The following is a 55,976-nucleotide window of genomic DNA, read 5'->3' as shown; positions in this document are numbered from 1 at the left end:
CTCGAGCGCGAGGGCGGGCTGCCCACCGAGGTCGTCACGACCTCTCCGAGCGGTCGCATCGGACGAGCGGATGGCGATGCCCTGTTCCCGACGTACCGCGCGCAGGTGGAGAAGGACGAGACGGACTGGCGCGCCTGGTACCGGCTGAGCCTCGCGTACTCCGCAGCGGGCGACACCAAGCGCGCCCGCTCGGCCGCGCGCGAGGCGATCCGCCTGGAGCGGAGCCAGACGACGTCCTGAAGCTCGGCCTCCCGAGCCTCAGGCCGGGACGACCGCCGTGATCGCCGCGTCGAGGTCCGGCTGAGTGAAGGCGAAGCCGCTCGCCTCGAGCGCGGCGGGCACCACGTTCGCGTCGATGAGCAGCATGTCGTCGGCGAAGTCGCGGCCGAGCACGGCGCGCACCGCGAACGCCGGCGCGGGCACGGCGAACGGCCGGTGCAGCCGCGCGGCGAGCGCGCGGCCGAAGTCGCTGTAGGTCGTCGCGACGGGGGCGGCGAGGTTCACGGGCCCGGTCATCCGCTGCTCGAGGACATGGCGGATGCCTCGCACCGCGTCGGCGTAGGAGATCCACGCCCAGGTCTGGCGTCCCGAGCCGACGGGGCCGGAGACGCCCGCCTTCGTCAGCGGAATGAGCGGACGCAGCACGGCCTCTGGATGGATCACGGGCGTGGTCCGCAGCAGCGCGACGCGCGGCCCGGCCGCACGCGCGGTCTCCTCCCATTCCGCGCAGAGGCCGGCGAGGAAGCCCGCTCCGGCGGGGTCGGTCTCGGTCCGCGCGCGCCCCTGCACCGAGCCGTAGAACCCGGCCGCGCTGGCGGAGACGAAGAGCGGCGGCTCCGGCAGCTGCGCGAGCGCGCGAGCGAGCACGCGCGTGGGGCTGAAGCGCGACCCCTGCAGCTGCCGCTTGTACGCGGGCGTCCACGGGAAGCGCCCGACGCTGGCGCCGCACAGGTTGACCACGGCCGCCGCGCCGGCGAGCACTGCGGGATCGAGGCTCGGGGCGTCGAGCCATCGGGTCTCGTCCGCCGTGCTCGGGGCACGGCGGACGAGACGGGTCACCTCCACGCCCGATGCGCGCAGATCGTCGACGACGGCGCTGCCGAGGAGCCCGGAGGACCCGGCGACGACCACGCGGGAGAGCGAGGAGGCGGGCATCAGGCCAGGGTCGCCTCGAGCGAGATCTCGATGCCGGCGAGCGCCTGCGAGACGGGGCAGCCCGCCTTGGCCTCCTCGGCGATCTCCTGGAAGCGGTCGGCGTCGAGCCCCGGAACGACCGCGTTGACGTTGAGGTGGCTGCCGGTGATCCCGGTGCCCGGCTTGAACGTCACCGAGGCGGTGGTGTCGACCCGCTCGGGCGGGGTGCCGTTCTCGGCGAGCGCGTTCGACAGCGCCATGCTGAAGCACGACGAGTGCGCGGCCGCGATGAGCTCCTCGGGCGTGGTGGTGCTGTCGGAGCCCTCGCTGCGCGCCTTCCAGTTGACGGGGAAGGTGCCGATGCCGGTCGAGAACGAGACGGTGCCGGAGCCCTCGAAGAGGGAGCCCTCCCACGCGGTGCTGGCTTCGCTGGTGACGGTCATGTCGATCCTCCTGATCGGGGGCGGATGGTCGCGGCCAGCCTATCGACGGGTCCTTCCGGGCGGAACGGCTTGCGCCGAGGGGCTCCGCGGCGTATCCGTCACCGCGTAGCCTGGAGTCATGGCCATCCCCACCCCGTACGAGGATCTCCTCCGTGACGTCCTCGAGCACGGCACGCACAAGGACGACCGCACCGGGACAGGCACCACGAGCGTGTTCGGACGCCAGCTGCGGTACGACCTGAGCGAGGGCTTCCCGCTCATCACGACCAAGCGCGTGCACTTCAAGTCGATCGCGTACGAGCTGCTGTGGTTCCTCCGCGGCGAGTCGAACGTGCGGTGGCTGCAGGAGCACGGCGTCTCCATCTGGGACGAGTGGGCAGACGAGGACGGCGAGCTCGGCCCGGTCTACGGCGTGCAGTGGCGGTCGTGGCCGAGCCCGACGGGGGAGAGCATCGACCAGATCGCGAAGGTCGTCGCGCAGATCGACGACAACCCCGACAGCCGCCGCCACATCGTCACGGCGTGGAACCCCGCCGAGGTCGACAGCATGGCGCTGCCGCCCTGCCACGCGCTCTTCCAGTTCTACGTGGCCGACGGCAGGCTCAGCTGCCAGCTCTACCAGCGCAGCGCGGACCTCTTCCTCGGCGTCCCCTTCAACATCGCCTCGTACGCGCTGCTGACGCTCATGGTCGCGCAGCAGACCGGCCTCGAGCCCGGCGACTTCGTCTGGACCGGCGGCGACTGCCACATCTACGATAACCACCGCGAGCAGGTCGCGGAGCAGCTGACCCGCGAGCCGTACCCGTACCCGCGGCTGAGCTTCGCGCGCACGCCCGCGTCGCTCTTCGACTACGCCTACGAGGACTTCGTCGTCGAGGACTACCGACACCACCCCGCCATCCGCGCGGCCGTGGCCGTCTGAGCCATGCCCATCCGTTCGATCTGGGCCCAGTCCCGCACCCGTGCGATCGGCGCGGACGGCGGCATGCTCTGGCACGTCCCCGAGGACATGGCGTTCTTCAAGCGCGCCACCGTCGGGATGCCCGTCGTGATGGGTCGGAAGACCTGGCTCTCGTTCCCCGAGCAGTTCCGCCCCCTGCCCGATCGGCCCAACATCGTCATCACGCGCGACGAGGGCTTCTCCGCCGACGGCGCGCAGGTCGTGCACTCGCTCGACGAGGGGCTGAGCGCGGCGACCGAGATCGACGACGAGGTGTGGATCGTCGGCGGCGCCCAGATCTACGCGCAGTCCATGGACGTCGTCGACGAGCTGTGGGTGACCGAGATCGACACCGACGCGGATGGCGACGCCTACGCCCCCGAGATCGACTCCCGCTGGGAGATCGCCCGGTCGGATCCGGACGACGGCTCGTGGCTCGTCAGCCGCACCGGCACGCGCTACCGCTTCCTCGTGTATCGGCGCGCGTGAGCGCGCCGCCCCTGCCTCCGGCTCGGATCGGCGATCAGACGCCGAGCTGAATGCTCACCGTCGCGTACGAGTGGGCAGGCAGTTCGATCTGGAGTCCCCGCTCGTGTCGTCGCACCCCGTCGAAGTCGACGGGAGCGACCTGGTCGGGCTCACCCGGCACGTTGTGCGCAGCGGTGCTCTCCGCGGTGAGCAGACGGGCCGACCAGCCCTCGATCGACCTGCCGCGCAGGTCGAGAACGACCATGCGGGCTTCGCTCACGTCGAGGTTGGACAGCGACACCAGCGCGACGTCGTCCTTCGTGGAAGCCGATGCGGAGATGAGCGGCAGGTCGCGACCGTCGACGAAACGCGTGTCACCGTCGACGACGTGTGCGTCGAGCGCCCGCGCGTCATGATGGCCGACGTTCATCGCGAACACGTGGAAAGTGGGTGTGCGCACGAGCGCGCCCGTCTCGGGGTCGGTGAGCAGCATCGCCTGCAGCACATTCACGGTCTGAGCGATGTTCGCCATGACGAGCCGATCAGCGTGGCGATGGAAGGCGTCGAAGTGGACGCTCGCGACGAGGGCGTCCCGCAGGGTGTTCTGCTGATAGAGGAATCCCGGATTGGTTCCGGGCTCCACGTCCCACCACGTGCCCCACTCGTCGAGAACGAGGCCCACGCGCTTGCGCGGATCGTGCCGGTCCATGACGGTGCTGTGCCGTGTGAGCAGCTGTTCGATCCGGAACGCGCGCGAGAGTGCGAGATACCATTCGTCCTCGTCGAAGTCCGTCGCCGACCCCTTGCGCTCCCAAGGGCCCGTCATCGTGTAGTAGTGGAGCGAGACCGCCTGATAGGGCGACGAGCCCTGTCCGTCGCAGCCGAGACACCCGAGCGCCTTCATGAGCGCCTCCGTCCAGTCCAGGTCGTCCACGTTGGCGCCTGCGGCGATGCGATACACCCGGTTCTCGCCGTGGTCGCGCACGTAGGTGGCGTACTGGCGAGCGAGATCGGCGTACGCCTCGGCTCGCATGTTCCCGCCGCAGCCCCAGGCCTCATTGCCGATCCCGAAGAACGGCACGCGCCACGGCTCGTCGCGGCCGTTCTCACGACGCAGGACGGCCATCGGGGAGTCATCGGCCCGCGTGAGGTACTCGATCCACTCGCTCATCTCGCGCACGGTCCCCGAGCCGACGTTGCCGTTCACGTAGGCGTCGGCACCGAGCAGCTCGCAGAGTCGCATGAACTCGTGAGTGCCGAACGAGTTGTCCTCCACGATGTCGCCCCAGTGCGAGTTGACCATCCGCGGACGGCTTTCGCGGGGTCCGACGCCGTCGCGCCAGTGATAGTCGTCGGCGAAGCAGCCGCCCGGCCAGCGGAGGTTCGGAATCGCGAGCTCGCGAAGCGCTTCGACGACGTCCAGACGGATGCCGGCTTCGTTCGCGATCTCGGAGTCCTCACCCACGAAGAACCCGCCGTAGATGGAGCGCCCCAGGTGCTCGGCGAAGTGCCCGTACAGGTGGCGGCTGATCGTTCCGCCGGGCAGGTCGAGGTCGATGACGATGCGCGTGGATGACATGAAGTCCTCTCGTGTCGGGTGTCGGCCTTCGATGCAGCCCGCGCGCGGGCTGCTGACGACATGGCGCGGAAGAGAAGGCGGAGAAGCGGGGTGATTGAACGATAGATCATCCTTCGGCGGGAGGGGAAGCCTCAGTTCGGAATGCGGCCACTCGGTATGGTCGGGGTGCGGGAAGAGCGACCGAGGGAGCCGCGCATGGTCACGATGAGCGACGTCGCGTCAGCCGCGGGGGTGTCGGTCATGACGGTCTCCAACGTCCTCAACGAGCGGGGACGCGTGAGTGCGCAGACGCGGCTGCGAGTGCTCGAGAAGGTGAAGGAGACCGGGTACGAGATCGACCTGACCGCGCGACGCCTGCGCGCGGGCCGCACCGACACCGTCGCACTCGTGGTTCCGCACTTCGACCACGCATACTTCGGCGAGCTCGCCGCCCGCCTCGCCCCTGCCTTCGGGGCGAAGGGCAAGCACCTCGTCGTGGAGCAGAGCGGGGCGAGCAGAGAGGGCGAGCTGGCTGCGCTCTCCGCTGCGAGGCTGCGGATGTACGACGGAGTGCTCCTCAGCGCGGTCGGGCTGAGCTTCGAGGATCTGGATCGGATCTCGGTGCGGACGCCGATCGTCCTGCTCGGGGAGCAGCGGGTGCCCGAGCGGTTCGATCACATCACGATGGCCAACGCGGAGGGCGCTCGGCTGGCGACCGCGCGGCTTCTCGAGAGCGGCGCCCGCCGTATCGCGATCGTCGGCGGAGAGGAGCCGTCCCGCGCTCCTTCCATGGCGAGCCAGCGAACCCGGGGGTGGGAGAGAGCGCACGTCGAACTCGGCGCCGACGCGGATCGCGGACTGGTCGTCCAGCTGCGCCCGCACGACGCCCCGACAGCGCGGGACGCGATCCGGAAGATGCTCGAGCGGGATGAGCGCGTGGATGCCGTGTTCGCGGTCACCGATCAGGTCGGAATCGGCGTCGTCGCGGGCCTGACGGACATGGGCCTCCGTGTTCCGGATGACCTGCAGGTCATCGGATTCGACGACCTCGCCCTGGCCCGTCACGTGGCAGGCGGCCTCTCATCCGTCGACCCCGGGTCGGACTGGATCGCGGCTCAGGCGGTGGATATCCTCGAGGCGCGCATGGCCGGAGCAGCTTTCGCGCCGCGTCACCTCGTGAGCCCGGTTCGTCTCGTGCTCAGGGGCACGACGAAGGCGGCGCCTGCGGCGAGACGATAACCTTGATCCCATGACGCACTCGGGAAACCCCTTCGGACAGGTGCTCGTCGCGCTCGTCACGCCGATGACCGCGGACGGCGAAGTGGACTGGCCCGGCGTCGAGAAGCTCATCGACGCGTGCATCCAGCAGGGTGCGGACGGCATCGTCGTGACCGGGACGACGGGGGAGACCTCGACCCTCACCGACGCCGAGAAGCTGCGTCTGGTCGAGGTCGGCAAGGACGTCGCCGCCGGCCGCGCGAAGATCATCACCGGCGGCGGCTCGAACGAGACCGCCCACGCCATCGACCTCTATCAGAAGAGCGAGAAGGCGGGTGCCGACGGCATCATGATCGTCACCCCGTACTACAACAAGCCGACGCAGGCCGGCGTGCTCACGCACTTCCGCCTCATCGCCGACTCGACCGACCTGCCGGTCATCATGTACGACATCCCGGGCCGCACCGGCATCCCGCTGAAGTACGAGACGATCCTCCGCCTCGCCAAGCACCCGAACATCCTCGCCGTGAAGGATGCCAAGGGCGACCTCAGCGAGGTGAGCCGCGTGCTCAACCAGACCGACCTCATGTACTTCTCGGGCGACGATGCCAACGTCCTGCCCGAGCTCGCCATCGGCGCCACCGGCCTCATCGGCGTCACCGCCAACATCGCGTCCGGCCCGTACCGCACCATCGTCGACGCCGTGAACCGCGGCGACCTCGCCGCGGCCACCGAGCAGCACAAGCGGCTCGAGCCGCTCGTGCGCGCGGTGATGACGCATGTCCCCGGCACCGTTGCGGCGAAGTACATCCTCCACGGCCTCGGCCGCATCTCGAGCCCCCGCGTCCGCCTGCCCCTCGTCGGGCCGGAGGAGTGGGAGGCGGCGGTGATCGAGGAGGAGCTCGCCCTCGTGAAGGACGTCGACGGCGTGGACTTCTCCAACTTCCGCCCCGACCGCAACGCGGCCGCCGGCGGCGCGCTCCCCAAGGTGCCCGGCACCACCCGCTGACTTTCCGCGGCGGCACTGGTCGTCGCGACAACACCGAAAACGACGAACCGGATGCCGATGGGCATCCCGGAAGGCGGACGATGTCCACACCGGTTGCTCCTCCCGCAGACCTCACCCCCGGAACGCTGCGGGTCACTCCGCTCGGCGGTCTCGGCGAGGTGGGTCGCAACATGACCACCTACGAGATCGACGGCGAGATCCTCATCGTCGACTGCGGCGTCCTCTTCCCTGAGGAGCACCAGCCGGGCGTGGACCTGATCCTGCCCGACATGGAGCCGTTGCGCGGCCGCCTCGACGACGTGGTGGGCATCGTGCTCACGCACGGGCACGAGGACCACATCGGCGCCGTGCCGTACCTGCTCAAGAAGCGCCCGGACATCCCCATCATCGGCTCCGCGCTGACGCTGGCGCTGGTCTCGGCGAAGCTCAAGGAGCATCGGATCTCTCCCGCCGCCCACGTCGTCAAGGAGGGCGAGCGCTGGGAGATGGGTCCGTTCGAGCTGGAGTTCATCGCGGTGAACCACTCGATCCCCGACGCCCTGGCCGTCGCCATCCGGACGGAGGCGGGCCTCGTCCTGCACACCGGCGACTTCAAGATGGACCAGCTGCCGCTCGACGGCCGCATCACCGACCTTCGCGCCTTCGCGCGCCTGGGCGAGGAGGGCGTCGACCTCTTCCTGCCCGACTCCACCAATGCCGACGTTCCCGGGTTCACACCCGCCGAGCGCCAGATCGGCCCCGTGCTCGACCAGGTCATCTCGAAGACCAAGGGCCGCGTCATCGTCGCGAGCTTCTCGAGCCACGTGCACCGCGTGCAGCAGGTGCTCGACGCCGCCGCCGCGAACGGCCGCCGCGTCGCGCTCCTCGGCCGCAGCATGGTGCGCAACATGACGATCGCCGCGGACCTCGGGTACCTCAACGTGCCCGACGGCGTGCTCGTCGACTACAAGAAGGCGCGGGACATCCCCGATCACCGGATCGTCTACATGTCGACGGGGTCGCAGGGCGAGCCCATGGCCGTGCTCAGCCGGATGGCCAACCTCGACCACGAGATCGAGCCGGGCGAGGGCGACACCGTCATCCTCGCCTCGAGCCTCATCCCCGGCAACGAGAACGCGGTCTACCGGGTCATCGACGGCCTGACGAAGCTCGGCGCGAACGTCGTGCACAAGGCCAACGCCAAGGTGCATGTGTCTGGTCACGCCGCGGCGGGCGAGCTGCTGTACTGCTACAACATCCTCAAGCCGAAGAACGTGCTCCCCGTCCACGGCGAGTACCGCCACCTCATGGCGAGCGCCAAGCTCGCCCAGGACACCGGCATCGCGCCCGAGCGCACGATCCTCGGCTCCAACGGCACCGTCGTCGACCTGAAGAACGGCGTCGCCCGGGTGACCGGCCAGCTCGACCTCGGGTTCGTGTACGTCGACGGCTCGAGCGTCGGTGCGATCACCGACGCCGACCTCAAAGACCGGCGCACGCTCGGCGAGGAGGGCTTCGTCTCGGTCATCGTCGTCGTCGACGCCCAGACCGGGAAGATCGTCACCGGCCCGGAGATCCACGCCCGCGGCATCGCCGAGGAGGACCGCGTCTTCGACAAGGTGAAGCCGAAGATCGTCGCGGCGCTCGAAGAGGCAGCGCAGAAGGGCGTGCGCGACAACCACGCGCTGTCGCAGATCATCCGCCGCACCATCGGCCGCTGGGTGAACCAGTCGCTGCGCCGGCGCCCGATGATCGTGCCGCTCGTCATCGAGGCCTGATCGCGACGCGGATCGGGGCGGGATCCCGCCCCGATCCGCGTCGCTCCGGGCGGATGTCGGGCGGGGGACGTACCGTGGAGCAATGCCACGTACGTCCGCCGCGTCCAAGACCCCCGGAGCCTCCGCCGGCCGGGGAGCCTCGAAGGCGGCCGCGCGCCCGCGCAAGAAGGCGGAGCCCGCGCCGCAGCGCTACATCGACGAGAGCGACCGGCCGTCGCCCGTGGTGCGCGGCTGGAACGGGCTCGCCCGCGCGGTCGGCGGGCTGTTCCGCGCGTTCGGCCCCGAGGTGCTGGAGAAGGACCAGCGGCGCGACGGCTTCCCGCTGCTGCTCGTGCTCCTCGCCGTCATCGGCGCGGTCGTGGAGTGGTTCCTGATTGGGAACCCCGTGGCCGCCAGCATCAGCAGCTACACCTTCGGCGCCCTCATCGGGCGCGCGGCATTCGTGTTCCCTGTGCTGCTCCTGCTCCTGGCCGGCTGGCTCTTCCGCCATCCCTCGTCGGTCAACGACAACGGACGGGTCGGCATCGGCTTCGGCATGCTCACGGTCACGATCGCGGGCTTCCTCCACGTCGCCGGCGGTCGCCCGAAGCCGGTCGACGGCGTGGTCGTGCTCAGCGAGGCGGGCGGCCTCTTCGGCTGGCTGGTGGCCGAGGCCATGGCCTACCTCATCACCGACGTGGGCGCGTACATCGTGCTGTCGCTCCTGGCCGTGCTGAGCCTCCTCATCATCACCAAGACGCCCCCGAACCGGATCCTCACGCGCCTGGGCGATCTGTACCTGTGGTTGTTCGACGCCGAGCGTACGCCGCGCGAGGAGAAGCCGGAGAAGCCCGCGAAGGGCGCCACGGCCCCGACGAAGGTGCTCGATCAGGACGAGGGCGACGCAGAGTCGAACGTGCCGTGGTGGCGTCGGAACAAGTCCGGCCGCGAGGAGGACCCCGAGGTCGTCTCCGAGCCGCAGGACCTCACCGAGCTGCTCACCGACCAGAGCGATCGCGGGTACCACCAGGCCATCGTCACCTCGGAGAGCGCCGCCGCGCCCGCCGATGCGGTGACCGAGGCGATCTCGGAGTCCGTCGTCGCAGGCCTCCGTGACGACGCCGAGGCCCGCACCGCGCTCGTGGGCGACGGCGACGACCTCGAGGACGACGACCTCCCGGGCTTCACCGGGTTCGGCACGGACGGCCCCGGCGGACGCGGGCCGCAGCCGCCGTCGCAGCCGTACGTGCTGCCGTCCCCTGGGGCGCTCGCGGCCGGTCCGCCTGCCGTCGCCCATTCGGAGTCGAACGACCGCGTCGTCGCGCAGATCACCAGCGTGTTCGAGCAGTTCAAGGTCGACGCCAGCGTCACGGGGTTCTCGCGTGGTCCGACCGTGACGCAGTACGAGATCGAGCTCGGCCCCGGGGTCAAGGTCGAGAAGATCACCCAGCTGTCGAACAACATCTCCTACGCGGTGGCGTCGAACGACGTGCGGATCCTCGCCCCGATCCCCGGCAAGAGCGCGATCGGCGTGGAGATCCCGAACGCCGACCGCGAGACCGTCGCTCTCGGCGACGTGCTCCGCTCGCCCGCCGCGCAGAAGTCCACGCACCCGCTCACCATCGGCGTCGGCAAGGACGTCGGCGGCGGGTTCGTCCTGGCGAACCTCGCGAAGATGCCGCACCTCCTCGTGGCCGGCTCGACGGGCTCCGGAAAGTCCAGCTTCGTCAACTCGATGATCACCAGCCTTCTCATGCGCGCGAAGCCCAGCGAGGTGCGCATGGTGCTCATCGACCCCAAGCGCGTGGAGCTGACGAACTACGCCGGCGTCCCGCACCTCATCACGCCCATCATCACCAACGCGAAGAAGGCCGCCGAGGCCCTGCAGTGGGTGGTGAAGGAGATGGACATGCGGTACGACGACCTCGCGTCGTTCGGGTTCCGCCACATCGACGACTTCAACCGCGCCGTGGTGGCCGGCGATGTCGACGTGCCGGCCGGCAGCGAGCGGGTCCTCAAGCCCTACCCGTACCTCCTCGTGGTCGTCGACGAGCTCGCCGACCTCATGATGGTGGCCCCGCGTGACGTCGAGGACTCGATCGTGCGCATCACGCAGCTCGCGCGGGCCTCCGGCATCCACCTCGTGCTGGCGACGCAGCGCCCCTCCGTCGACGTCGTGACGGGCCTGATCAAGGCGAACGTGCCATCCCGCCTCGCCTTCGCCGTGACCAGCGTCACCGACAGCCGCGTCATCCTCGACCAGCCCGGCGCCGACAAGCTCATCGGCCAGGGCGACGCCCTGTTCTCGCCGATGGGGTCGTCCAAGGCGCTGCGCGTGCAGGGTGCGTGGGTCACCGAGGACGAGATCGAGAAGGTCGTCGCGCACGTCACGGGACAGGCGCGTCCGGAGTACCGCTCCGACGTGGCGGAGGCGCTGGAGCCGAAGAAGAAGGAGGTCGACGAGGACATCGGCGACGACCTCGAGCTCCTCCTGGCCGCCGCCGAGCTCATCGTGTCCAGCCAGTTCGGCTCCACCTCGATGCTGCAGCGCAAGCTCCGCGTCGGGTTCGCGAAGGCCGGGCGCCTGATGGACCTGCTCGAGTCGCGCGAGATCGTCGGCCCGTCCGAGGGCTCGAAGGCGCGCGACGTGCTGGTCAAGCCCGAGCAGCTCGCGGGTGTGCTCGCGAAGCTGCGCGGCGAGGAGCCGCCGGCGGAGCAGACCGCGGGTGCGGCGGAGGAGAAGCCCGCTGCCGTCGCGGTTCCGGCCGACGAAGACCGCTACGCGCAGGACCCGATCGAGGCGCAGTTCGCCGGCCACGAGACGGTCGACGAGAGCGAGTCGGAAGACGCCTGGAGTCTCACCGGGCGTGACGAGCCGCGGTACTGAGAGACTGAGGCCATGGCCATCCCGCGGCAGCTGCCGAACATCCTCACCGTCGTGCGCATCCCGCTCGCGGTCGTGTTCTTCATCGTGCTGCTCGCGGGCGGCCGCCTGGGCGAGCACGACCTCGCGTTGCGGTGGGTCGCGGCCGTGCTGTTCATCGTGGCGATCTCGACGGACTGGGTCGACGGCTATCTCGCCCGCCGGTACGACCTCGTCAGCGACTTCGGCAAGCTCTGGGATCCGATCGCCGACAAGCTCCTCACCGGAGCCGCCTTCGTCGGTCTCGCGATCCTCGACGAGATGCCGTGGTGGATGGTCGTGGTCATCCTGGTGAGGGAGTGGGGGATCACGATCCACCGGTTCGTCGTCGCGCGACAGCACGTCGTCGCGGCGGCCTGGATGGGCAAGATGAAGACCGCCTTCCAGGGCGTGGCGCTCGGCTGGGCGCTGCTGCCGATCTGGCTCGTCATCGGCGAGGGCGGCTTCTCGCTCGTCACGCAGGTCCTGATGTGGGTGGTCGTGGTCCTCACGGTCGCCAGCGGAATCGACTATGTCGTCGCGCAGGTGCGCGGCGCGAAGGGCAAGACGCATGAGTGAGATCGAACGCGAGACCCTCGCGGTGGCGAATGAGCTGCTGCGGCGCCTGAGCGCGCGCAACTGGAGCATCGGGACGGCGGAGTCGCTCACCGGCGGGCTGCTGGCGTCGGCGATCATCGACGTGCCCGGGTCGTCGCAGCGGATGCGGGGCGGGGTCGTGGCGTACGACACCACGATCAAGCAGACCGTGCTCGGTGTCGATGAGGACCTGCTTGCAGCGGAAGGCGCCGTGCACCCCGACGTGGCCCGGCAGATGGCGCTCGGCGTGCGACGCGTCCTGTCGCTTGCAGACGAGGAGACGATGGTGGGGCTCGCCACGACGGGCATCGCCGGCCCGGTCTCGCCCGACGGTCAGCCGGTCGGCACCGTGCACGTGGCCGTCGCCACGCCCGACCGCATCGTCGTCTCCTCCCACCTCTTCGACGGCGACCGCGAGGAGATCCGCGCGCAGTCGGTGCTCGCCGCGCTGGATCTCGCCGTCGCAGAGATCTGAGGGCCATCGCTCGGCGGATTCTCGGCCAGAGCGCTCGCCCTCGTCCTGTCAAGCGGGATTAAAGTGGGTTCACCCGCGTTGTACTCTTATGCACCCGGTGATACGCCAGTGAGGAGGGGATAGTCATGATTCTGGTTCGTCAGGAGATCGGCGACGTGCTGCGCGGCTTCCGCCAGCAGAAGGGCCAGACCCTCCGACAGGTGGCCAGCAAGGCCAGTGTCGCGCTCGGATACCTCAGCGAGGTCGAGCGCGGACAGAAGGAGGCCTCGAGCGAGATCCTCGCGTCGGTGGCCGAGGCGCTCGACGTCCCCATCTCGACGATCTACCGCACCGTCGGCGACCGCATCGCGGTGCTCGAGGGGCTCGACGTGCCTTCGTTCCCCGACGTGGTGCCCGACGACCTCATCGCCGAGGTCGGCCCCGAGCTGTCCTACCGCTGACCCGGATGCGCAGAAGCGAGTTCCTGCGCGCGGTCGACGAGGAGTTCGGCGGCCGCGCGTCGTCGCTGGTCAGCGACCTCGTGCTCACCGGGATCGGCCGCACCGCCCAGGAGGCCCTCGACGAGGGAGTTCCGCCGCAGGAGATCTGGCTGGCGCTGTGCGCCGACACCGACGTGCCGCCCTCGCGACGGTACGGAGCGGGGCGTCAGGAGCCGCGGCGCTGAGTCGCCGATGTTCGAGGCTCGGCGAGTCTGATCACGGCGTGTCGTCGAAAATCCGTTCGACGCGGGCGTAGCCTCGTGCACAACGTGGTTGCGAGGCGTCGGCCCTCCACAGACACGGTGCCCCGACGGCAATGTCGGTGGCCCTCCGTAGCGTGGTGATCGGCACCAGCGCCACGCGCCTTGTCGCAGCAGCCGGCCATCCGGTCGGGGCGCGACAGCCTACAGGCGGCGGCACACGAGTGGATAAGGAACAGGAAATGCCCGCACCAGCAGACCGCGAGAAGGCCCTCGAATCGGCTCTCGCGCAGATCGACAAGCAGTTCGGCAAGGGCTCGGTCATGCGACTGGGCAGCGACGAGCGCGCTCCCGTCGAGGTCATCCCCACGGGGTCCATCGCCCTGGACGTCGCCCTCGGGATCGGCGGAATCCCTCGCGGCCGCATCATCGAGATCTACGGACCGGAGTCGTCGGGTAAGACGACGCTGACCCTGCACGCGATCGCCAACGCGCAGCGCGCCGGCGGCATCGCCGCGTTCATCGACGCCGAGCACGCGCTCGACCCCGAGTACGCGCAGAAGCTCGGCGTCGACATCGACCAGCTTCTCGTCTCGCAGCCCGACACGGGCGAGCAGGCGCTGGAGATCGCCGACATGCTCATCCGCTCGGGCGCGATCGACCTCGTCGTGATCGACTCCGTCGCCGCGCTCGTGCCGCGCGCGGAGATCGAGGGCGAGATGGGCGACTCCCACGTCGGCCTGCAGGCGCGCCTCATGTCGCAGGCCCTCCGCAAGCTCACGGGCGGTCTGAACCAGACGAAGACCACCGCGATCTTCATCAACCAGCTTCGCGAGAAGATCGGCGTCTTCTTCGGATCGCCGGAGACCACCGCGGGCGGCAAGGCGCTGAAGTTCTACGCCTCCGTGCGCATGGACATCCGCCGCATCGAGACCCTGAAGGACGGCACGGATGCAGTGGGCAACCGCACACGCGTGAAGGTCGTCAAGAACAAGATGGCGCCGCCCTTCAAGCAGGCCGAGTTCGACATCCTCTACGGGGTCGGAATCTCCCGCGAGGGCAGCCTCATCGACTTCGGCGTCGATCACGGCATCGTGAAGAAGTCGGGATCCTGGTACACCTACGACGGTGATCAGCTGGGGCAGGGCAAGGAGAACGCCCGCAACTTCCTCATCAAGAACGCCGACGTCGCCCTCGAGATCGAGAACAAGATCAAGGACAAGCTCGGCATCGGCCAGCGTCCGGCGGTCGAGGAGGCGCCGGTGGCTCCCGCTGAGCCCGCCCGACGCACGGCGTGAGGCCTGACTCAGCATGACGGAGTCGACCGACGGGGGCGAGGCGGACCTCGCCCCCGTGATCCCGCTGTTCGGGGCGCGCGGCGCGCGCTCCGACCACCCGGCGTCGGCCGCCGGGGCTCGGCCCGCCGCGGCCGGCGCCGATGCTCCGGCCGATACGAGTGTCCCGGTTGACGCCGATGTCCCGGCCGACCCCGATGTCCCGGCCGACCCCGATGTCCCGGCTGATGCCGATGGCACGGCCGACGCCGAAGGGTGGCACACCACCTGGCGCGATCTCCGCGCCGGACGCCCGCAGGCGGTGCCGGCGGTGAGCACCATCGTCCGCGATGGCGTGCGATTCCTGGAGATCGAACCGGACCAGGCGGACGCCGACGGCGCGGCGGCGACCGAAGCGGCGGAGGCCGCGGAAGCACGTCTGCTGCGGGCACTCCGCTCGCGCTCGCTCTCCGTGAGCGAGGCCCGCACCCGTCTCCGCCAGGACGGCGCGGACGCCGTGGCCATCGACACGATCGTCGACCGCCTGGAGCGGCTGGGCGCGCTCGACGACGCGGCCCTCGCCGAGCAGCTCGTGCACGTCGGCACGACGCGCAAGAACCAAGGCCGCCGCGCGATCGCGCAGGCGCTGTCCGCGCGCGGGATCGCCCGCGACGTCGCGGATGCGGCCCTCGCGGAGCTTCCCGACGACGACGAGGAGCGCGCCCTCGAGTTCGCCCGCAGCAAGGCCCAGAGCCTGGTGCGATACGACGACGACACCGCGCTCCGCCGTCTCGTGGGCCAGCTGGGGCGCCGCGGCTTCGGCGGCTCGCTCGCCATGTCGGCCGCCCGTCGAGCGCTTGAGGAGGCCCGCGGCGGCGGACGCGGCGTGCGCTTCCGCTGAGCGATCCCTCGGTGTCGAGGCGAAGGGCGGAACGTAGAATGTGCAGGTCATGACTACGCCATCCAGCGCCCCGACGCTCATCGATCCCTCGCCCGCCGCCCTCGACGCCGAGGGCCGCGCGCGCTCGTACGAGGTGCGCACCTTCGGGTGCCAGATGAACGTGCACGACTCCGAGCGGCTGTCGGGCTCGCTCGAGAGCGCGGGCTACGTGAAGGTCGAGCCGGGCGAGGAGGCCGACCTCGTCGTCATCAACACCTGCGCGGTGCGCGAGAACGCATCCGGCAAGCTCTACGGCACCCTCGGACACCTGAAGTCCCGCAAGGACGCCCGCGCCGGCATGCAGATCGCGGTGGGCGGGTGCCTCGCCCAGATGGACCGGGAGGCCGTGCTCGATCGCGCACCCTGGGTCGACGTCGTCTTCGGCACGCACAACATGGGCGCTCTTCCCGAGCTCCTGGAGCGCTCGCGCCACAACGGCGAGGCGGAGGTCGAGATCCTCGAGGCGCTCGAGGTGTTCCCCTCCACGCTGCCGACCAAGCGCGACTCCACGTACTCCGGCTGGGTATCCATCTCCGTCGGGTGCAACAACACCTGCACGTTCTGCATCGTCCCGAGCCTGCGGGGGAAGGAGAAGGACCGCCGCCCCGGCGACGTCCTCAGCGAACTCCGCCTCCTCGTCGACGACGGCGCGATCGAGGTCACCCTCCTCGGCCAGAACGTCAACACCTACGGCGTCGAGTTCGGCGACCGTCAGGCCTTCGGCAAGCTGCTGCGCGCGGCCGGCGAGATCGAAGGACTCGAGCGGATCCGGTTCACCAGTCCGCACCCCGCGGCCTTCACCGACGACGTCATCGCGGCAATGGCCGAGACCCCGGCCGTGATGCCGCAGCTCCACATGCCGCTGCAGTCCGGCAGCGACAGCATCCTCAAGGCGATGCGCCGCTCCTACCGCAGCGCGAAGTTCCTCGGCATCCTCGACCGCGTTCGCGAGCGCATCCCGCACGCCGCGATCTCGACGGACATCATCGTCGGCTTCCCCGGCGAGACCGACGCGGACTTCGAGGACACGCTGCGCGTGGTCGAGCAGGCGCGCTTCGCCAACGCGTTCACCTTCCAGTACTCGGTGCGCGCGGGCACCCCCGCCGCCACCATGCCGAACCAGGTGCCGAAGGAGGTCGTGCAGGAACGGTACGACCGCCTGCTGGCCCTGCAGGAGCGCATCTCCCTCGAGGAGAACCAGAAGCAGCTGGGCCGCTCGGTCGAGGTGCTCGTCTCCACCGGCGAGGGCAAGAAGGACGCCGCCACGCACCGGCTCACCGGTCGTGCGGAGGACAACCGGCTCGTCCACGTCGAGCTGCCCGCAGGCTCGGAGCGTCCGCGTCCGGGCGATGTCGTCACAGCCGTCATCACCCACGCAGCGCCGTTCCACCTTCTCGCCGACAGCCCCGACGGCGCGCCGCTGCGCACCCGCCGCACGCGCGCCGGCGACGCGTGGGATCGTGCCCAGGCGGCGTCCTGCGCCGTTCCCGCGGCTCCGGCCGGGGCCCCCGGCGCGGTTCGCCTGGGGCTGCCCACCATCCGCGTCGGCGTGTGAGCCGCACGCCGCGGCTCTGGGCGGTCGTCGGCGCGACCGGCACCGGAAAGAGCGATCTCTCGCTCGACCTGGCCGAGGCCATCCGCGCCGTCGGCGGTGACGCCGAGGTCGTGAACGCCGACGCCATGCAGCTCTACCGCGGCATGGACATCGGCACGGCGAAGCTTCCGCTGAACGAGCGGCGCGGGGTCAGGCATCATCTCCTCGACGTGCTCGACGTGACCGAGGAGGCGTCGGTCGCCCGCTATCAGACCGAGGCGCGGGCGGCGATCGACGGGATCCTCGCCGCCGGCCGCGACGCCATCCTCGTCGGGGGGTCGGGACTCTACGTCTCCAGCGTGCTGTTCGCGTTCCGGTTCCCCCCGCGCGACGAGGCGCTGCGCACGCAGCTGGAGGACGAGCTGACCCGACTCGGCGCGGGTGCGCTCCATGCACGGCTGCAGCGGGAGGACCCCGTGACCGCGGAGCGGGTCGACCCTCACAATGGCCGCCGAATCGTGCGCGCGCTGGAGGTGCTGGCGCAGGGGGAGGCCACTCACGGAGCGGCGCTTCCGGACGCCCCCGTGCATTGGCGCCCGGCTACGGTGCTCGGCCTGCGCCTCGAGCGGTCGGCGCTCGTCGAGCGTCTCGACCGGCGGGTCGAGCGGATGTGGGCGGAGGGGATGCTCGACGAGGTGCGCGCCCTGCGCGGGCGCGGCCTGGAGCGCGGTGTCACCGCACCGCGCGCGATCGGGTACGCCCAGGCCCTCGCGCAGCTGGCGGGCGATCTGCCCGAGTCGGACGCCGTCGCCCAGACCCAGGCGCTCACCCGCCGCTACGCACGACGTCAGGTCTCGTGGTTCAAGCGCTATGCCGACGTGCGCTGGTTCGAGGCCGGGGAGGTCGATGCCGGGGAGCTGGCCGACACCGTCGCCGGGAGCGGTCGACTCTAGACTGAGGGGATGGCGGAGATCCAGTTCACCAAGGGCCACGGCACGGGCAACGACTTCGTCATCGTCGCCGATCCCGACGGCGAGCTGGACCTCAGCGCCGACCAGGTCGCGGCGCTGTGCGACCGGCGCTTCGGCATCGGCGCGGACGGCCTCCTGCGCGTCGTGCGCTCGCGTGCGCTCCCCGAGGGCGCCGCGACGCTGGCGGAGGAGCCGGCCGCCGAGTGGTTCATGGACTATCGGAACGCCGACGGCTCGATCGCCGAGATGTGCGGGAACGGCACGCGCGTCTTCGCGCGCTACCTGCTGGACTCGGATCTCGCCGACCTGTCCGCCGGGTCGACGCTGCCCATCGGCACGCGTGCTGGCGTGAAGGACATCACCCGCAGCGAGACCGGCTTCCAGGTCGACCTCGGTCGGTGGCGGGCTGAGCCGGGCGACCCGCTGGTGCGCGCGAAGGGGCTGCCGGTGGCGCGGCCCGGGCTCGGCATCGATCTGGGCAATCCGCACGTCGTCGTGGCGCTCGCCTCCGAGGAGGAGCTCGCAGGCCTCGACCTCACCGTGCAGCCGATCATCGAGCCCGAGCCGCCGCACGGCGCGAATATCGAGTTCGTCGTGCCGCAGGGCGTGAAGGACGGCATCGGCCGCATCCGCATGCGGGTCTTCGAACGGGGTGTGGGGGAGACCCTCTCGTGCGGCACGGGCACCGCCGCGGCCGCCCTCGCCGTGCGGGACTGGGCGGGGCCCGCCGCTCCCGACTTCTGGCGCGTCGACGTTCCGGGCGGCACGCTCGGCGTGCGGATGTTCCCCACCGAGGAGGGCGAGCACGTCGCCCTCTCGGGGCCGGCCGTCCTCGTCTTCTCCGGCGTCGTGGCCCTCGCCTGATCCCACGGCGACCAGCGCGTCAGACGCGGGTCATCCGGCGACCGCGAGCGTGGTCGCCAGAGCGGCCATCACGACCGCGATCACGCCGTCGAGCACGCGCCATGAGCGGGGCGAGCGCAGCCAGCGCGCGGCGACCCGTGCCATCGCGGTGAGGAACGCGAACCAGACGCCGCTGCCGAGGATGGCGCCCACGCCGAAGACCCAGCGGTCAGCGCCGTAGCTCGTGGAGATCGACCCCAGCAGCAGGACGGTATCGAGATACGTGTGAGGGTTGAGCCACGTGATCGCGAGGCAGGACAGCAGCGCGGGCGCCAGCGTCGCCGCCACCGTGCGCGGCCGGGTGAGGGTCGCAGTGGTCGTCGTCTCGCCGTCGGCGAGTCCGGCCGTGGCCGTGCGCTCCGCCGCGCCGACCACGGGCGCGCCCCCGGAGACCGAGATCGCCTCTCCGGTCGGACGCAGCGCGCGCCACGCGGCGCTGAGGGCGTATCCGGCGAGGAAGACGACGCCCGCCCACTTCACGGCCTGGAAGAGCCAGGGGAGGTGCTGCACGGCGACGCCGAATCCGCCCACACCCGCCGAGACCAGCACGACATCGCTGGCGAAGCACGTCAGCGCGAGCGCGACCGCGTGCTGGCGGCGGATGCCCATCTTCAGCAGGAAGACGTTCTGTGCGCCGGGGGCGACGATGAGGGACAGGCTGAGGCCGAATCCGGCGAGCAGGGCGGTGAGCACGAATCGGACGCTACTCGCCCGCGCGGCCGCGACAAAAGCCATACTAAGGATTCTGAAGCACCATAAGCTGAGCTTATGAACGTGCCTCCCGAGCTCGCCGCCACGGTCGCCGCGATCGTGGCGGAGGGGAGCCTCGACGCAGCCGCCCGCGCTCTGCAGATCACGCCGTCCGCCGTGAGTCAGCGGCTGCGGGCGCTCGAGGCGCAGCTGGGGCGCGTGCTCATCGTGCGCTCGCGGCCTGCCCAGGCGACCGAGGCAGGGGCGGTCGTCGTCCGCCTGGCGCGGCAGTACGCGCTGCTCGCACACGAAGCGGCGGTGGCACTCGGCCTCGAGGGCCCGGGGCTCGCGCGGGTTCCGATCGCCGTGAACGCCGACTCGCTCGCCACCTGGCTGCTTCCCGGCCTGGAGCCGGTCACCCGCACGCACGACGTGACCTTCGAGCTGCGCCGAGAGGACGAGGACCGCACGGCCGCGCTCCTCGAGGCGGGAACGGTGATGGCGGCGGTGACATCGCAGCGCGAGCCGATCGCCGGATGCACGGTCACCGCGCTCGGCGACACCATCTACGACGCGGTCGCGACGCCCGGGTACCTGACGCGCTGGCTGCCCGACGGCGTGACGCCGCAAGCACTCGCCGGCGCGCCGCTCATCGACTTCGACCGCGCCGACGATGTGCAGTCCTCGTGGCTGCGGGCGCAGGGCGTCGACCCGACGACGGCGCCGCGCCATTACGTGCCGGCCTCGGAGGACTACGCCGCCGCCGTGCGGCTCGGACTGGGCTGGGGCATGCTGCCTCCGCTGCAGTCCAAGCCGGGGCTCGAAGCAGGGCTCCTCGTGAAGCTCGGGGAGCCGCGCCTGCGCGTGCCGCTGTACTGGCAGCAGTGGAACCTGCGTTCACCCCTGCTCACGGCCATCCGCGACGCCGTCGTCACCGCGGCACGCGCGGCGCTGCCGCCCGAGCGGAGCTGAGGGAACCGGCCCGAAGACCGGACGGAGCTCGCGCTCCGCGATCACGCCTGAGCGCCCGACCCCTGGTGTCGCACCCGAAGCACGCGGAAGCCCTTCGAGGTGGCATGGCGATGCACGCTGAAGCCGTCCTCGAGCGTCGCCTCCAGCCAGCGATGCAGGGAGTCGGATCCGAGGTTCCGCTGCACGACGAGGTACGCGTCGCTGCGCTCGGCCAGCCGCGGCAGCCAGGTCTCCATCAGCTCATGGAGGACGGACTTGCCCACGCGGATGGGCGGGTTCGACCAGATGGTGCGGAAGGAGACATCCGCGGGAACATCCTCGGGCCGCACGGCGTTGACATTCTCGAGGCCGAGATCATCGGCATTGCGTCGGACGAGATCGAGAGCGCGCTCGTTGACGTCGACCGCCCAGACCCGGGCGCGCGGCGACAGCATGGCGAGGCTCAGCGAGATCGGCCCCCATCCGGCGCCGAGATCGAGGAAGTCGCCACCCGCCGGGGGTTCGGGAGCATTCGCCAGCAGCACCCGCGTGCCGGTATCGACGTGATCGGGGCTGAACACTCCGCCCGCGGTGGTCACCTCGACATCGCGGTCGGCCAGGGTCACGGCGATGCGGCGGAGCTGTTCGGGCGCGGAGGGATTCGCGCTGAAGTAGTGGTCCCCCATGATCCCCGAGATTACCGGAGGGAGCGCCGCTCCGTGAACAGGAGCGGGCGAGACGCCCCCTTCCTCGGACGCCGTGCCGGCTGTATCCTGAAAGGCTCAGCCGACGCGGCTCCCCTTCGGCCGGCGCCCGTCGGCCACGGAAAACCTCAGAAAGGCACCCTTTGACAGACACCATCGATCCCGATGTGCAGACCGATCCGATGTCGGATCCGGTCGACCGCGTGCTCTCGCACGCCGAATCGCGCTCGGGAGTCCGCATCTTCGGCGGCGCGCAGGCGCTGCAGGATGCGGGAACCGCCGCCGGTTCGACCACCGACGGCGAGCAGTGGGACCTCGAGGCGCGCCATGCGCTGCGTCGCGTACCGGGCCTCTCGACGGAGCTCGAGGACGTCACCGAGGTCGAGTACCGGCAGCTGCGCCTCGAGAACGTCGTCCTCGTGGGCGTCTACGCGCAGGGCTCGCTCGTCGACGCGGAGAATTCGCTGCGCGAGCTCGCCGCCCTGGCGGAGACCGCCGGCTCGACCGTGCTCGACGGCGTGCTGCAGCGCCGCCCGCACCCGGACCCCGCGACCTACGTGGGGCGCGGCAAGGCGGAGGAGCTGAAGGACATCGTCATGTCCGTCGGCGCCGACACCGTCATCGCCGACACCGAGCTCGCACCGAGCCAGCGTCGCGCGCTGGAGGACGCCATCAAGGTGAAGGTCATCGACCGCACCGCGGTGATCCTCGACATCTTCGCGCAGCACGCCAAGACCCGGGAGGGCAAGGCCCAGGTCGAGCTCGCGCAGCTCGAGTACCTCCTGCCGCGCCTCCGCGGCTGGGGCGAGTCGATGAGCCGCCAGGCCGGCGGCCAGGTCGGCGCCGGCGGGGCCGGCATGGGTTCACGTGGACCCGGTGAGACGAAGATCGAGCTCGACCGCCGTCGCATCCGCACGCGCATGGCGCAGCTGCGCAAGCAGATCAAGGAATTCGCGCCGGCGCGCGACGCCAAGCGGTCCGAGCGCAAGCGCAACACCATCCCGTCGGTCGCGATCGCCGGCTACACCAACGCCGGCAAGTCCTCGCTGCTGAACCGGCTGACGAGCGCCGGCGTCCTCGTGGAGAACGCGCTGTTCGCGACGCTGGACGCCACCGTGCGCCGCACCGAGACCGCGGACGGCCGCGTGTTCACGTTCGCCGACACCGTCGGGTTCGTCCGCAACCTGCCGCACCAGCTCGTCGAGGCGTTCCGCTCCACGCTGGAGGAGGTCGCCGACGCCGACGTCATCGTGCACGTCGTCGACGGCCATCACCCCGACCCGGCGGGGCAGATCGCGACCGTGCGCGATGTGATGGCGGATGTCGGGGCGCGTGACATCCGCGAGATCGTCGTCTTCAACAAGGCCGATCTCATCGACGACGACACGCGGATGGTGCTGCGCGGCCTCGAGCCGGACGCCGTTTTCGTCTCCTCCCGCACCGGGGAGGGCGTCGCCGAGCTGCGAGCGGTCGTCGAGGACGCCCTGCCGGTCCCGGCCGTCGAGGTGAGGGCGCTCGTTCCCTACGAGCGCGGCGACCTCCTGTCGGCCATCCACGAGACGGGCATCTTCCTCGAGCAGGAGCACGAGTCCGGCGGCACGCGCGTGCACGTCCGCGTCTCGCCGCGCCTGGCCGCCGAGCTTGAGCAGTTCGCCGGCGCGCAGTGAGCGGGGGTTCCGCCTCCCTCACCCGAGGGAGGCGGAACCCAGCCAGACCAGCGCGGTCGTCGCGAGGGCGAGCGCCCAGCTCACCATGCTCCCGACGAGGAAGTACTCCGCCTGCGTGCCGCGGTCGCGGTCGCGGGAGATCTCCGGGAAGCGCACGATGCCCTTGGCGGCGATGAGCGCCGCCACGACGGGGTAGGCGCCGGCCAGCAGCAGCCCGCCGAGCACGAGACGCTCGAGCGGTCCGATCAGCCGTCCGCCGCGGAGCGTGTGCACGTCCCGTGAGGAAACGGCTTCGGCGTCCGGTCGCGGGCCGAACAGCCGGCGGCGCCCCGGCGCCTCGTCGCCGTCGGCAGGCACGTCCTCCGTGCGCAGCGCTGTGCGCACCACTCGGTTCGACGACTCGAGCAGGAAGAGCGCGCCGCCGAACGCGAGGAGCACGAGCGCCACCGGCACCGCGCCGCGGCCGCCCCAGCGGGCCGTCGCGTCGATCGTGGCCGGGCTCCAGGCGAACGCCCCCAGTGCGAGCGCCCCGAGGAAGACGACGGGGAGAAACCCGAGCGGCGAGTGGTCGGCGCGCATCGTCACGAGCCAGCCGAGCGCGGCCGCCGCCGGCACGAGCGCGAGCAGCAGCGAGGAGACGGGGTCGGCGCCGATCGCGGCGCCGGCCAGCGCGATCGCGATGAGCACCACGGTCACGCCCGCCGCGCGCACGCGGTGGGGCGCGCCCGCCCGCACGAGATCGGCGCCGCCGATCGCGGCGAGGACCAGCCCCGTCAGCTCCATGGGATCAGACGGTACCGTCGGGCGCCGACAGCGCCTCGATCTCCAGCGTCGGCACGCCGGGCGTGGCGAATCCCAGCACCGCGCCCAGGAACGCCACCTCGGACTCCAGCGAGCGCACGATCGCCTCGCTGCCGCGGAAGCCGTGCGACTCACCCTCGAAGAGGAGGTACGCGTGCGGCACGCCGTTCGCCGCGAGCGCGTCGCGCAGCGCCTCCGCCTGAGAGGGCGGCACGACCGGGTCATCCGCGCCCTGCTCGATGAGCAGCGGCGTCCGCAGGAGCTCGGGCCGCGACAGCGGCGAGCGGCTCTCGTAGAGGTCGACGGCCTCCGGCAGCGGGCCCACGAGCTTGTCGATGTAGCGAGCCTCGAAGTCGTGCGTCTCGGCGACGAGCATGCGCAGGTCGGCCACGCCGTAGCGGCTGATTCCGGCGGCGAAGACGTCGGTGTCGGCGAGCGCGCACAGGACGGTCCATCCGCCGGCCGACCCGCCCCGGATGGCCAGGCGCGCGGGGTCTGCGAAGCCCGACTCCGCCATCCCGCGTGCGGCGGCAGCCACGTCGTCGACGTCGACGACGCCCCATCCGCCCTGCAGGCGCTCGCGGTAGGAGCGTCCGTAGCCCGTCGAGCCGCCGTAGTTGACGTCGAGGACGCCGATCCCGCGGCTCGTGAAGTACGCGACCGCGAGGGAGAGGTCGCCGGCGACATGGGCGGTCGGCCCGCCGTGCACGAGCGCGAGATACGGCGGCAGCTCACCCTCGGGGGCGGTGACCTCGGGGTTCGTCGGCGGGTACGCGAAGGCATGCACCTCGCCGTGAGGGCCGGGGAAGGTCAGCGGCAGCGCCTCGGGCATCCAGGCGAGGGCGAGGTCCGTCTCGCCGCCCCGCACCGGGGTGACCGTGCGCGCGTCGACGTCCAGCAGCCAGATGCCGCCCGGGGTGCGCGGACCCGCGCCGGAGAGCAGCACGCGCGACCCGCGGACGTCCTTCACGAGGACCTGGGCGAGCGGGGTCTCGAGCTCGGTCACGGCGCGGGTGTCGGGGGAGACGACCACGAGGCGATCGCGTCCGTTCGTCTGCACGGCGAGCACGCGGCCGTCGTCGAGCGGGGCGTACCAGCGCGTGCCGAGGTTCCAGAGCGGACCGCCGGTGTCGGCGTCGGCGGGGAGGATCGACTCCACCACGGCCGTCTCGCCGGCCGGCAGACGCGCGCGCCGCAGGTTCCAGCGCGCGGGTCCGCCCTCGCAGATGGGCGGATCGGAGACGAAGAGGAGGTCGTCGTCCGAGGTCCACTGCGGCTGCAGCGCCGACACGTCCTGCGACTCCCACGCCCGTCGTCCGCCGGCGAGCGTCGTCCACTCCCGCACCCGGCCATCCGACTCGATGCGACCGAGCCGCAGCTCCGCGGCGTCCCACGGCATGTCCGGATGGTCCCACGCGACCCATGCGAGCCGGTCGCCGCGCGGTGTGGGATAGGCCACGAAATCGCTCCCCGACACCACGCCGCGGATGGCGGACGCATCCGTCGCGGCGCTGCCGTCCAGCGGGACGACGACGATGTCGCGTCGCGGTGCCCCCTCGCCGCTCTGCGTCTCACGGACCGCCCACAGCCGACCATCCGCCAGGACGAGATCGCCGAACGCCATGCCGGCGTCGGCGGGGGTGAGGGGAACGGGGTCCGCCCCCTCGGCGAGGAGATGGATGCGCTGGTCGGACTGCTCGACGAAGAGGAGCCCGCCCGAGTCGTCGGCCGTCCACGCGCCGCCGCCGTACTCGTGCACGCGCGAGCGCGCGCTCCACGGCGCGGGCAGCACGCGCCCCCCGTCGCTCGCGCGCAGCACGGCGGTCCTCCCGCCCTCGGCGGCGACGCCCTCGGCCCACCAGACGTCGTCGCCGACGAATCGAGCGTCTCCCAGCCGCGGCGCGTTGCCGGCGATGTCACGGGCGGAGATCGGCGACGGCCATGAGCCGAACGGAAGCGTCTGCACCATGCCCACCACGGTAACCGGCTCCCGATGACACGGGGCGTCACAGATCTCCCTCACCGGAGTGGGGCGGGCTACCTTTCCGGAAAAGGCCGGGCACCGCCCAGGGACGCAGTCGCCGCGGCGACGGGAAGCACGGGGGAGAAGCATGGAGTCGTCGGCCACGCCGTTCTCTTTCGAGCTGTATCCCCCGCGGACGCCGTCGCGCACGGCGGCCCTCGAGGAGACCATCCGCTGCCTCGCGGCGGCGGGGCCGGAGTTCCTCTCGGTGACGTACGGCGTGGGCGGCTCGACGGGCGGGGAGTCCCTGCGGGTGCTGCGCTGGATCCGCGAGAACACCGACGTGGAGCCCCTCGCGCACCTCACCTGCGTGGGCAACGACTACGCCACCGCGAGCGCCCATATCCGCGAGTTCCTCGACGCGGGCGTGCTGCGGTTCCTCGCGCTGCGCGGCGATCCGCCCATCGGCAAGGCGGAGGGCGATGCGTTCCTCGGCGACCTCACCACCTCCGCCGAGCTCGTCCAGCTCATCCATCGCGTGCAGGCAGAGCGGGCGCCGTACAGCGAGACGACGATCCCCGGCCATCCGGAAGCCGCTCGCGTGGACCCGCGTCCGCGTGCGCGCACGACGGTCGCCGCGTTCCCCAACGGGCATCCGCGCTCGCGGCACCCGCGCGAGCACATCGACGCGCTCCTCGCCAAGCAGGCCGCGGGAGCCGACGCCGCGATCACGCAGCTGTTCTTCCACGCGGAGGACTACCTGCGGTTCGTCGACCGCGCTCGCGCGGCCGGCGTGGTCATCCCGATCCTCCCCGGCATCATGCCGGTGACCTCCCCCGGCAAGCTCGCCCGGATGCTGGAGCTGACGGGGGAGCCGCTGCCGGCCGACCTGTCGGTCGACCTCGAGGTCGAGCCCACCGCGGCCGGCCGTCGCGAGGTGGGCGTCGCCTACGCCGCGCGGCTCGCGCGCGAGGTGCTCGCGGGCGGCGCCCCGGGCATCCACCTGTACGCCTTCAACGAGCACGAGACCGTGCTCGCCGTCCTGCGCGAGGCGGGCATCCCACTGCGCAAGACCGCCGCATTCTGACCGCACTCACCCGGAGACCTCCGGATCCACGAAGGAGACCCTGCGATGACCGACTTCCCCCTGGGAACGATCCTCGGGTACCCCCGCATCGGGCGCCGCCGCGAGCTCAAGCGCGCGGTCGAGGCCCACTGGGCCGGCAAGATCGACGAGTCGGAGCTGCGCGAGCGCGCAGCCGAGCTGCGACGCACCGCGCGGGCTCGCCTCGTCGAGCTCGGCCTGGACGAGGCGTCGGCGATCCCGGAGTCGTTCTCGTTCTACGACCAGGTCCTGGACGCGGCGCTCGCCGTGGGCGCCCTGCCTGAGCGGTTCGCCGGCCACCGCGAGCAGGATGGCTCGATCGGTCTCGCAGCGGAGTTCGCTGCCGCGCGCGGCGATGGCGAGAACGCGCCGCTCGAGATGACGAAGTGGTTCGACACGAACTACCACTACCTCGTGCCGGAGATCGGCCCGGACACCGTCTTCGCCGCGCAGCCCGCGCGGTACGCCGATCTCGTCGCCGAGGCGGCGGCCGACGGCGTGGCGACGCGTCCCGTCGTCGTGGGTCCGGTGACCCTGCTCGCGCTGGCCAAGGCCGCCGACGGCGCCGGGGCCGCGTTCCGCCCGCTGGATCGCCTCGCCGACCTCCTGCCCGCGTACCTGGAGATCCTGTCCGCGCTGCGCGCGGCGGGCGCCGAATGGGTGCAGCTGGACGAGCCCGCCCTCGTGAGCGAGACGCTCGAGGTCAGCCCCGCCGAGGTCGCGCGTGCCGTGGCCGAGGCCTACGCGGTGCTCGGCGCATCGGAGCACCGGCCGCAGCTCCTCGTCGCCGCCCCCTATGGTGCACCGAGCATCGCGGGGTGGGAGGCGCTGGTCGGCACGCCGGTCGAGGCGATCGGCCTCGACCTGGTCCGCGGCGGCGTGCCCGCCGTCGTCGACGGTGTCGAGGAGAAGACCATCGTCGCGGGCGTCGTCGACGCGCGGAACATCTGGCGCGGCGACCTCGACCGCGCGTGGGCGCTTCTCGAGCAGACGAGCGGGCTCAAGCCCGCGCGCGTGGCCGTGGGCACCTCGAACTCGCTGCAGCATGTGCCGCACGACGTGGCGGATGAGCCCGACCTCGACCCGCGCCTGAAGGCCTGGCTCGCCTTCGCCGACCAGAAGATCGGCGAGGTGTCGGTCCTCGCCCGCGGGCTGCGGGAGGGACGCCCCGCGGTCGAGGCCGCGTTCAGGGATGCGGCCGTCGCGCTCGCCGACCGCCGCTCCGCACCCGGCGTGCACGATGACCGCGTCCGCGCCCGTACCCGCGCCCTCGCGCCGGCGGACTTCGAGCGCGGTCCCGTCGACCAGCGCGTCTCCGCGCAGCGCGACGCGCTCGCGCTCCCGCCGCTTCCCACGACGACCATCGGCTCGTTCCCGCAGACCGGCGACATCCGCCGCGCACGGGCTGCGCACGATCGCGGTGAGCTGACGACGCCCGCTTACGAGCAGGTGCTCCGGGACGAGGTCGAGAGGGTCATTCGCCTGCAGGAGGAGCTCGGCCTCGACGTCCTCGTGCACGGCGAGCCCGAGCGCAACGACATGGTGCAGTACTTCGCGGAGAACCTCGACGGCTTCGCCGTGACCCGTAACGGGTGGGTGCAGTCGTACGGGTCACGCGCCACGCGCCCGTCGATCCTCTGGGGCGACGTCTCCCGACCGGCTCCCATCACCGTGCGCTGGGCGACCTACGCGCAGTCGCTCACGTCGAAGCCCGTCAAGGGCATGCTCACGGGGCCGGTGACGATCCTCGCCTGGTCGTTCGTCCGCGACGACCAGCCCCTCGGCGAGACCGCCCGTCAGGTCGCGCTCGCGCTGCGAGACGAGATCGCCGATCTCGAGCAGGCCGGCATCGGCGTCATCCAGGTGGATGAGCCCGCGCTGCGGGAGCTGCTGCCCCTGTGCGCCCGGGCGCGCGGCGCGTACCTCGAGTGGTCCGTCGGCTCGTTCCGGCTGGCGACCGCGAACGCGCGTCCGGCCACGCAGATCCACACGCACCTCTGCTATTCGGAGTTCGGCACCGTCGTCGAGGCGATCGCGGCGCTCGACGCCGATGTCACCTCGATCGAGGCCGCCCGCAGCCGCGACGAGCTCTTCGAGGCGCTCGCCGGCTATGAGCGGGGCATCGGCCCTGGCGTGTGGGACATCCACTCGCCGCGTGTGCCGAGCGCGGCGGAGATCGGCGGGCGGATCGACCGCGCCGTCGCCGCCGTCGGCGTCGACCGCGTGTGGGTCAATCCGGACTGCGGACTGAAGACGCGGCAGTACGACGAGACCGTGGCGTCGCTGGCGAACCTCGTGGCGGCGACGGGCGATGCACGGGAGGCGCTCCTGGCGCGCGCATGATCGGAAGACGACGAGAGAGCGGGAGCCGACGGCTCCCGCTCTCTCGTCGTCTCACCTCGCCTCACACGGAGCGGAGGATGGCCACGACCTTCCCGAGCACCACGGCCTCGTCGGCGAGGATCGGCTCGAACGCGGAGTTGCGGGGCAGCAGCCAGGTGTGGCCGTCGCGCTGACGGAACGTCTTGACGGTGGCCTCGCCATCGACCATCGCCGCGACGATGTCGCCGTTCTCGGCCGTGCCCTGCGAGCGGACGACGACCCAGTCCCCGTCGCAGATCGCGGCGTCGATCATCGACTCGCCGCTGACTTTGAGCATGAACAGCTCGCCCTTGCCCACCAGCTGACGGGGGAGCGGGAAGATCTCCTCGACCTGCTGCTCGGCGGTGATCGGCACGCCGGCCGCGATGCGTCCGACGAGGGGGACGAGGGCGGCGTCGCCCACCGCGGGGCCCGCGTCGGCAGGGTTCTCAGCAGCGGAGCCGGGCAGGTCGATGAGGACCTCCATGGCCCGCGTCTTGCCCGGGTCGCGCCGCAGGTAGCCGCTGAGCTCGAGCTGGCCCAGCTGATGGGTGACGCTCGACAGCGACTTCAGGCCGACAGCGTCGCCGATCTCGCGCATGCTCGGCGGGTAGCCGTTGTGCTGGATGGAGCGCTGGATGACCTCGAGGATGGCCAGCTGCTTGTCGCTCAGGCTCTTGCGTCGCCGCGTGCGCGGCTTCTCCTCGCGCGTACCCGCATCCGTCATGTCCGTGCTCCTTCGCTGCCCCGCTCGAATGTCGGAGGTGCGTGGTGTGGTGGTCCCGTCGAGGAAAACGCTAGCGGACACTCCCCGAGACGGGGAGCTTTGTTCGAGCGTGTCGGGCTTTCCTCGTGAGAGCAGTTCGAAGACAACTCTTGACACCGCCCGGAAATCGAAGATAGGTTCGGAACATCGCTTCGGTGAGGGGATCCGCGGTGATCCGTCCCAGCCGAAGAGACCTACAGGAAGGAAAGGCCATGCGCGCACATCGCTCCGCTCCGGCTCCCGCCACCCGTCTGCGCCTGACCCTGCGCGGCCGCCGCGTCCTCGCCGGTCTCGCCGCAGCCCCCGTCGTCGCCGCGATCGGCTTCGGCGCTCTCAGCGGCGGTGCCGCCCTCGCCTCCCGCGCGGACAGCGCGCCCGCCGGCACCTTCGACACGGTCACGGTCAGCGCGGGGGACTCCCTGTGGGAGATCGCCGAGACCGTCGCCCCCGAGGCCGACCCTCGCGACGTCGTCGACGAGATCCTGCACCTCAACCAGCTGCGCGACGGCGTCATCGCCGCCGGTCAGCAGCTGGCCATCCCCGCCGCCTACTCCACCGCCGGGTGAGCGCCCGCGGCGGCGCTCTAGCATAGACGGGTGACCGTCTCACTCGATGACCTGCCCCTGCGCGACGATCTCCGTGGCCAGCAGCCGTACGGTGCCCCGCAGGCGCCCCTCCCCGTCGCGCTGAACGTCAACGAGAACACGCATCCCATCCCCGATGAGGTCGCCGACGACATCGCCGACTCGGTGGCACTGGCGCTGCGCGACGTGAACCGCTACCCCGACCGCGAGTTCACCGCGCTGCGCGAGGGATTCGCGGATTACCTCGGCCACGGCATCCAGCCCGAACAGGTCTGGGCGGCAAACGGCTCCAACGAGGTGCTCCAGCACCTCCTGCAGGCCTTCGCCGGTCCCGGTCGCACGGCGTTCGGGTTCGCGCCCACCTACTCGATGTACTCCCTCCTCACGCGCGGAGTGGGCGCGACCTACGTCTCCGGCGAGCGGGGGCCCGGCTTCTCGCTCAGCCTCGAGAGCGCCGCCGAGCAGGTGGCCGCCGCCCGCGCCGACGTGGTGTTCCTCTGCGCGCCGAACAATCCCACCGGGACGCCGATGGAGAACGACGTGATCGAGGCGGTGTACGAGGCGTCGGAGGGCATCGTCATCGTCGACGAGGCGTACCGCGAGTTCGCGCCCCGCGACGTGCCGTCGGCGCTGCAGCTGCTTCCCGGACGACCGCGGCTCGTGGTCTCGCGCACGATGAGCAAGGCGTTCGCCTTCGCCGGCGCCCGCGTCGGGTACCTCGCCGCGGACCCCGCGGTCATCGATGCGCTTCGGCTCGTGCGCCTGCCCTACCACCTCAGCGCCCTCACGCAGGCGGCGGCGTCGGCCGCGCTGCGTCATGCGGACACGATGCTCGGCATGGTCGACGAGATCGTCGAGCAGCGCGACCGCATCTCGGCGACCCTCGAGGCGCTCGGGTACACCGTCTACCCGACCTGGTCGAACTTCGTGCTCTTCGGCGGCGTGGACGACACTCGTGCGACGTGGCAGGCGCTGTACGAGCGCGGCGTGCTGATCCGCGACATCGGCATTCCCGGCCACCTGCGCGTGACGGCGGGCACCGAGGAGGAGACAAGCGCCTTCCTCGATGCCCTCGCAGCCATCGGCCGCTGACGACTCGAGGAGGGCGCGCGCAACCGGCGACTAGAATCGGGGCATGACCCGAACCGCGCGCCGCACCCGTTCCACGAGCGAGTCCAGCATCGAGCTGGAGCTCGACCTGGACGGCACGGGCAGGAGCAGCATCGACACGTCGGTGCCGTTCTTCGACCACATGCTCACGGCGTTCGCGAAGCACTCGCTGACCGACCTCACGGTGCGCGCGACGGGCGACACCCACATCGACGCGCACCACACCGTCGAGGACACCTCGATCGTGCTGGGCCAGGCCATCCGCGAAGCGCTCGGCGACAAGGTCGGCATCTCCCGCTACGGCGACGCGCTGGTCCCGCTCGACGAGGCACTGGCGCAGGCGGTCGTCGACATCTCCGGTCGGCCCTACCTCGTCCACACCGGCGAGCCGGCGGGCTTCGAGCAGCACCTCATCGGCGGGCACTTCACGGGGTCGCTCGTGCGTCACACCTTCGAGGCACTGGCGTTCAACGCGGGGCTGACGGTGCACGTGCGCGTCATGGGCGGCCGCGACCCGCATCACATCGCGGAGGCTGAGTACAAGGCCTTCGCCCGCGCGTTCCGCCAGGCGAAGGCGCTCGACCCGCTGGTGCAGGGCGTCCCGTCCACGAAGGGCGCGCTGTGAGCGCCGAGCGGCCCAGCGTCGCCGTCCTGGAGTACGGGTCGGGCAACGTCCACTCGGCCGTCAAGGCGCTCGAGGCGGCCGGCGCGGCTGTCGAGCTCACGCGCGACCGTGCGACCGTGCTCGGCGCCGACGGCCTCCTGGTGCCGGGCGTCGGTGCGTTCCAGGCCGTGATGGAGCAGCTGGAGTCCATCCGCGGCGGCGAGCTCATCGACCGCCGCCTCGCGGGCGGGCGCCCAGTGCTCGGCATCTGCGTGGGCATGCAGGTGCTCTTCGGACGCGGCATCGAGCGCGGCGTGGAGACCGAGGGTCTCGGGGAGTGGCCGGGAACTGTCGCGGAGCTCGACGCGCCCGTCGTGCCGCACATGGGGTGGAACACCGTGCAGGCGGGGGAGCGGTCGCGGCTGTTCCGCGGCATCGAGGACGAGCGCTTCTACTTCGTGCACTCCTACGCCGTGCAGCAGTGGGAGCTGGAGGTCGACCCTCCGTTCCCGCAGCCCGTGCTGACCTGGGCGGACCACGGCGGCCCCTTCCTCGCAGCGGTCGAGAACGGGCCGCTGGCGGCGACCCAGTTCCACCCGGAGAAGTCCGGCGAGGCGGGCATCCAGCTCCTCCGCAACTGGGTCGAGACCCTTCGTCGCTGATCGCTCCCGGCGCGGAGTTGGAGTCGGGGCCGACGGCGGTCTAGTCTCTTGACTCGTGCGTCGGCAGGAGATGCCTGCAAGCACGAGGTGATATGAACGACTTCGCATCCACTCCCGCTCTCACGCTGCTGCCCGCGGTCGACGTCGCCGACGGGAAGGCCGTGCGCCTGACCCAGGGCGAGGCCGGCTCGGAGACGAGCTACGGCGACCCGCTCGAGGCGGCCGACGCGTGGAAGAGCCAGGGCGCCGACTGGATCCACCTCGTCGACCTCGACGCGGCCTTCGGCCGCGGCAGCAACGCCTCGATCCTCCGTCGCGTGATCAAGCACGTCCGCGGCGTGAACGTGGAGCTCTCCGGCGGCATCCGCGACGATGCCTCGCTGGAGGCGGCGCTGGAGACCGGCGCCCAGCGCATCAACCTCGGGACGGCCGCCCTCGAGAACCCCGAGTGGACGGCCTCCGTGATCAGCCGGTACGGCGACGCGGTGGCCGTCGGCCTGGACGTCCGCGGCACGACCCTCGCGGCGCGCGGCTGGACGCAGGAGGGCGGCGACATCTGGGAGGTGCTCGAGCGCCTCGAGGAGGGCGGCTGCAGCCGCTACGTCGTCACCGACGTCACGAAGGACGGCACCCTGCGGGGCCCCAATCTCGAGCTCCTGCGCGAGATGGCTCGGCGCACGCAGAAGCCGATCGTCGCCTCGGGCGGCGTCTCCAGCCTCGACGACATCATCGCGCTGCGCGAGCTCGTGCCGCTCGGGGTCGAGGGCGCGATTGTCGGCAAGGCCCTCTACGCGGGCGCCTTCACGCTCGCCGAGGCGCTGGATGTCGCCGGATACTGACGGCGCGACCGACTCCGCCGGCGTCCCCTGGGAGGGACGCCGCTTCCAGCCGAACCCGGCAGCCGGCGATGACGGCTCCGCCGACCCGAAGCTGTGGCAGGCGCTGACGGCGTTCCGCGACGCCAGCGGAACGCAGACGGCCGTCGTCGACGCCCTGCGCACGGCGCGAGTGCTCGTGCCGCTCGTCGCCGAGAAGGGCGATGAGGGCATCGGCCCGCACGGCCTCGCGGTCGACAAGACGCAGGAGCTGTCGATCGTCACCGTCGCCGCTCCGGATGGCCGGAAGGTGCTTCCGCTGTTCTCCTGCGTCGAGACGCTCGCCGCGTGGGATCCGAAGGCCCGCCCGATCCCTGTCGCCGGCACGCGTGCCGCGCTGTCCGCGGCGGGCGAGGACACCGACCTCATCGTGCTCGATCCCACCAGCCCGACGGAGTTCGTCGTGCGACGCCCCGCGGTGTGGGCGATCGCGCAGGATCAGCCGTGGGAGCCAGCGTCGGCGAATCCCGACGTGTTCCTCGGCCTGCAGGACAGCATCGCCGGAGAGCTCGCCGTGGTCGACATCGGCGCGGAGCCGGGCGATCCGGGCGCGCGCCTCGCCGGCCCCGAGCTCATCGTGCGCCTCTCGCTCGTCGCGGGGCTCGACCAGGCAGAGCTCGATGCCGTCCTCCAGCGGCTGGCTCGGCGCTGGGCGGCGGACGACCGGATCGCCGTCCTCGTGGACTCGCTCCAGGTCAAGCTCGGCGCGGCCTGACCGCTGACCGGCGATGAGCCGGTCGGCGGTCGGATGACGGCCCGCCGTCAGACGACCGGGCCGGTCCACTTCTCGCCGGGGCCCTGACCGGGGGCGTCGGGGATGCGGGAGAGCTCGCGGAAGCGCAGCTGAAGGGACCGGAGGCCGTCGCGGATCGGACGCGCGTGCATGTCGCTGATCTCCGGGGCAGCGGCGGTGACGAGTCCTGCCAGGGCGTTGATGAGCTTGCGCGCCTCGTCGAGGTCGACGTAGTCGTCGGCATCCTGCGCGTCGACGAGTCCGAGCTTGACGGCGGCGGCGCTCATGAGGTGCACGCAGCCGGAGGCGATGACCTCCACAGCCGCCACGTCGGCGATGTCGCGCACTGCGGATGTCTCGGCGGCGGCCTGCTCCTGCTCCTCCCAGCGCGCGTGGCGCTCGGCGTCGAAGGGGGAGTTGTCCGCGGGAATGGCGCTCATGGTCCGCTCTCTGTTAGACTTCTGCGGGCTCCGGAGTCTTCTCCGGACGAAAGAGGATTCAGTTCCCACCCGCGCTTGCCGTTCCAGGCTACCGGGTCATGCACACTCCGCTCGCGTTCGCGCGAGTTGCACAGGGTGTCGAGCCGATGCGTGTCGTCGTGCTCGGGTGGATGCTGATGACTCTCCCGCCCGCGCCGCGATCCCCGCAGGCGCGGTGGCTCGGATACCGACCCAAGGAGTTCCGCATCAGCGATCCCCGCACCAACGAGCGCATCCGCGTGCCAGAGGTCCGACTCGTCGGCCCGGCAGGCGAGCAGATCGGCGTCGTCCGCATCGAGGTGGCCCTGCGCCTGGCGCAGGAGGCAGATCTCGACCTCGTCGAGGTGGCCCCCAACTCCCGTCCGCCCGTGGTCAAGATCATGGATTACGGGAAGTTCAAGTACGAGGCTGCCCAGAAGGCCAAGGAAGCGCGCCGCAACCAGGCGAACACGGTCCTCAAGGAGGTCCGCTTCCGCCTGAAGATCGATCAGCACGACTACGACACCAAGCGCAAGCGTGCGGAGGGCTTCCTGCAGGCCGGCGACAAGGTCAAGGCCATGATCCTCTTCCGCGGTCGCGAGCAGTCGCGCCCCGATCAGGGTGTGCGCCTGCTGCAGAAGTTCGCCGAGGACGTCGCGGAGCTGGGTTCGGTCGAGTCGCGGCCCACGATCGACGGTCGCAACATGGTGATGGTGATCGCCCCGCATCGGAACAAGTCCGACGCGAAGGCCGAGCAGAACGCCGCGCGCGCAGCCAACAAGCAGGCTCAGCGCGACGCGAAGACCACCGCTCCCGAAGGGGAGTAGTCCCGAGAACTTCCCGCTTCGGCGGGTTGCCACAACGTCGCCCCGTGGGGCGCAGACGCAAGGAAAGAAGAAGATGCCGAAGCAGAAGACCCACTCGGGCAGCAAGAAGCGCTTCAAGATCACCGGCAGCGGCAAGATCAAGAAGCAGCAGGCAGGTATGCGCCACAACCTCGAGCACAAGTCGAGCCGCCGCACCCGCCGCCTGAACCAGGACCAGGTCATCTCGGGCAACGACCTCAAGGTCGTCAAGAAGCTCCTCGGTCGCTGAGCGCGACGCACGTTCGTTAGGAAGTATGAAGAATGGCTAGAGTCAAGCGCGCAGTCAATGCGCACAAGAAGCGTCGCGTCATCCTCGAGCGCGCCTCGGGTTACCGCGGTCAGCGTTCGCGCCTGTACCGCAAGGCGAAGGAGCAGGTCACCCACTCCCTCGTCTACGCCTACCGCGACCGTCGTCAGCGCAAGGGCGACTTCCGTCGCCTGTGGATCCAGCGCATCAACGCCGCGAGCCGCGCGAACGGCCTCACGTACAACCGCCTGATCCAGGGCCTCGGCCTCGCGGGCGTGCAGGTGGACCGGCGCATGCTCGCCGAGCTGGCGGTCAACGAGCCGAACACGTTCGCCGCGCTCGTCGACGTCGCGCGGAACGCGCTGCCCGCCGACGTGAACGCGCCGAAGTCGGCCGCGTGATCTGACACGATCTCCCGAAGAGGGCGTCCCGCGAGGGGCGCCCTCTTCGCATGTCCGTAGACTTGAGGCGTGCTCGAGAATCCCCGATCCCCCCGCGTGCGGGCGGTAGCGAAGCTGGCCAGGCGCGACGCCCGCAAGGAGACGGGGCTGTTCCTCCTCGAGGGTCCGCAGGCGGTCCGCGAGGCCGTCGCCTACGCGCCGGACGTCATCGTCGAGCTCTACGCGACCCCGACCGCTCTGGAGAAGCACGCCGATCTGCGCGCCGCGCTCGTGGACGCAGGGGTCGACATCGAGTTCGTCACCGAGCCCGTCCTCGAGTCGATGGCCGACACCGTCACGCCGCAGGGCTTCGTCGCGGTGGCACGGCAGAACCCCACCGCCTTGAAGGACGTGTTCGCGGCCGAGCCGAAGCTCATCGCCATCTGCGAGGAGGTGCGCGATCCGGGGAACCTCGGCACGATCATCCGCGCAGCCGACGCCGCCGGCGCAGACGCCGTCGTCCTCACCGGGCGCACCGTCGACCCGTACAACCCCAAGGTCGTGCGCTCCACGACGGGGTCGCTCTTCCACGTTCCCGTCGCCGTGAATGCCGATCTGACCGACGTGGTCGTCCGCGCACGCGCAGCGGGCCTGCGCGTGGTGGCGGCCGACGTGAAGGGCGACGACCTGCTCGCCGCCCGACAGGACGGCACGCTCGCGCAGCCGACCGGATGGCTGTTCGGCAACGAGGCGCGGGGTCTCGACGATGAGGCGCTCGCCCTCGCCGATGGCGCCCTGCGCCTGCCGATCTACGGCCGGGCTGAGTCGCTGAACCTCGCGACTGCTGCCAGCGTGTGCCTGTACGAGACCGCGTTCGCGCAGCGCTCGGCGGCCTGACGCTCCGCGTCGGCGTCACAACTCGATAAAGCTCCCCGCGGGGATGTTCGTCGGCGACGTCGTCACGCCCTAGGGTGAAGCCATGGCAGAGCCCCTCGTCGTCGTGAAGGACGTGCAGAAGCACTACGGAGATTTCCAGGCGCTGAAGGACGTCGACCTCACGGTCGATCGCGGCGAGGTGGTCGTCGTCATCGGACCCTCGGGCTCCGGCAAGTCGACGCTGTGCCGCACGATCAACCGCCTCGAGACGATCACCAGCGGCACGATCACGATCGACGGCAAGGAGCTGCCCAAGGAGGGCAAGGCCCTCGCGAACCTCCGCGCCGAGGTGGGCATGGTCTTCCAGTCCTTCAATCTCTTCTCGCACCTCACGATCCTCGAGAACGTGACGCTGGGGCCCATCCGCGTGCGGGGGCTCAAGAAGGCCGAGGCCGAGAAGGAGGCGCGCGAGCTCCTCGACCGGGTCGGCGTCGGGCACCAGGCGTCGAAGCTCCCCGCCCAGCTGTCCGGCGGTCAGCAGCAGCGGGTCGCGATCGCGCGCGCCCTCGCCATGCGCCCCAAGGTGATGCTCTTCGACGAGCCCACCAGCGCACTCGACCCCGAGATGATCAACGAGGTCCTCGACGTCATGGTCGGTCTCGCGCATGACGGCATGACGATGATCGTCGTCACGCACGAGATGGGCTTCGCGCGCAAGGCGGCCAACCGCGTGGTGTTCATGGCGGATGGCCAGATCGTCGAGCAGGCGACGCCCGAGGAGTTCTTCACCCGCCCGAAGTCGGCGCGCGCGAAGGACTTCCTCTCCAAGCTCATCACGCACTGACGCAGACTCCGGAGTCGTACGACGATGTGCGCTCCGGTCCGACCGAAAACCGAGAGAGAGGACGCGCACATGCGCACATTCCGCACCATCGCCAGCGCGGGGATCGCCGTCACGGCGGCGCTCGCCCTCACCGCCTGCAACAGCGGCACCCCGGGCAGCACGGGAAGCGCCGCCCCCGAAGGCGACACCGGCAGCACCAGCACACCCTGGGAGGTCGCCAGCGACGTCCAGCTCGAGGGGAGCCCCACCTTCGACCGCGCGAGCGAGGCCGGCGAGATCGTCGTGGGCGTCAAGGAGGACCAGCCAGGGCTCGGCTACCTCGACGCCACGACCGGCGAGCGCACCGGCTTCGACATCGACATCGCGCGCTGGATGGCCGCCTCTCTCGGTTTCGAGGAGGACCAGATCACGTTCGAGGCGATCCCGTCCGCGAACCGCGAGCAGGCCATCGTCAACGGCGACATCGACTACTACGTCGGCACCTACTCGATCACCGACGCCCGCAAGGAGCAGATCGACTTCGCCGGCCCGTACTTCGAGACCGGCCAGGGCCTCCTGGTGGCGGCGGACAACGAGGACATCACGTCCGACGCCGACCTCACCTCCGACGTCACGGTGTGCTCGGCGACCGGCTCCACGCCGATCCAGAACATCCGCGACAACTACGAGGCGAAGACCGAGGAGTTCGACACGTACACCCAGTGCGTGGACGCCCTGCTCAACGGCACCGTCGACGCGGTCACCACCGACGAGCTCATCCTCATCGGCTACGCCGCGCAGAACCCGGAGGAGCTGAAGGTCGTCGGCGAGCCGTTCTCCGTGGAGAAGTACGGCATCGGCCTGGCCAAGGGTGACGACGCCCTGCGCACGCACTTCAACGAGACGCTGAGCGACGGCGCCGACGTGTGGCAGGCGATCTTCGACTCGAACCTCGGCGCCTCCGGCGTCGAGGCCGAGCAGCCCGCAGTCGACCAGTACTGATCCCCGCCGCGGCGGCCGTCCCGGACGGCCGCCGCGGCTCCCCTCCGATCCCCGACCCCTGAGAGGAGCCGGTGCATGAGCACCCTGCTCGACAACCTCGACCTGTGGGGACTGGCGCTCGGCAACACCGTGCGCCTGTTCGTCGTGAGCGGTCTCATGGCCCTCGTCCTGGGGCTGATCGTCGGCGCCATGCGCGTCTCACCCGTCCCCATCGCGCGGGCGGTCGGCACGGTGTACGTGAACTTCGTGCGCAACACCCCGCTCACGCTCATCTTCTTCTTCTTCGCGCTCGGGTTCCCCGCGCTGAAGCTCGTGGACGTCAGCTACACGACCCTGGCCATCCTCGCCCTCGGCTTCTACACCGCGACGTACGTCGCGGAGACGCTGCGCTCGGGCATCAACACCGTGCCCGTCGGTCAGGCCGAGGCGGCTCGCGCCATCGGTCTCTCCTTCGGCCAGGTCATGACGCTCGTGGTCCTGCCGCAGGCGGTGCGCTCGGTCGTGCCGCCCATGATGAGCGTGCTCATCGCGCTGCTGAAGAACACGACGATCGCCGCCGGGTTCTCGGTCATCGAGCTCGGGGCCATGCGCGCCAACCTCAGTGAGCGCGGCGAGCCCGCCATGGTCGTGCTGCTGTGGATCGCGGCCTTCTTCGTCGTCATGGTGCTGCTGCTGTCCTGGCTGCAGCGAACGCTCGAGACCCGCTGGAAGGTGATCCGATGACCTCGGTCCTCTACGACGTCCCCGGGCCCCGGGCCATCCTGCGCAATCGCATCCTGGGCGCGGTGACGGTCCTCGTGATCGTCGCGCTGTTCGCGTGGATCATCTGGCTCATGATCGACACCGGTCAGCTCAGCGCGCAGAAGTGGTCGATCTTCAGCTACTCCCTCATCTGGGAGCAGATCCTCCACGGGCTCCGCTCGACCGTGCTGGCCTTCATCTCGGCGGCGATCGGCGCGCTCGCGCTCAGCGTCGTGCTCGCGGTCGGCCGCCTCTCGGATCACGCCTGGGTGCGGGCGCCGTTCACCGTCATCATCGAGGTGTTCCGCGCGATCCCGGTCCTGATCTTCATGATGATCATGTACTACGGCCTGCCGAGCATCGGCGTCTCCGTAAGCCCGTACGTCGCGGTCGTCGTCGCGCTCATCGCCTACAACGGCTCCGTCATGGCCGAGGCCATCCGGGCGGGCGTCGTCTCCCTGCCCAACGGACAGACGGAGGCCGGCTACGCGATCGGGCTCCGCAAGACCGGCGTCATGACGTTCATCCTGCTGCCGCAGGCCTTCACCGCCATGCTCCCCGTCATCCTCGCGCAGCTCGTGGTGACATTGAAGGACACCGCACTCGGCTCGATCATCACGTACGACGAGCTGCTCTACGTGGCCAAGCTCATCGGCGGCCAGCTGCAGTACGGGCGGCCCTACATCCCGGCGGCGATCGTCATGGGCGGCATCTACATCGCCCTGTGCCTGCTGCTGTCCTTCGTCGCCCGGCTCGTCGAGAAGCGGCTGCGGAAGTCGCCGCGCGCCGCCGCGGTGGCGGCCGATCCGCGACGGCACGAGGACGCCACGGTGACCTCGGTGATCGCGCAGCAGGGCGACGGCGACCTCACCGCAGGCGGGCGCTGACCGCATCCGGAGCGGCCGCCGGTCAGCGGACCGGCGGCCGCTCTGGAATACTGGTCGCGTGTCACACCCCCGCTCCGCCTCCCGCCGCACCCCCCTGCGCCGGGCCGCCCTCGGAATCGTCGTCTCGGCCATCCTCGCGATCGGTCTCATGCCCGCTACGGCGGCGGTCGCCGCCCCGGTGACGCAGCCCGAGGCCGCGGCAGCCCAGGCCGCCGCTGCCGAGAGCGGGCCGGCCGCGACCGCGGCAGCCGACATCCCCACGCCGGAGGACGGCGACTACATCGGGTCGAACACCGAGGACGAGGCCGACCCGGGCGAGTACGCGGCTCAGGACGACGGCGCCCATTCGGTGAGCCTGTCGGGCTTCGACGCGGGCAACCTCATCAGCGATGCCGCGATGTACACCTCCGGCACGATGACGGCGGCGCAGATCCAGTCCTTCTTGAACGGCAAGGTCCCGAACTGCGACCGGGGCTACACGTGCCTGAAGGACTTCGCGCAGCAGACGGCCACCAAGAAGGCCGACGCGTACTGCGCTGGCACCTATCAGGGCGCGTCGCGCGAGTCGGCCGCGACGATCATCGCGAAGGTGTCGCGTGCGTGCGGGGTGAGCGAGAAGGTGCTCCTCGTCATGCTGCAGAAGGAGCAGGGCCTGGTCACGCACGACTGGCCGAGCGACTGGCGGTACGACATCGCGATGGGCTACGCGTGCCCGGATGACGCCGCGTGCGACGAGCGATACTTCGGCTTCCAGAACCAGGTGTACATGGCCGCGCACCAGCTGCAGCGGTACAGCAAGGACAGCTACTTCAACTGGTACCCCGTCGGCAAGACCTCCCAGGTGCGCTGGCACCCCGACGCGAGCTGCGGCTCCGGCCCCGTGCGCATCGCGAACAAGGCGACCGCGGCGCTCTACTACTACACGCCGTACCAGCCGAACCAGGCATCGCTCGCGGCAGGGTACGCGGCGTCGAACGACCGGTGCGCGTCGTACGGCAACCGGAACTTCTACAACTACTACACCGACTGGTTCGGGCCGTCGAGCGGCGGGGGACCGAAGGTCGACTCCTCGGGAACCGTGGCGGTGCACCGCTTCTGGAGTTCGAAGTTCGACAACGCGCACTTCTACACCGCGAACGGCGCCGAGGCGGACAAGCTGCGCCGCTCCGACCCGAACTGGACCTACGAGGGCACCGACTTCCGCGTCTGGCCTGCCTCGAACGGCGGATGCCGGGCCGGGACCGTTGCCGTGCACCGATTCTGGTCGTCGAAGTTCGCCTCGCACTTCTACACGACGAATGCGGCCGAGGCCGCCAAGGTGCGCTCGGGCGACAAGAACTGGGCGTACGAGGGCGTCGGCTTCTGCACCGCCGCCTCCGGACAGGCCGGCACGGTGCCCGTGCACCGCTTCTGGAGCGCGAAGTTCGAGAAGCACTTCTACACGGCCAACGCGGCCGAGGCGCGCGAGCTCCGCGAGAACGACCCGAACTGGACGTACGAGGGCGTCGCGATGTACGCACCGGCGTGAGCCCGCGCGGAGGGCCCGGCGCTGAGGGCGACGGATGGCACGGCTAGACTCGTCTTCCGTGTCTGATGCTCCCGAGATCACTCCGGAAGGGGTGGAGGCCGCGGTCGCCGATGCGCTCGCCGCGATCGCCGCAGCCCCCGATACCGCCGCCCTGAAGGCAGCCCGAGCCGCGCACGCGGGGGAAGGGTCGCCGCTGGCCGCGTTCAACGCGCAGATGCGCAGCGTTCCGAAGGAGCGGAAGGCCGAGTTCGGCAAGCTCGTCGGCCAGGCCCGCGGCCGGGTGACGCAGGCGCTCGCCGCCCGCGAGGAGGAGCTGGCCGCGGCCGAGCTCTCCGCGCGCCTCGAGGCGGAGCGGATCGACATCACCGCTGTCGCGAGCCGCACGCGGACCGGCGCGCGCCATCCGCTCACCCTGCTGCAGGAGCAGATCGGCGACATCTTCGTCGGCATGGGGTGGGAGATCGCCGAGGGCCCCGAGCTCGAGCACGAGTGGTTCAACTTCGACGCGCTGAACTTCGACGAGGACCACCCTGCCCGTCAGATGCAGGACACGTTCTTCGTCGACCCTGTCGAGCGCCACCTCGTCATGCGCACGCACACCAGCCCGGTCCAGGTGCGCTCGCTCCTCGAGCGCGACCTGCCCGTGTACGTCATCTGCCCGGGGCGCGTGTACCGCACCGACGAGTTCGACGCCACGCACCTGCCGGTGTTCACGCAGTTCGAGGGTCTCGTCGTCGACAAGGGCATCACGATGGCGCACCTCAAGGGCACGCTCGACCACGTCGCGCGCCAGCTCTTCGGCGCCGAGGCGAAGACGCGCCTGCGCACCAACTACTTCCCCTTCACCGAGCCGTCCGCCGAGCTCGACCTGTGGCACCCGACCTTCAAGGGCGGCGCGCGCTGGATCGAATGGGGCGGCTGCGGGATGGTCAACCCCAACGTGCTGCGCGCGGCGGGGATCGACCCCGAGGTCTACAGCGGCTTCGCGTTCGGCATGGGCGTCGAGCGGACGCTGATGTTCCGCAGCGACGTGAAGGACATGCGCGACATGGCAGAGGGCGATGTCCGCTTCAGCGAGCAGTTCGGGATGGTGGTGTGATGCGCGTTCCGCTTTCGTGGCTGCGTGAGTACGTCGAGCTTCCGGCGGGAACGACTCCCGAGGACGTCCTCGCGGCGCTCGTGCGCGTCGGCTTCGAGGAGGAGGCGGTTGTCCGCTTCGACCTGACCGGGCCGATCGTGGTCGGCCAGGTGCTCTCCTTCGAGGAGGAGCCGCAGAAGAACGGCAAGACCATCCGCTGGTGCCAGGTCGACGTCGGCGAGACGGAGCCCCGCGGCATCGTGTGCGGCGCCGGCAACTTCTTCTCCGGCGACAAGATCGTCGCGACGCTGCCGGGCGCCGTGCTGCCGGGTCCGTTCCCGATCGCCGCTCGCAAGACCTACGGTCACCTCTCGGATGGCATGATCGCCTCCGCGCGCGAGCTCGGTCTCGGAGACGAGCACAACGGCATCCTGCGTCTCGTCGAGCTCGGGATCGACGCCGCGCCCGGCACCGACGCGATCGCGCTGCTGGGCCTCGATGACACCGCCGTCGACGTCAACGTCACGCCCGACCGCGGGTACGCCCTGTCGATCCGCGGCATCGCCCGCGAGTACGCGCACGCCACGGGCGCCGCGTTCCGCGACCCCGCCGGCCGCGTCGCCGGCGAGGTGGCACCGGGCGAGGGCTTCCCCGTCGCGGTCGAGGACGTGCGCCCTGTGCGCGGCCGCGTCGGCGCGTCGGAGTTCGTCGCCCGCGTCGTCCGCGACGTCGACACCGCCAAGCCGACGCCGCCGTGGATGATCGCGCGGCTCACGCTCGCCGGCGTCCGCTCGCTCGGCATCCTCGTCGACATCACGAACTACGTCATGCTCGAGCTCGGCAACCCCGTGCACGGCTACGACCTCGACCGGCTCTCCGGCGGGCTCACCGTCCGCCGCGCGGAGGCGGGTGAGAAGCTCGAGACGCTCGACGGCCAGGTGCGCGCGCTCCACCCCGAGGACCTCGTCATCGCCGACGCCAGCGGACCCGTCGGTCTCGCCGGCGTCATGGGGGGAGCGGCGACCGAGATGGGCGCCGACACCCGCAACGTGCTCGTCGAGGCCGCCACGTTCGACTCCGTCTCGATCGCGCGCACAGCGCGTCGGCACAAGCTCTCGAGCGACGCGTCGCGCCGGTTCGAGCGCGGCGTCGACCCGCTCATCCCGTTCGTCGCCGCGCAGCGGGTCGTCGACCTCCTCGTCGAGCTGGCCGGCGGCACCGCCGACACGCTCGGCGGCGCGCTCTTCGCCGAGCACTCGGCCCCGGCCATCGAACTGCCCGCGGCCTTCGTCCCCGGCATCATCGGCGTGGACTACTCGGACGACGAGATCGCCGGGGCCCTCGAGACGATCGGCGCCGAGGTGGCGACGGTCGACGGCGGCTGGCGCATCACCCCGCCGTCCTGGCGCCCGGATCTCACCGACAAGTGGACGCTCGCGGAGGAGGTCGCGCGCATCCACGGGCTCGACCGCATCCCGTCGATCCTCCCCACGCCGCCCTCGGGTCGCGGGTTCACGCCCTCGCAGCAGGGCCGCCGCCGGGTGGCGAACGCGCTCGCCGCTGCCGGCTTCGTGGAGACCCCGTCGTTCCCGTTCACCACGCAGGAGCAGAACGACCTGCACGGGTCGGCGACCGGCGAGCACCTGCCCAGCGTGAAGTTGGCGAACGCGCTGGATGGCCAGTCCCCGTACCTGCGTCGCTCGCTGCTGCCGGGGCTGGTCCAGACCGCGCACCGCAACCTCGCGCGCGGACTCACCGACCTCGCGCTCTTCGAACTCGGGACCGTGTTCCTGCCGGAGCCTGGTGCGACCTACGGGACGGACTTCATCCCGCCGCTCGGCGTGCGCCCCGACGCGGCCACGCTCGCGGCGCTGGATGCGGCCATCCCCGCGCAGCCGCAGCGCGTGGCGTTCCTCCTCGCCGGCAGCGTCGCGCCGAAGCAGCCGGGCCGCGCGGCCGAGGCGGCCGGTCTCGAGGTCGCGCTCGACGCCATCCGCACCATCGCGGCGGCCGCGGGCGTCGAGATCGAGGTGACGCAGGGCGAGCGCGCGGCGCTGCACCCGGGGCGCACGGGCCTGCTCACGGTGCGCGGCGACGTCGTCGGCCACGTCGGCGAGCTGCTGCCGCAGGTCGCCGCCGACGCCGACCTCGTCGGGCGCGTGACGGTCGGCGAGCTCGACCTCGACGCCGTGCTGGAGCGCGCGGGGGAGCGCGTGGTGGCGGAGTCGCTGTCGACGTTCCCAGCGGCCACGCAGGATGTGTCGCTCGTCGTGCCGGCGGACGTTCCCGCCGCCGCGCTGCGCGATGCCCTCGCGGAGGGCGCCGGCGAGCTGCTCGAATCGCTGCGCCTCGTCGACGACTACCGCGGGCAGGGCGTGCCGCCCGGGTCGAAGAGCCTCACGTTCGCGCTGCGCTTCCGCGCTCCCGACCGGACACTCACCGCGGCCGAAGCGTCCGACGCGAAGCTCGCGGGCGTGGCGGTGGCGGGCGAGCGCTTCGGCGCCGAGATCCGCGACTGATGCCCGGCGCGAGCACGGCGGCCGGACGCGGCCGCCGTGCTACTGTCGTCGGCATGACCTCGCCCGCGACCGGACCCGCGCTCGTCTCGCGCGCCGTCGTCGCGCTCCGACGTCTCCGCGGCCGCCGAATCTAGGCGACACCGCGAGATCTCCGCGCATGCGCGTGGTCCGTCTGCCGGTGTCGCCGTCTAAGGCCACCGCCCTCGGACCATAAGGTAGAAGTCATGTCGTATTCGGTCGCCGTCTCCGGCGCTTCGGGTTATGCCGGCGGCGAGCTGCTCCGCCTGCTCGCCGAACACCCCGACGTGGAGATCCGCACGGTCACCGCGCACTCGAACGCCGGCCAGCCGCTCATCCAGCACCAGCCGCATCTGCGCTCGCTCGCGCACCTCACCCTGCAGGGCACGACGCCGGAGACCCTCTCCGGTCACGACGTCGTCTTCCTCGCCCTTCCGCACGGGCAGTCCGGACAGTACACGGACGCGCTCGGCGACACTCGTCTCGTCATCGACTGCGGCGCCGATCATCGGCTGACGGATGGCGCGGACTGGGATTCCTTCTACGGCGGCCACTTCCATGAGCCGTGGGCCTACGGCGTGCCCGAACTGCCTGTCGCGGGCGCGAAGCAGCGCGAGCAGCTCGTCGGAGCGACGCGCATCGCGGCCCCCGGCTGCAACGCGTCGACCGTGAGCCTCAGCCTCGCCCCGGGCGTCGCCGCCGGCGTGATCGACCCGTCCGACATCGTCAGCGTCCTGGCGGTCGGCCCCTCCGGCGCCGGCAAGAGCCTGAAGCCGCACCTTCTCGGCGCCGAGCTGCTCGGCAGCGCGAACCCGTACGCGGTCGGCGGCAGCCATCGCCACATCCCCGAGATCCGGCAGGCGCTGCGCGCGGCCGGCGCGACCGGCGACATCCGCATCTCCTTCACCCCGGTGCTCGTGCCGATGGCGCGGGGCATCCTCGCGACCTCGACCGCGCGCATCCCCGACGGCGTGACCGACGCGCAGATCCGTGAAGCGTGGGAGAGCGCGTACGGCGACGAGACGTTCGTGCAGCTGCTTCCCGAGGGGCAGGTGCCGCGCACCGCCGACGTGCTCGGAGCGAACACGGCTCTCATCGGCCTCACCGTCGACCGCGCCGCGGGGCGGGTCATCGTCGTCACTGCGGTCGACAATCTCGCCAAGGGAACGGCCGGCGCCGCCATCCAGTCCATGAACATCGCGCTCGGTCTCCCCGAGGCCCGCGCACTCACCGTGAACGGAGTGGCGCCGTGAGCGTGACCGCCCCCGCAGGATTCGAAGCGGCCGGCGTGGCCGTCGGCCTCAAGTCGACGGGCAAGCCCGACGTCGCCGTGGTCGTCAACCGCGGCCCGCGCAAGATCGGCGCCGCCGTCTTCACCTCCAACCGCGCGAAGGCCAATCCCATCCTCTGGTCGCAGGAGGCGATCAAGGGCGGCGTCGTCGAGGCGATCGTCCTCAACTCCGGCGGCGCCAACTGCTTCACCGGATCCTTCGGCTTCCAGACCGCGCACCAGACGGCGGAGCGCGCCGCCGAGCTCCTCGGCGTCGGCGCGATCGGCATCCAGGTCTGCTCGACGGGCCTCATCGGCACGGGCGACGAGGTGTTCCGGGGGAAGGTCCTCGACGGCACCGAGAAGGCGATCGCCGCGCTCCGGCCCGACGGCGGCGAAGACGCTGCGCGCGCCATCATGACCACCGACACGGTGCCCAAGATGGCGGTGCACGAGGGCGACGGATGGTCTATCGGCGGGATGGCCAAGGGCGCCGGGATGCTCGCTCCCGGACTCGCGACCATGCTCGTCGTGCTGACGACGGACGCGGTGCTCGAGCCCGAGGAGGCCGATGCCCGCCTCCGCGCGGCGACGCGGGTCAGCTTCGACCGGCTCGACTCGGATGGCTGCATGTCGACGAACGACCAGGTCACCCTGCTGGCGAGCGGAGCATCCGGCGTCGTGCCCGATGCCGACGCCTTCACCGAGGCCCTCGCTGGCGTGTGCCGCGACCTCGCGCGCCAGCTGCAGGCCGACGCGGAGGGCGCCAGCCACGCGATCGCGATCGAGGTCGTCGGCGCGGCGAACGAGGAGGACGCGGTCGAGGTCGGCCGGTCCGTCGCCCGCAACAACCTCTTCAAGGCCGCGATCTTCGGCAACGACCCCAACTGGGGCCGCGTGCTCGCCGCGATCGGCACGACCGCAGCGGAGTTCGACCCGTACCAGGTCGACGTGTCGATGAACGGCGTCCGCGTCTGCAGCGCCGGCGGCCCCGACCGCCCCCGCGAGGAGGTCGACCTGACGCCCCGCGACACCCACGTGCTCATCGACCTGCACGCCGGCGACGCGACCGCGACCATCCTGACGAACGACCTCACGCACGACTACGTCCACGAGAACAGCGCGTACTCCTCATGACTCCGATCGATCTGCAGGACACCAGCCCCGAGGAAGCCGAGGTCAAGGCAGCGACCCTCATCGAGTCGCTGCCCTGGCTCAAGCGGTACCGCGACCAGATCGTCGTGGTGAAGTACGGCGGCAACGCGATGATCTCCGAGGAGCTGCAGGACGCCTTCGCCGCCGACATCGCGTACCTGCGCTACGTCGGCATCAAGCCGGTCGTGGTCCACGGCGGCGGCCCGCAGATCTCCAGCATGCTCGATCGTCTGGCCATCCCGAGCGAGTTCAAGGGCGGGTACCGCGTCACCAGCACCGAGGCCATCTCGGTGGTGCGGATGGTTCTCACGGGCCAGATCAATCCGCAGCTGGTCGCGAAGATCAACTCGCACGGGCCGTTCGCGGTCGGCATCTCCGGGGAGGACGCGGGCCTCTTCGGCGGTCGGCGCCGCGGGGTCGTCATCGACGGTGTCGAGGAGAGCCTCGGCCGTGTCGGCGACGTGGTCCGCGTTGATCCCACCCCCGTGCTCGATCAGCTCAAGGCCGACCGCATCCCGGTCGTGGCGGGCGTCGCTCCCGACCTGGACCATCCCGGTCACACCCTCAACATCAACGCCGACGCCGCAGCGTCCGCGCTTGCGGTCGCCCTCGGCGCACGCAAGCTCGTCGTTCTCACCGACGTGCCGGGTCTGTACGCCGACTGGCCGAACCGCGACTCGCTCGTCTCGCACATCAAGGCCGAGGCGCTGCGCGAGATGCTCCCGCGCCTGGAGTCGGGGATGATCCCCAAGATGCAGGCGTGCCTCGACGCGGTCGACGCGGGGGTGCCGACGGCGGCCATCATCGACGGACGGGTGCCCCACTCGGTGCTCGTCGAGCTCTTCACGAGCAAGGGAATCGGAACGGAGGTGGTGGTCGGATGACCACCTGGCAGGACGACGCATCGCGCGATCTGATGAGCCTCGGGGGGCGCCTCGCGCTCCTCACGCGCGGCGAGGGCTCGCACGTGTGGGACGCCGACGACCGCCGCTACCTCGACTTCCTCGGCGGGATCGCCGTGAACTGCCTGGGCCACGCCCATCCGGTCTTCGTCGACGCGGTCTCGAAGCAGGCGGCCACGCTCGCGCACATCTCGAACTACTTCGCGAGCCCCGCGCAGCTGGAGCTCGCCGCACGCCTCAAGCGCCTCGCCGGCACCGGCGACGAGGGCCGCGTGTTCCTCGCGAACTCCGGCACCGAGGCGAACGAGATGGCGATCAAGCTCGCCCGCCTCCACGGCGGCAAGACCGGCAAGTCGACCATCCTCGTGCTCGAAGGCGCCTTCCACGGGCGCACCATGGGCGCGCTGTCGATCACGCCGAAGGCCGCCTACCGCGACCCGTTCGAGCCGGTGCTCCCGGGCATCCGCGCGATCGCGCCGACGCTCGAGGCGCTCGAGGAGGCCATGGACGACTCCGTCGTCGCGCTCTTCGCCGAGCCCATCCAGGGTGAGGCGGGCGTGGTGCCGCTTCCGGATGGCTACCTCCAGCGAGCGCGGGAGCTCACCTCCGAGCACGGCGCGCTGCTCGTGCTGGATGAGGTGCAGACCGGGTCCGGGCGGACGGGGGAGTGGTTCGCCTTCCAGGGCGCGGGCATCGTCCCCGACGCGGTCACGGTCGCGAAGAGCATCGGCGCCGGCTTCCCGCTCGGCGCGCTCCTCACCTTCGGCGCGACCAGCGACCTCTTCTACCCGGGCACGCACAACTCCACCTTCGGCGGCAACCCGCTCGCGAGCGCGGTGGCGAACGCGGTGCTCGACCACATCGAGACGACGGGACTGCTCGCGAACGTGACCGCTCGCGGCGCCGAGCTGCGCGCGGGCGTCGAAGGCCTGCCGCTCGTCACGGGCACGCGCGGCGAAGGGCTCCTCATCGGCATCACGCTCGCAGCCCCCGTCGCGGGCGAGGTGCGCGCGGCCGCGCATGGACGCGGCCTCATCGTCAACGCCCCGGCCGACGACGTCATCCGGATCGCCCCGGCCTACACGATCGGCGACGACGAGGTTTCGGAATTCCTCGCCCTCTTCGGCGACGCGCTCGCCGCTGTCGCCACGACCATCCCCAGCCAGACGGAGACCCCCGCATGACCCGGCACTTCCTGCGCGACGACGACATCACCCCCGCCGAGCAGGCCGAGATCCTCGATCTCGCCGTCGAGCTGAAGAAGGATCGCTGGGCCGACAAGTCCCTCGCCGGTCCGAAGACCGTCGCGGTGATCTTCGACAAGTCGTCGACCCGCACGCGTGTCTCATTCGCGGTGGGCATCGCCGACCTCGGCGGCTCGCCGCTCATCATCACGACGGCGAGCAGCCAGCTCGGCGGCAAGGAGACGCCCGCCGACACCGCGCGCGTGCTCGAGCGCCAGGTCGCGGCGATCGTCTGGCGCACCTACGCGCAGCAGGGGCTCGAGGAGATGGCCGAGGGCACCCGGGTGCCGGTCGTCAACGCGCTGAGCGACGACTTCCACCCCTGCCAGCTGCTGGCCGACCTCCTCACCGTGCGCGAGCACAAGGGCGAGCTGCGAGGGCTCACGCTGTCGTTCTTCGGCGACGGCCGCAGCAACATGGCGCACTCGTACGCGCTGGCGGGCGCCATGGCCGGCATGCACGTGCGGATCGCGTCCCCGGCGGAGTACGCGCCGCGCGAGGACGTCGTCGCCGACGCCCAGCGCCTCGCGGCGGAGACCGGCGGCTCGGTGACGGTCCACACCGACCCTGAGGCGGCCGCCGCGGCCGCTGATGTCGTCGTCACCGACACCTGGGTCTCCATGGGCAAGGAGGAGGAGAAGCAGGCGCGCCTGCGCGACCTCTCCGCCTACAAGGTCACCGCCGATCTCATGGGCCGGGCCGACGAGAAGGCGATCTTCATCCACTGCCTCCCCGCCGACCGCGGCTACGAGGTCGACGCCGAGGTCATCGACGGACCGCAGAGCGTCATCTGGGACGAGGCGGAGAACCGCCTGCACGCGCAGAAGGCTCTCCTCGTTTGGCTGCTGCGCCAGGCGGCCTGACCGGCCGAGTCAGGGCCCGTCGGCTGCGGCTCGACGGGACCGGCCGCGCGCCCGGGATCGACCTCGCGCGCGGCCTCGCGGTGGTCGGGATGTTCGCCGCCCACCTCCTCGACACCTCGCCGTTCGACCTGGGCGACCCGGCGACCTGGACCGACGTCGTCAACGGGCGCTCATCCATCCTCTTCGCCGTCCTCGCGGGGGTGTCCCTCGCTCTGGTGACCGGCGGAGCGGATCCCGTCGAGGGCGATCGGCTGCGCGTCGCCCGCGGACGGATCGCGGTCCGCGCGTTCGCGATCTGGGTGATCGGGATGCTTCTCATCGGGCTCGGCACTCCGGTGTACGTGATCCTGCCCGCGTACGGCATCCTCTTCCTCCTCGCGCTGCCGCTGCTGCGGCTTCCTGCCGCGACGCTGTTCGCCGTCGCGGTGGCCATCGCGGTCGTCGCGCCGTTCGCGCTGTGGTTCATCGACGGATGGCCGGGGTGGTCGACGACGTCGGGGCAGGCCCTGGTCGCACTCGTCGGATGGCACTATCCGTTCGTCCTGTGGCTCGCGTTCGTCGCGGCCGGGCTCGGCATCGGGCGCACCCGCTTCCGGCAGGTGCCCGTCGCCCTCGCGCTGCTGTGCATCGGGGCCGCCGCCGCGCTCGTCGGCTACGGCGTGCTGGGGCGCTGGCACGCGGTCGTTCCGCCGAGCAGCGTCTGGGCGTACGTCCTCGACGCGGGCGCGCACACCAGCGGAGTCGCGGAGGCGGTCGGCTCCGGCGGGTTCGCCGTCGCCGTCATCGGCGCCTGCGTCCTCGTATGCGCGACCCCCGCGCGCTGGCTCGTCTGGCCGCTGCGCGCGGTGGGCTCGATGCCGCTCACCGCATACGCCGGGCAGCTCGTCGCGTGGGCGGCGTTGCAGCCCGAGCCCACCCCGCTCCAGTTCGGGTCGGATCTCGTCGCCTTCCGCGCGACGGACCCGTTCTGGCCGATGACGCTCGCGACGGTGCTCGCCTGCACGCTGTGGGCGCTGCTCGTGGGCCGCGGCCCGCTGGAGTCCGCGCTGGCCTGGCTGGCCCGCCTCGTCCCCGCGCGCCCCTGACACGGCGGCGCGCCCGGGGTGCGGGGTGCGGCGTGCGGCGTGCGGGGTGCGGCGTGTCTCACTTGCGGCGGGGATGACCGTGCTTATCCCGCAGTTGGTGAGACATGAGGGAGGCGCGTGTCTCACTTGCGGCGGGTATGACCGTGCTTATCCCGCAGTTGGTGAGACATGAGGGAGGCGCGTGTCTCACTTGCGGCGGGTATGACCGTGCTTATCCCGCAGTTGGTGAGACATGGGGGAGGCGCGTGTCTCACTTGCGGCGGGTATGACCGTGCTTATCCCGCAGCTGGTGAGACATGGGGTGCGGCGTGTCTCACTTGCGGCGGGTAAGCCCGCGCGTATCCCGCGTCGAGTGAGACACGGCCAGGCCATCCCCCGACTGTCACGCGGTCTGAACCGGCGGAGTCGCTTCACTAGGCTGGAGGCGTGAGCACAGGCGAGAACCGCGGTACGAACGAGGGCGCCCTCTGGGGCGGACGCTTCGCAGGAGGACCGAGCCCGGAGCTGCAGGCGCTGAGCCGGTCGACGCACTTCGACTGGCAGCTGGCGCTCTACGATATCCGCGGGTCGCACGCGCACACCACTGCGCTCGCCGCGGCCGGCTATCTCACGGCGGAGGAGGCCGAGCGCATGCACGCGGGCCTCGACGCGCTGGCCGACGGCGTGCGGAGCGGACGCATCCAGCCGCGCGTCGCCGACGAGGACGTGCACGGCGCGCTCGAGACCGCCCTGCTCGCCGAGGTGGGCGCTGAACTCGGCGGCCGCCTCCGCGCGGGACGCAGCCGGAACGACCAGATCGCCACGCTCATCCGGCTCTACCTCATCGACCACGCCGCCGTCATCGCGCGCGAGCTCGTCCAGCTCGTCGACGCGCTCGTGGCCCAGGCGGACGCGCACGCCACGGCCATCCTGCCGGGCCGCACCCATCTGCAGCACGCGCAGCCGGTGCTGCTCGCGCACCACCTCCAGGCGCACGGATGGCCGCTGGTCCGCGACCTGGAGCGCCTGCGCGACTGGCGCTCCCGCGCGGGCGTCTCGCCGTACGGCGGGGGAGCGCTCGCCGGCTCCACGCTCGGACTGGACCCCGAGCTCGTCGCGCACGAGCTGGGCCTGGACCGCCCCGCCGAGAACTCGATGGACGGCACCGCCGCCCGAGATGTCGTCGCCGAGTTCGCCTACATCACGGCGCAGATCGGCATCGACCTGTCGCGCCTCGCAGAGGAGATCATCCTCTGGAACACGCGGGAGTTCGGCTTCGTGACCCTCGACGACGGCTACTCCACGGGCTCGAGCATCATGCCGCAGAAGAAGAACCCCGACATCGCGGAACTCGCCCGCGGCAAGTCCGGTCGTCTCATCGGCAACCTCGCCGGGCTCCTCGCGACGCTCAAGGCACTGCCTCTCGCTTACAACCGCGACCTCCAGGAGGACAAGGAGCCGGTCTTCGACTCCGTCGCCACCCTCGAGGTGCTGCTGCCCGCATTCACCGGCATGGTCGCCACTCTGCGCTTCGACACCGAGCGGATGGCCTCGCTCGCGCCCCAGGGATTCTCCCTCGCCACCGACGTGGCCGAGTGGCTCGTGAAGCAGCGGGTGCCGTTCCGCGATGCGCACGAGATCTCGGGCGCGCTCGTGCGCGCCTGCGAGGAGCGCGGCATCGGCCTCGAGGACGCATCCGATGAGCTGCTCGCCGAGGTGTCGTCGCACCTGACTCCGTCGGTGCGGGAGGTGTTGACCATCGAGGGGTCGGTCGCCTCGCGAGCCGGCGTCGGCGGCACCGCCCCCGCGCGCGTCGCCGAGCAGCGAGCGCAGCTCATCTCGCGCACGCAGGCCGCGGCGCACGCCCTCGGGCTGTGATCGGGCTCGTCCCGAGCCTCTAGGCTGGAGTTCATGACTGCCCCCGCAACCTCGGTTGCCGCGCAGGCGAACGATCCCTCCTTCGAGAACGTCTGGGATGAGCTCGTCTGGCGCGGCCTCGTGCACGTGTCGACGGACCAGGAGGCGCTCCGCGAGCTCCTCAGCGGCGACCCGATCGTGTACTACTGCGGGTTCGACCCCACAGCGCCGAGCCTGCACCTCGGGAATCTCGTGCAGCTGCTGACGATGCGCCGCCTCCAGCTGGCCGGGCACCGGCCACTCGGGCTCGTCGGCGGATCGACCGGCCTGATCGGCGACCCTCGGCCTACCGCGGAGCGCACGCTCAACACTCCGGAGACAGTGGCGGAGTGGGTCGCGAAGCTGCAGGCGCAGGTCGAGCGGTTCCTGAGCTTCGAGGGCGACAACGCCGCGCGCATCGTGAACAACCTCGACTGGACGGCTCCGCTGTCGGCCATCGACTTCCTCCGCGAGATCGGCAAGCACTTCCGCGTCGGCACGATGCTGAAGAAGGACGCGGTGAGCGCTCGCCTGAACTCCGACGCCGGCATCAGCTACACCGAGTTCAGCTACCAGATCCTGCAGGGGATGGACTACCTGGAGCTCCACCGGCAGTACGACTGCGTGCTGCAGACGGGCGGCAGCGATCAGTGGGGGAACCTCACCAGCGGCACCGATCTCATCCATCGGGTGGAGGGGAAGTCCGTCCACGCGATCGGCACGCCCCTCATCACGAACAGCGATGGCACGAAGTTCGGCAAGAGCGAGGGCAACGCCATCTGGCTCGACGCCGAGATGTGCAGCCCGTACGCGATGTACCAGTTCTGGCTCAACACCGATGACGCCGACGTGATCGCCCGTCTCAAGGTCTTCACGTTCCTCGGCCGTGAGGAGATCGAGGAGTACGCGGCTCTCGTCGAGAGCGAGCCGTTCCGCCGTGCAGCACAGAAGCGGCTGGCCCTCGAGGTGACGACCACAGTGCACGGCTCCGCGGCCACCCACGCGGCGATCGCCGCTTCGGAGGCGCTGTTCGGCAAGGGGGATCTCACCGCGCTCGATGCCGATACCCTCGCTGCCGCACTTCGCGAACTGCCGCACGCGACCTTGGCAGCCGGCACTCCGGTGACACAGGCGCTGGTGGAGACCGGTCTCGTGTCCTCGGTGTCCGAGGCACGCAGGGCGATCGCCCAGGGGGGAGTGTCGCTCGACGGAACCAAGGTGGCGAGTGACGAGGCGACCGTCGGGGGCTGTCTGCCCGGCGCGGTGTCGGTGATCCGACGCGGCAAGAAGGCGCTCGCCGGCGTCTTCGTGCAGGGCTGACCCGCCTCGGCTCTGCGACTTCCTGCCACTCGTGAAGGGCGCGCTCCCCCTGGGGAACGCGCCCTTCACGCTTTTCCGACGTTGTGGATGTTCTGAGCGGATGGTCGGAGCGACACGCCCGAGTGGTGGTCGGGTTTGCGGGGCATGGGCGTGGCACGTAATGTTGTCTCTTGTCGCCGCCAAGCAGCGAGGTTGAGCCGGAAGGTTCCCCGCCCCAGGTCAGTGACAACATCCCCTTGAAGTCGAAGCACTGTGTGCGAGGTCTCGGGGTGGTGCGTGGTCGTCCCTCGGGTCGCTGCAGCCGGCACGGCGTGTCGGGTTTGCATTCGATCGGAAGTTCGGCTACGGTAGAGAAGTTGCCCCGGAGGGCCACGGCGGGAGTCGTGGGGCTGGGTGCGTCTGATCCTTGAGAACTCAACAGCGTGCACTTGTCAAATGCCAAATTATCCTCGGCCTGGTCTTTGTGACTGGGTTTGAGAATT

The 55,976-nt window shown here is 71.0% G+C and carries 54 protein-coding genes (1 of these 54 running past the window's edge); 45 read left to right on the top strand and 9 right to left on the bottom strand.

Going from position 1 to position 55,976, the window contains the following annotated elements:
- Positions 1 to 240, top strand: partial view of a tetratricopeptide repeat protein gene (locus QWJ90_RS12965; RefSeq protein ID WP_290108273.1) — the 3' portion only. Its footprint begins 222 nt before the window's first position; 240 of the gene's 462 nt are visible here — the last part of the coding sequence; its start codon lies beyond the left edge, outside the window; the stop codon is at positions 238 to 240.
- A gap of 18 nt (positions 241 to 258) precedes the next feature.
- On the opposite strand, the gene QWJ90_RS12960 is transcribed toward QWJ90_RS12965, so the two are convergent.
- Both QWJ90_RS12960 and QWJ90_RS12955 read right to left on the bottom strand, forming a co-directional pair.
- Positions 259 to 1,155 carry a TIGR01777 family oxidoreductase gene (locus QWJ90_RS12960; RefSeq protein WP_290108272.1) on the bottom strand — a complete coding sequence of 299 codons (897 nt, stop codon included), beginning with the start codon at positions 1,153 to 1,155 and terminating at the stop codon, positions 259 to 261.
- A complete protein-coding gene (locus QWJ90_RS12955; RefSeq protein ID WP_156241808.1) occupies positions 1,155 to 1,577 on the bottom strand; it encodes an OsmC family protein in 423 nt (140 codons plus the stop codon). Before QWJ90_RS12955 ends, QWJ90_RS12960 begins: the two co-directional genes overlap by 1 nt.
- A 118-nt stretch (positions 1,578 to 1,695) precedes the next feature.
- On the opposite strand from QWJ90_RS12955, the gene QWJ90_RS12950 reads away from it, so the two are divergent.
- Complete coding sequence (locus QWJ90_RS12950; protein WP_290108271.1) at positions 1,696 to 2,499, top strand: thymidylate synthase; 804 nt, start codon at positions 1,696 to 1,698, stop codon at positions 2,497 to 2,499.
- Between the two features lie 3 nt (positions 2,500 to 2,502).
- The gene (locus QWJ90_RS12945) at positions 2,503 to 3,006 is read left to right on the top strand and encodes a dihydrofolate reductase (protein WP_290108270.1); all 504 of its coding nucleotides are present in this window, start codon (positions 2,503 to 2,505) and stop codon (positions 3,004 to 3,006) included.
- A 34-nt stretch (positions 3,007 to 3,040) separates the two neighbouring features.
- Here QWJ90_RS12945 and QWJ90_RS12940 read toward each other — a convergent pair whose 3' ends face one another.
- On the bottom strand, positions 3,041 to 4,564 hold the full coding sequence (locus QWJ90_RS12940) for an alpha-N-arabinofuranosidase (protein ID WP_290108269.1): 1,524 nt from the start codon (positions 4,562 to 4,564) through the stop codon (positions 3,041 to 3,043).
- A 195-nt stretch (positions 4,565 to 4,759) separates the two neighbouring features.
- On the opposite strand from QWJ90_RS12940, the gene QWJ90_RS12935 reads away from it, so the two are divergent.
- From QWJ90_RS12935 to dapF, 13 genes are all read left to right on the top strand, one after another.
- A complete protein-coding gene (locus tag QWJ90_RS12935) occupies positions 4,760 to 5,782 on the top strand; it encodes a LacI family DNA-binding transcriptional regulator (RefSeq protein WP_290108268.1) in 1,023 nt (340 codons plus the stop codon).
- A 10-nt stretch (positions 5,783 to 5,792) separates the two neighbouring features.
- Complete coding sequence (gene dapA / locus QWJ90_RS12930) at positions 5,793 to 6,770, top strand: 4-hydroxy-tetrahydrodipicolinate synthase (RefSeq protein ID WP_290108267.1); 978 nt, start codon at positions 5,793 to 5,795, stop codon at positions 6,768 to 6,770.
- 80 nt (positions 6,771 to 6,850) lie between these two features.
- The gene (locus QWJ90_RS12925) at positions 6,851 to 8,527 is read left to right on the top strand and encodes a ribonuclease J (protein WP_290108266.1); all 1,677 of its coding nucleotides are present in this window, start codon (positions 6,851 to 6,853) and stop codon (positions 8,525 to 8,527) included.
- 82 nt (positions 8,528 to 8,609) lie between these two features.
- Positions 8,610 to 11,393, top strand: coding sequence for an FtsK/SpoIIIE family DNA translocase (locus tag QWJ90_RS12920; protein WP_290108265.1), 2,784 nt, complete (start codon positions 8,610 to 8,612; stop codon positions 11,391 to 11,393).
- A 12-nt stretch (positions 11,394 to 11,405) separates the two neighbouring features.
- Positions 11,406 to 11,987 carry a CDP-diacylglycerol--glycerol-3-phosphate 3-phosphatidyltransferase gene (gene pgsA / locus QWJ90_RS12915; protein ID WP_290108264.1) on the top strand — a complete coding sequence of 194 codons (582 nt, stop codon included), beginning with the start codon at positions 11,406 to 11,408 and terminating at the stop codon, positions 11,985 to 11,987.
- Positions 11,980 to 12,480, top strand: a complete 501-nt coding sequence (locus QWJ90_RS12910) for a CinA family protein (RefSeq protein ID WP_290108263.1) — start codon at positions 11,980 to 11,982, stop codon at positions 12,478 to 12,480. The genes pgsA and QWJ90_RS12910 overlap by 8 nt, the downstream gene beginning before the upstream one ends.
- Before the next feature lie 125 nt (positions 12,481 to 12,605).
- Entirely contained in the window at positions 12,606 to 12,920 is a 315-nt protein-coding gene (locus tag QWJ90_RS12905; protein WP_156241800.1) for a helix-turn-helix domain-containing protein, read from the top strand.
- 5 nt (positions 12,921 to 12,925) lie between these two features.
- Positions 12,926 to 13,144: a DUF3046 domain-containing protein gene (locus QWJ90_RS12900; protein WP_290108262.1), complete on the top strand. Its 219-nt coding sequence runs from the start codon at positions 12,926 to 12,928 to the stop codon at positions 13,142 to 13,144.
- A 257-nt stretch (positions 13,145 to 13,401) separates the two neighbouring features.
- The gene (gene recA / locus QWJ90_RS12895) at positions 13,402 to 14,457 is read left to right on the top strand and encodes a recombinase RecA (RefSeq protein WP_290108261.1); all 1,056 of its coding nucleotides are present in this window, start codon (positions 13,402 to 13,404) and stop codon (positions 14,455 to 14,457) included.
- Between the two features lie 13 nt (positions 14,458 to 14,470).
- A complete protein-coding gene (locus QWJ90_RS12890; protein WP_290108260.1) occupies positions 14,471 to 15,334 on the top strand; it encodes a regulatory protein RecX in 864 nt (287 codons plus the stop codon).
- Positions 15,335 to 15,383: 49 nt separating this feature from the next.
- Entirely contained in the window at positions 15,384 to 16,928 is a 1,545-nt protein-coding gene (miaB, locus tag QWJ90_RS12885) for a tRNA (N6-isopentenyl adenosine(37)-C2)-methylthiotransferase MiaB (protein ID WP_290108259.1), read from the top strand.
- The gene (gene miaA, locus QWJ90_RS12880; RefSeq protein ID WP_290108258.1) at positions 16,925 to 17,860 is read left to right on the top strand and encodes a tRNA (adenosine(37)-N6)-dimethylallyltransferase MiaA; all 936 of its coding nucleotides are present in this window, start codon (positions 16,925 to 16,927) and stop codon (positions 17,858 to 17,860) included. Before miaB ends, miaA begins: the two co-directional genes overlap by 4 nt.
- A 9-nt stretch (positions 17,861 to 17,869) precedes the next feature.
- On the top strand, positions 17,870 to 18,742 hold the full coding sequence (dapF, locus tag QWJ90_RS12875) for a diaminopimelate epimerase (RefSeq protein ID WP_290108257.1): 873 nt from the start codon (positions 17,870 to 17,872) through the stop codon (positions 18,740 to 18,742).
- Positions 18,743 to 18,772: 30 nt separating this feature from the next.
- Here the strand turns inward: dapF and QWJ90_RS12870 are convergent, their stop codons facing one another.
- Positions 18,773 to 19,474: a LysE/ArgO family amino acid transporter gene (locus QWJ90_RS12870; RefSeq protein ID WP_290108256.1), complete on the bottom strand. Its 702-nt coding sequence runs from the start codon at positions 19,472 to 19,474 to the stop codon at positions 18,773 to 18,775.
- A gap of 75 nt (positions 19,475 to 19,549) precedes the next feature.
- Here QWJ90_RS12870 and QWJ90_RS12865 point away from each other — a divergent pair, with 75 nt between their 5' ends.
- Positions 19,550 to 20,443: a LysR family transcriptional regulator ArgP gene (locus tag QWJ90_RS12865; protein ID WP_290108255.1), complete on the top strand. Its 894-nt coding sequence runs from the start codon at positions 19,550 to 19,552 to the stop codon at positions 20,441 to 20,443.
- A 41-nt stretch (positions 20,444 to 20,484) separates the two neighbouring features.
- Here the strand turns inward: QWJ90_RS12865 and QWJ90_RS12860 are convergent, their stop codons facing one another.
- A complete protein-coding gene (locus QWJ90_RS12860) occupies positions 20,485 to 21,108 on the bottom strand; it encodes a class I SAM-dependent methyltransferase (RefSeq protein WP_290108254.1) in 624 nt (207 codons plus the stop codon).
- Positions 21,109 to 21,269: 161 nt separating this feature from the next.
- Between QWJ90_RS12860 and hflX the strand changes: the two genes are divergently transcribed.
- Positions 21,270 to 22,793, top strand: coding sequence for a GTPase HflX (hflX, locus tag QWJ90_RS12855; RefSeq protein ID WP_436836706.1), 1,524 nt, complete (start codon positions 21,270 to 21,272; stop codon positions 22,791 to 22,793).
- An 18-nt stretch (positions 22,794 to 22,811) separates the two neighbouring features.
- On the opposite strand, the gene QWJ90_RS12850 is transcribed toward hflX, so the two are convergent.
- Together QWJ90_RS12850 and QWJ90_RS12845 are read right to left on the bottom strand one after the other, a co-directional pair.
- On the bottom strand, positions 22,812 to 23,576 hold the full coding sequence (locus QWJ90_RS12850) for a hypothetical protein (protein WP_290108253.1): 765 nt from the start codon (positions 23,574 to 23,576) through the stop codon (positions 22,812 to 22,814).
- Positions 23,577 to 23,580: 4 nt separating this feature from the next.
- Positions 23,581 to 25,563, bottom strand: a complete 1,983-nt coding sequence (locus QWJ90_RS12845) for an alpha/beta hydrolase family protein (RefSeq protein WP_290108252.1) — start codon at positions 25,561 to 25,563, stop codon at positions 23,581 to 23,583.
- A 142-nt stretch (positions 25,564 to 25,705) separates the two neighbouring features.
- On the opposite strand from QWJ90_RS12845, the gene QWJ90_RS12840 reads away from it, so the two are divergent.
- Both QWJ90_RS12840 and metE read left to right on the top strand, forming a co-directional pair.
- Positions 25,706 to 26,644, top strand: a complete 939-nt coding sequence (locus QWJ90_RS12840) for a methylenetetrahydrofolate reductase (RefSeq protein WP_290108251.1) — start codon at positions 25,706 to 25,708, stop codon at positions 26,642 to 26,644.
- Between the two features lie 45 nt (positions 26,645 to 26,689).
- Positions 26,690 to 29,005 carry a 5-methyltetrahydropteroyltriglutamate--homocysteine S-methyltransferase gene (gene metE / locus QWJ90_RS12835; RefSeq protein WP_290108250.1) on the top strand — a complete coding sequence of 772 codons (2,316 nt, stop codon included), beginning with the start codon at positions 26,690 to 26,692 and terminating at the stop codon, positions 29,003 to 29,005.
- 61 nt (positions 29,006 to 29,066) lie between these two features.
- Here metE and lexA read toward each other — a convergent pair whose 3' ends face one another.
- Positions 29,067 to 29,750: a transcriptional repressor LexA gene (gene lexA, locus QWJ90_RS12830; protein WP_156241786.1), complete on the bottom strand. Its 684-nt coding sequence runs from the start codon at positions 29,748 to 29,750 to the stop codon at positions 29,067 to 29,069.
- A gap of 251 nt (positions 29,751 to 30,001) precedes the next feature.
- On the opposite strand from lexA, the gene QWJ90_RS12825 reads away from it, so the two are divergent.
- From QWJ90_RS12825 to QWJ90_RS12800, 6 genes are all read left to right on the top strand, one after another.
- Complete coding sequence (locus QWJ90_RS12825; protein ID WP_290108249.1) at positions 30,002 to 30,355, top strand: LysM peptidoglycan-binding domain-containing protein; 354 nt, start codon at positions 30,002 to 30,004, stop codon at positions 30,353 to 30,355.
- Positions 30,356 to 30,385: 30 nt separating this feature from the next.
- Positions 30,386 to 31,465, top strand: a complete 1,080-nt coding sequence (locus QWJ90_RS12820; RefSeq protein ID WP_290108248.1) for a histidinol-phosphate transaminase — start codon at positions 30,386 to 30,388, stop codon at positions 31,463 to 31,465.
- 43 nt (positions 31,466 to 31,508) lie between these two features.
- Complete coding sequence (gene hisB, locus QWJ90_RS12815) at positions 31,509 to 32,108, top strand: imidazoleglycerol-phosphate dehydratase HisB (RefSeq protein ID WP_290108247.1); 600 nt, start codon at positions 31,509 to 31,511, stop codon at positions 32,106 to 32,108.
- Positions 32,105 to 32,749, top strand: coding sequence for an imidazole glycerol phosphate synthase subunit HisH (hisH, locus tag QWJ90_RS12810; RefSeq protein WP_290108246.1), 645 nt, complete (start codon positions 32,105 to 32,107; stop codon positions 32,747 to 32,749). Before hisB ends, hisH begins: the two co-directional genes overlap by 4 nt.
- 92 nt (positions 32,750 to 32,841) lie before the next feature.
- Complete coding sequence (gene priA, locus QWJ90_RS12805; RefSeq protein ID WP_290108245.1) at positions 32,842 to 33,588, top strand: bifunctional 1-(5-phosphoribosyl)-5-((5-phosphoribosylamino)methylideneamino)imidazole-4-carboxamide isomerase/phosphoribosylanthranilate isomerase PriA; 747 nt, start codon at positions 32,842 to 32,844, stop codon at positions 33,586 to 33,588.
- Positions 33,572 to 34,339: an SseB family protein gene (locus tag QWJ90_RS12800; protein ID WP_290108244.1), complete on the top strand. Its 768-nt coding sequence runs from the start codon at positions 33,572 to 33,574 to the stop codon at positions 34,337 to 34,339. Before priA ends, QWJ90_RS12800 begins: the two co-directional genes overlap by 17 nt.
- A gap of 47 nt (positions 34,340 to 34,386) precedes the next feature.
- Here the strand turns inward: QWJ90_RS12800 and QWJ90_RS12795 are convergent, their stop codons facing one another.
- Entirely contained in the window at positions 34,387 to 34,797 is a 411-nt protein-coding gene (locus tag QWJ90_RS12795; protein ID WP_290108243.1) for a DUF1844 domain-containing protein, read from the bottom strand.
- Between the two features lie 176 nt (positions 34,798 to 34,973).
- On the opposite strand from QWJ90_RS12795, the gene infC reads away from it, so the two are divergent.
- The 19 genes from infC to tyrS all read left to right on the top strand — a co-directional run bounded on the left by infC (position 34,974) and on the right by tyrS (position 55,494).
- Positions 34,974 to 35,642, top strand: a complete 669-nt coding sequence (gene infC / locus QWJ90_RS12790) for a translation initiation factor IF-3 (RefSeq protein ID WP_156243349.1) — start codon at positions 34,974 to 34,976, stop codon at positions 35,640 to 35,642.
- Between the two features lie 73 nt (positions 35,643 to 35,715).
- The gene (rpmI, locus tag QWJ90_RS12785) at positions 35,716 to 35,910 is read left to right on the top strand and encodes a 50S ribosomal protein L35 (RefSeq protein ID WP_067026090.1); all 195 of its coding nucleotides are present in this window, start codon (positions 35,716 to 35,718) and stop codon (positions 35,908 to 35,910) included.
- Positions 35,911 to 35,942: 32 nt separating this feature from the next.
- A complete protein-coding gene (gene rplT / locus QWJ90_RS12780; protein WP_156241778.1) occupies positions 35,943 to 36,329 on the top strand; it encodes a 50S ribosomal protein L20 in 387 nt (128 codons plus the stop codon).
- A 69-nt stretch (positions 36,330 to 36,398) separates the two neighbouring features.
- On the top strand, positions 36,399 to 37,205 hold the full coding sequence (locus tag QWJ90_RS12775) for a TrmH family RNA methyltransferase (RefSeq protein WP_290108242.1): 807 nt from the start codon (positions 36,399 to 36,401) through the stop codon (positions 37,203 to 37,205).
- 82 nt (positions 37,206 to 37,287) lie between these two features.
- Positions 37,288 to 38,028 carry an amino acid ABC transporter ATP-binding protein gene (locus tag QWJ90_RS12770; RefSeq protein ID WP_290108241.1) on the top strand — a complete coding sequence of 247 codons (741 nt, stop codon included), beginning with the start codon at positions 37,288 to 37,290 and terminating at the stop codon, positions 38,026 to 38,028.
- A gap of 69 nt (positions 38,029 to 38,097) precedes the next feature.
- Entirely contained in the window at positions 38,098 to 39,009 is a 912-nt protein-coding gene (locus QWJ90_RS12765) for a glutamate ABC transporter substrate-binding protein (RefSeq protein WP_290108240.1), read from the top strand.
- A gap of 75 nt (positions 39,010 to 39,084) precedes the next feature.
- Positions 39,085 to 39,732 (top strand): amino acid ABC transporter permease, encoded by a 648-nt coding sequence (locus tag QWJ90_RS12760; protein WP_290108239.1) that lies wholly within the window; start codon positions 39,085 to 39,087, stop codon positions 39,730 to 39,732.
- Positions 39,729 to 40,637, top strand: a complete 909-nt coding sequence (locus tag QWJ90_RS12755; RefSeq protein WP_290108238.1) for an amino acid ABC transporter permease — start codon at positions 39,729 to 39,731, stop codon at positions 40,635 to 40,637. The genes QWJ90_RS12760 and QWJ90_RS12755 overlap by 4 nt, the downstream gene beginning before the upstream one ends.
- 58 nt (positions 40,638 to 40,695) lie before the next feature.
- Positions 40,696 to 42,165 (top strand): hypothetical protein, encoded by a 1,470-nt coding sequence (locus tag QWJ90_RS12750; protein ID WP_290108237.1) that lies wholly within the window; start codon positions 40,696 to 40,698, stop codon positions 42,163 to 42,165.
- Positions 42,166 to 42,223: 58 nt separating this feature from the next.
- Positions 42,224 to 43,264 (top strand): phenylalanine--tRNA ligase subunit alpha, encoded by a 1,041-nt coding sequence (gene pheS, locus QWJ90_RS12745; RefSeq protein ID WP_290108236.1) that lies wholly within the window; start codon positions 42,224 to 42,226, stop codon positions 43,262 to 43,264.
- Entirely contained in the window at positions 43,264 to 45,762 is a 2,499-nt protein-coding gene (pheT, locus tag QWJ90_RS12740; RefSeq protein ID WP_290108234.1) for a phenylalanine--tRNA ligase subunit beta, read from the top strand. Before pheS ends, pheT begins: the two co-directional genes overlap by 1 nt.
- Before the next feature lie 224 nt (positions 45,763 to 45,986).
- Positions 45,987 to 47,033 carry an N-acetyl-gamma-glutamyl-phosphate reductase gene (argC, locus tag QWJ90_RS12735; RefSeq protein ID WP_290108233.1) on the top strand — a complete coding sequence of 349 codons (1,047 nt, stop codon included), beginning with the start codon at positions 45,987 to 45,989 and terminating at the stop codon, positions 47,031 to 47,033.
- The gene (gene argJ / locus QWJ90_RS12730; RefSeq protein WP_290108232.1) at positions 47,030 to 48,187 is read left to right on the top strand and encodes a bifunctional glutamate N-acetyltransferase/amino-acid acetyltransferase ArgJ; all 1,158 of its coding nucleotides are present in this window, start codon (positions 47,030 to 47,032) and stop codon (positions 48,185 to 48,187) included. The genes argC and argJ overlap by 4 nt, the downstream gene beginning before the upstream one ends.
- Positions 48,184 to 49,089 carry an acetylglutamate kinase gene (argB, locus tag QWJ90_RS12725; RefSeq protein WP_290108231.1) on the top strand — a complete coding sequence of 302 codons (906 nt, stop codon included), beginning with the start codon at positions 48,184 to 48,186 and terminating at the stop codon, positions 49,087 to 49,089. The genes argJ and argB overlap by 4 nt, the downstream gene beginning before the upstream one ends.
- Entirely contained in the window at positions 49,086 to 50,291 is a 1,206-nt protein-coding gene (locus QWJ90_RS12720; RefSeq protein ID WP_290108230.1) for an acetylornithine transaminase, read from the top strand. The genes argB and QWJ90_RS12720 overlap by 4 nt, the downstream gene beginning before the upstream one ends.
- Positions 50,288 to 51,214, top strand: coding sequence for an ornithine carbamoyltransferase (gene argF, locus QWJ90_RS12715; RefSeq protein WP_290108229.1), 927 nt, complete (start codon positions 50,288 to 50,290; stop codon positions 51,212 to 51,214). Before QWJ90_RS12720 ends, argF begins: the two co-directional genes overlap by 4 nt.
- Complete coding sequence (locus QWJ90_RS12710; protein WP_290108228.1) at positions 51,190 to 52,299, top strand: heparan-alpha-glucosaminide N-acetyltransferase domain-containing protein; 1,110 nt, start codon at positions 51,190 to 51,192, stop codon at positions 52,297 to 52,299. The genes argF and QWJ90_RS12710 overlap by 25 nt, the downstream gene beginning before the upstream one ends.
- Positions 52,300 to 52,725: 426 nt before the next feature.
- The gene (gene argH, locus QWJ90_RS12705) at positions 52,726 to 54,156 is read left to right on the top strand and encodes an argininosuccinate lyase (protein WP_290108227.1); all 1,431 of its coding nucleotides are present in this window, start codon (positions 52,726 to 52,728) and stop codon (positions 54,154 to 54,156) included.
- Positions 54,157 to 54,189: 33 nt separating this feature from the next.
- Positions 54,190 to 55,494: a tyrosine--tRNA ligase gene (gene tyrS, locus QWJ90_RS12700; protein WP_290108226.1), complete on the top strand. Its 1,305-nt coding sequence runs from the start codon at positions 54,190 to 54,192 to the stop codon at positions 55,492 to 55,494.
- Positions 55,495 to 55,976 lie beyond the last annotated feature (482 nt).

The sequence above is a fragment of the Microbacterium oryzae genome (assembly GCF_030406385.1).
GTDB classification, from domain to species: Bacteria; Actinomycetota; Actinomycetes; order Actinomycetales; family Microbacteriaceae; genus Microbacterium; species Microbacterium oryzae_A.
The sequence above is the reverse complement of the archived record's forward strand: the minus strand, read 5'-3'. Positions and strand labels throughout refer to the sequence as shown.

Excerpts from the sequence above, each read along its gene's own strand:
- QWJ90_RS12800 (WP_290108244.1), top strand. The coding sequence starts at position 33,572 with ATGTCGCCGGATACTGACGGCGCGACCGACTCCGCCGGCGTCCCCTGG.
- metE (WP_290108250.1), top strand. The coding sequence starts at position 26,690 with ATGACCGACTTCCCCCTGGGAACGATCCTCGGGTACCCCCGCATCGGG.
- QWJ90_RS12910 (WP_290108263.1), top strand. The coding sequence starts at position 11,980 with ATGAGTGAGATCGAACGCGAGACCCTCGCGGTGGCGAATGAGCTGCTG.
- argB (WP_290108231.1), top strand. The coding sequence starts at position 48,184 with ATGACTCCGATCGATCTGCAGGACACCAGCCCCGAGGAAGCCGAGGTC.
- QWJ90_RS12955 (WP_156241808.1), bottom strand. The coding sequence starts at position 1,577 with ATGACCGTCACCAGCGAAGCCAGCACCGCGTGGGAGGGCTCCCTCTTC.
- rpmI (WP_067026090.1), top strand. The coding sequence starts at position 35,716 with ATGCCGAAGCAGAAGACCCACTCGGGCAGCAAGAAGCGCTTCAAGATC.
- miaB (WP_290108259.1), top strand. The coding sequence starts at position 15,384 with ATGACTACGCCATCCAGCGCCCCGACGCTCATCGATCCCTCGCCCGCC.
- rplT (WP_156241778.1), top strand. The coding sequence starts at position 35,943 with ATGGCTAGAGTCAAGCGCGCAGTCAATGCGCACAAGAAGCGTCGCGTC.
- argF (WP_290108229.1), top strand. The coding sequence starts at position 50,288 with ATGACCCGGCACTTCCTGCGCGACGACGACATCACCCCCGCCGAGCAG.
- QWJ90_RS12960 (WP_290108272.1), bottom strand. The coding sequence starts at position 1,155 with ATGCCCGCCTCCTCGCTCTCCCGCGTGGTCGTCGCCGGGTCCTCCGGG.
- QWJ90_RS12840 (WP_290108251.1), top strand. The coding sequence starts at position 25,706 with ATGGAGTCGTCGGCCACGCCGTTCTCTTTCGAGCTGTATCCCCCGCGG.
- lexA (WP_156241786.1), bottom strand. The coding sequence starts at position 29,750 with ATGACGGATGCGGGTACGCGCGAGGAGAAGCCGCGCACGCGGCGACGC.
- QWJ90_RS12890 (WP_290108260.1), top strand. The coding sequence starts at position 14,471 with ATGACGGAGTCGACCGACGGGGGCGAGGCGGACCTCGCCCCCGTGATC.
- recA (WP_290108261.1), top strand. The coding sequence starts at position 13,402 with ATGCCCGCACCAGCAGACCGCGAGAAGGCCCTCGAATCGGCTCTCGCG.
- QWJ90_RS12845 (WP_290108252.1), bottom strand. The coding sequence starts at position 25,563 with ATGGTGCAGACGCTTCCGTTCGGCTCATGGCCGTCGCCGATCTCCGCC.
- QWJ90_RS12905 (WP_156241800.1), top strand. The coding sequence starts at position 12,606 with ATGATTCTGGTTCGTCAGGAGATCGGCGACGTGCTGCGCGGCTTCCGC.
- QWJ90_RS12920 (WP_290108265.1), top strand. The coding sequence starts at position 8,610 with ATGCCACGTACGTCCGCCGCGTCCAAGACCCCCGGAGCCTCCGCCGGC.
- tyrS (WP_290108226.1), top strand. The coding sequence starts at position 54,190 with ATGACTGCCCCCGCAACCTCGGTTGCCGCGCAGGCGAACGATCCCTCC.
- QWJ90_RS12935 (WP_290108268.1), top strand. The coding sequence starts at position 4,760 with ATGGTCACGATGAGCGACGTCGCGTCAGCCGCGGGGGTGTCGGTCATG.
- QWJ90_RS12770 (WP_290108241.1), top strand. The coding sequence starts at position 37,288 with ATGGCAGAGCCCCTCGTCGTCGTGAAGGACGTGCAGAAGCACTACGGA.
- pheT (WP_290108234.1), top strand. The coding sequence starts at position 43,264 with ATGCGCGTTCCGCTTTCGTGGCTGCGTGAGTACGTCGAGCTTCCGGCG.
- QWJ90_RS12795 (WP_290108243.1), bottom strand. The coding sequence starts at position 34,797 with ATGAGCGCCATTCCCGCGGACAACTCCCCCTTCGACGCCGAGCGCCAC.
- pgsA (WP_290108264.1), top strand. The coding sequence starts at position 11,406 with ATGGCCATCCCGCGGCAGCTGCCGAACATCCTCACCGTCGTGCGCATC.
- QWJ90_RS12720 (WP_290108230.1), top strand. The coding sequence starts at position 49,086 with ATGACCACCTGGCAGGACGACGCATCGCGCGATCTGATGAGCCTCGGG.
- hisB (WP_290108247.1), top strand. The coding sequence starts at position 31,509 with ATGACCCGAACCGCGCGCCGCACCCGTTCCACGAGCGAGTCCAGCATC.
- QWJ90_RS12950 (WP_290108271.1), top strand. The coding sequence starts at position 1,696 with ATGGCCATCCCCACCCCGTACGAGGATCTCCTCCGTGACGTCCTCGAG.
- QWJ90_RS12850 (WP_290108253.1), bottom strand. The coding sequence starts at position 23,576 with ATGGAGCTGACGGGGCTGGTCCTCGCCGCGATCGGCGGCGCCGATCTC.
- QWJ90_RS12945 (WP_290108270.1), top strand. The coding sequence starts at position 2,503 with ATGCCCATCCGTTCGATCTGGGCCCAGTCCCGCACCCGTGCGATCGGC.
- QWJ90_RS12900 (WP_290108262.1), top strand. The coding sequence starts at position 12,926 with ATGCGCAGAAGCGAGTTCCTGCGCGCGGTCGACGAGGAGTTCGGCGGC.
- QWJ90_RS12755 (WP_290108238.1), top strand. The coding sequence starts at position 39,729 with ATGACCTCGGTCCTCTACGACGTCCCCGGGCCCCGGGCCATCCTGCGC.
- priA (WP_290108245.1), top strand. The coding sequence starts at position 32,842 with ATGAACGACTTCGCATCCACTCCCGCTCTCACGCTGCTGCCCGCGGTC.
- QWJ90_RS12940 (WP_290108269.1), bottom strand. The coding sequence starts at position 4,564 with ATGTCATCCACGCGCATCGTCATCGACCTCGACCTGCCCGGCGGAACG.
- QWJ90_RS12760 (WP_290108239.1), top strand. The coding sequence starts at position 39,085 with ATGAGCACCCTGCTCGACAACCTCGACCTGTGGGGACTGGCGCTCGGC.
- QWJ90_RS12825 (WP_290108249.1), top strand. The coding sequence starts at position 30,002 with ATGCGCGCACATCGCTCCGCTCCGGCTCCCGCCACCCGTCTGCGCCTG.
- dapF (WP_290108257.1), top strand. The coding sequence starts at position 17,870 with ATGGCGGAGATCCAGTTCACCAAGGGCCACGGCACGGGCAACGACTTC.
- infC (WP_156243349.1), top strand. The coding sequence starts at position 34,974 with ATGACTCTCCCGCCCGCGCCGCGATCCCCGCAGGCGCGGTGGCTCGGA.
- argC (WP_290108233.1), top strand. The coding sequence starts at position 45,987 with ATGTCGTATTCGGTCGCCGTCTCCGGCGCTTCGGGTTATGCCGGCGGC.
- QWJ90_RS12860 (WP_290108254.1), bottom strand. The coding sequence starts at position 21,108 with ATGGGGGACCACTACTTCAGCGCGAATCCCTCCGCGCCCGAACAGCTC.
- QWJ90_RS12865 (WP_290108255.1), top strand. The coding sequence starts at position 19,550 with ATGAACGTGCCTCCCGAGCTCGCCGCCACGGTCGCCGCGATCGTGGCG.
- QWJ90_RS12925 (WP_290108266.1), top strand. The coding sequence starts at position 6,851 with ATGTCCACACCGGTTGCTCCTCCCGCAGACCTCACCCCCGGAACGCTG.
- dapA (WP_290108267.1), top strand. The coding sequence starts at position 5,793 with ATGACGCACTCGGGAAACCCCTTCGGACAGGTGCTCGTCGCGCTCGTC.
- QWJ90_RS12765 (WP_290108240.1), top strand. The coding sequence starts at position 38,098 with ATGCGCACATTCCGCACCATCGCCAGCGCGGGGATCGCCGTCACGGCG.